The sequence below is a fragment of the Oligella sp. HMSC05A10 genome, assembly GCF_001808335.1.
Classification (GTDB): domain Bacteria; phylum Pseudomonadota; class Gammaproteobacteria; order Burkholderiales; family Burkholderiaceae_B; genus Oligella; species Oligella urethralis.
Genome location: NZ_KV792871.1, coordinates 1 through 56,894 on the forward strand (window position 1 = coordinate 1; position 56,894 = coordinate 56,894).

General features: G+C 46.8%; 57 protein-coding genes and 2 tRNA genes (1 of these 59 running past the window's edge). 25 read left to right on the forward strand and 34 right to left on the reverse strand.

The genetic code is table 11. From position 1 onward, the window contains the following. Nucleotides 1-27: 27 nt before the first annotated feature. The 6 genes from HMPREF3144_RS02945 to HMPREF3144_RS02970 all read right to left on the reverse strand — a co-directional run bounded on the left by HMPREF3144_RS02945 (nt 28) and on the right by HMPREF3144_RS02970 (nt 6,181). A complete protein-coding gene (locus HMPREF3144_RS02945; protein WP_026156799.1) occupies nt 28-693 on the reverse strand; it encodes a phosphoribosylanthranilate isomerase in 666 nt (221 codons plus the stop codon). Nucleotides 694-702: 9 nt separating this feature from the next. Then, nucleotides 703-2,601 (reverse strand): TRAP transporter large permease, encoded by a 1,899-nt coding sequence (locus HMPREF3144_RS02950; RefSeq protein ID WP_081606594.1) that lies wholly within the window; start codon nt 2,599-2,601, stop codon nt 703-705. A 14-nt stretch (nt 2,602-2,615) separates the two neighbouring features. Then, a complete protein-coding gene (locus HMPREF3144_RS02955) occupies nt 2,616-3,203 on the reverse strand; it encodes a TRAP transporter small permease subunit (protein WP_018026221.1) in 588 nt (195 codons plus the stop codon). A 155-nt stretch (nt 3,204-3,358) separates the two neighbouring features. Beyond that, nucleotides 3,359-4,291 carry an electron transfer flavoprotein subunit alpha/FixB family protein gene (locus HMPREF3144_RS02960; RefSeq protein ID WP_018026222.1) on the reverse strand — a complete coding sequence of 311 codons (933 nt, stop codon included), beginning with the start codon at nt 4,289-4,291 and terminating at the stop codon, nt 3,359-3,361. Nucleotide 4,292: 1 nt separating this feature from the next. Next, complete coding sequence (locus tag HMPREF3144_RS02965; protein ID WP_018026223.1) at nt 4,293-5,042, reverse strand: electron transfer flavoprotein subunit beta/FixA family protein; 750 nt, start codon at nt 5,040-5,042, stop codon at nt 4,293-4,295. A gap of 254 nt (nt 5,043-5,296) precedes the next feature. After that, nucleotides 5,297-6,181, reverse strand: a complete 885-nt coding sequence (locus tag HMPREF3144_RS02970; RefSeq protein ID WP_048767204.1) for a histone deacetylase family protein — start codon at nt 6,179-6,181, stop codon at nt 5,297-5,299. Nucleotides 6,182-6,400: 219 nt separating this feature from the next. On the opposite strand from HMPREF3144_RS02970, the gene mltB reads away from it, so the two are divergent. After that, nucleotides 6,401-7,507 carry a lytic murein transglycosylase B gene (gene mltB / locus HMPREF3144_RS02975; protein ID WP_070476318.1) on the forward strand — a complete coding sequence of 369 codons (1,107 nt, stop codon included), beginning with the start codon at nt 6,401-6,403 and terminating at the stop codon, nt 7,505-7,507. A 139-nt stretch (nt 7,508-7,646) separates the two neighbouring features. Here mltB and HMPREF3144_RS02980 read toward each other — a convergent pair whose 3' ends face one another. Genes HMPREF3144_RS02980 through orn form a run of 6 tightly spaced genes read right to left on the reverse strand, consistent with a single transcriptional unit; the run spans nt 7,647 to nt 13,466 of the window. Continuing rightward, nucleotides 7,647-8,876, reverse strand: a complete 1,230-nt coding sequence (locus HMPREF3144_RS02980; protein ID WP_070476320.1) for an MFS transporter — start codon at nt 8,874-8,876, stop codon at nt 7,647-7,649. Nucleotides 8,877-8,907: 31 nt separating this feature from the next. Further along, nucleotides 8,908-9,486: a CDP-diacylglycerol--glycerol-3-phosphate 3-phosphatidyltransferase gene (gene pgsA / locus HMPREF3144_RS02985; RefSeq protein WP_018026227.1), complete on the reverse strand. Its 579-nt coding sequence runs from the start codon at nt 9,484-9,486 to the stop codon at nt 8,908-8,910. 43 nt (nt 9,487-9,529) lie between these two features. Further along, nucleotides 9,530-11,359 (reverse strand): excinuclease ABC subunit UvrC, encoded by a 1,830-nt coding sequence (uvrC, locus tag HMPREF3144_RS02990; RefSeq protein ID WP_070476321.1) that lies wholly within the window; start codon nt 11,357-11,359, stop codon nt 9,530-9,532. Between the two features lie 16 nt (nt 11,360-11,375). Beyond that, nucleotides 11,376-12,443, reverse strand: a complete 1,068-nt coding sequence (gene nagZ, locus HMPREF3144_RS02995) for a beta-N-acetylhexosaminidase (protein WP_070476323.1) — start codon at nt 12,441-12,443, stop codon at nt 11,376-11,378. 18 nt (nt 12,444-12,461) lie between these two features. After that, the gene (gene acpS / locus HMPREF3144_RS03000; RefSeq protein ID WP_018026230.1) at nt 12,462-12,905 is read right to left on the reverse strand and encodes a holo-ACP synthase; all 444 of its coding nucleotides are present in this window, start codon (nt 12,903-12,905) and stop codon (nt 12,462-12,464) included. A 9-nt stretch (nt 12,906-12,914) separates the two neighbouring features. After that, nucleotides 12,915-13,466, reverse strand: a complete 552-nt coding sequence (orn, locus tag HMPREF3144_RS03005; protein ID WP_018026231.1) for an oligoribonuclease — start codon at nt 13,464-13,466, stop codon at nt 12,915-12,917. Between the two features lie 66 nt (nt 13,467-13,532). On the opposite strand from orn, the gene HMPREF3144_RS03010 reads away from it, so the two are divergent. Both HMPREF3144_RS03010 and rsgA read left to right on the forward strand, forming a co-directional pair. Next, entirely contained in the window at nt 13,533-14,801 is a 1,269-nt protein-coding gene (locus HMPREF3144_RS03010; RefSeq protein WP_070476325.1) for a M48 family metallopeptidase, read from the forward strand. Next, nucleotides 14,798-15,694 carry a ribosome small subunit-dependent GTPase A gene (rsgA, locus tag HMPREF3144_RS03015; protein ID WP_036559560.1) on the forward strand — a complete coding sequence of 299 codons (897 nt, stop codon included), beginning with the start codon at nt 14,798-14,800 and terminating at the stop codon, nt 15,692-15,694. Before HMPREF3144_RS03010 ends, rsgA begins: the two co-directional genes overlap by 4 nt. Before the next feature lie 7 nt (nt 15,695-15,701). On the opposite strand, the gene HMPREF3144_RS03020 is transcribed toward rsgA, so the two are convergent. The 4 genes from HMPREF3144_RS03020 to HMPREF3144_RS03035 form a co-directional block, all read right to left on the reverse strand. Then, entirely contained in the window at nt 15,702-16,409 is a 708-nt protein-coding gene (locus HMPREF3144_RS03020) for an NUDIX hydrolase (protein WP_018026234.1), read from the reverse strand. A gap of 200 nt (nt 16,410-16,609) precedes the next feature. After that, complete coding sequence (gene rplS / locus HMPREF3144_RS03025) at nt 16,610-16,987, reverse strand: 50S ribosomal protein L19 (RefSeq protein ID WP_036559556.1); 378 nt, start codon at nt 16,985-16,987, stop codon at nt 16,610-16,612. 234 nt (nt 16,988-17,221) lie between these two features. Next, nucleotides 17,222-18,079, reverse strand: a complete 858-nt coding sequence (locus HMPREF3144_RS03030) for an MBL fold metallo-hydrolase (RefSeq protein WP_070476326.1) — start codon at nt 18,077-18,079, stop codon at nt 17,222-17,224. Nucleotides 18,080-18,151: 72 nt separating this feature from the next. Continuing rightward, nucleotides 18,152-19,054: a LysR substrate-binding domain-containing protein gene (locus tag HMPREF3144_RS03035; protein WP_070476328.1), complete on the reverse strand. Its 903-nt coding sequence runs from the start codon at nt 19,052-19,054 to the stop codon at nt 18,152-18,154. Nucleotides 19,055-19,212: 158 nt separating this feature from the next. Here HMPREF3144_RS03035 and HMPREF3144_RS03040 point away from each other — a divergent pair, with 158 nt between their 5' ends. After that, nucleotides 19,213-20,259: a YeiH family protein gene (locus tag HMPREF3144_RS03040; protein WP_070476331.1), complete on the forward strand. Its 1,047-nt coding sequence runs from the start codon at nt 19,213-19,215 to the stop codon at nt 20,257-20,259. Here HMPREF3144_RS03040 and tilS read toward each other — a convergent pair. From tilS to cysS, 4 genes are all read right to left on the reverse strand, one after another. Then, a complete protein-coding gene (tilS, locus tag HMPREF3144_RS03045; protein WP_065420976.1) occupies nt 20,245-21,243 on the reverse strand; it encodes a tRNA lysidine(34) synthetase TilS in 999 nt (332 codons plus the stop codon). The two genes, HMPREF3144_RS03040 and tilS, sit on opposite strands and share 15 nt — an antisense overlap. A 67-nt stretch (nt 21,244-21,310) precedes the next feature. Beyond that, entirely contained in the window at nt 21,311-22,273 is a 963-nt protein-coding gene (locus tag HMPREF3144_RS03050) for an acetyl-CoA carboxylase carboxyltransferase subunit alpha (RefSeq protein WP_070476333.1), read from the reverse strand. Nucleotides 22,274-22,318: 45 nt separating this feature from the next. Further along, entirely contained in the window at nt 22,319-22,954 is a 636-nt protein-coding gene (locus tag HMPREF3144_RS03055; protein ID WP_070476334.1) for a DNA-3-methyladenine glycosylase family protein, read from the reverse strand. A 1-nt stretch (nt 22,955) separates the two neighbouring features. Then, nucleotides 22,956-24,419 carry a cysteine--tRNA ligase gene (cysS, locus tag HMPREF3144_RS03060; protein WP_070476337.1) on the reverse strand — a complete coding sequence of 488 codons (1,464 nt, stop codon included), beginning with the start codon at nt 24,417-24,419 and terminating at the stop codon, nt 22,956-22,958. A gap of 88 nt (nt 24,420-24,507) precedes the next feature. Here cysS and HMPREF3144_RS03065 point away from each other — a divergent pair, with 88 nt between their 5' ends. The 3 genes from HMPREF3144_RS03065 to HMPREF3144_RS03075 all read left to right on the forward strand — a co-directional run bounded on the left by HMPREF3144_RS03065 (nt 24,508) and on the right by HMPREF3144_RS03075 (nt 26,796). Beyond that, entirely contained in the window at nt 24,508-25,419 is a 912-nt protein-coding gene (locus HMPREF3144_RS03065) for a tetratricopeptide repeat protein (RefSeq protein WP_070476339.1), read from the forward strand. Nucleotides 25,420-25,526: 107 nt separating this feature from the next. Next, nucleotides 25,527-26,033, forward strand: a complete 507-nt coding sequence (locus tag HMPREF3144_RS03070; RefSeq protein WP_048767215.1) for a peptidylprolyl isomerase — start codon at nt 25,527-25,529, stop codon at nt 26,031-26,033. Then, nucleotides 26,026-26,796, forward strand: coding sequence for a UDP-2,3-diacylglucosamine diphosphatase (locus HMPREF3144_RS03075; protein WP_070476386.1), 771 nt, complete (start codon nt 26,026-26,028; stop codon nt 26,794-26,796). The genes HMPREF3144_RS03070 and HMPREF3144_RS03075 overlap by 8 nt, the downstream gene beginning before the upstream one ends. Nucleotides 26,797-26,803: 7 nt before the next feature. On the opposite strand, the gene HMPREF3144_RS03080 is transcribed toward HMPREF3144_RS03075, so the two are convergent. Both HMPREF3144_RS03080 and HMPREF3144_RS03085 read right to left on the reverse strand, forming a co-directional pair. Next, nucleotides 26,804-27,655 (reverse strand): undecaprenyl-diphosphate phosphatase, encoded by an 852-nt coding sequence (locus HMPREF3144_RS03080; RefSeq protein WP_048767177.1) that lies wholly within the window; start codon nt 27,653-27,655, stop codon nt 26,804-26,806. A gap of 87 nt (nt 27,656-27,742) precedes the next feature. Next, nucleotides 27,743-28,513, reverse strand: a complete 771-nt coding sequence (locus HMPREF3144_RS03085) for an inositol monophosphatase family protein (RefSeq protein WP_018026247.1) — start codon at nt 28,511-28,513, stop codon at nt 27,743-27,745. A gap of 140 nt (nt 28,514-28,653) precedes the next feature. Here HMPREF3144_RS03085 and HMPREF3144_RS03090 point away from each other — a divergent pair, with 140 nt between their 5' ends. Continuing rightward, the gene (locus tag HMPREF3144_RS03090; protein ID WP_070476340.1) at nt 28,654-29,418 is read left to right on the forward strand and encodes an RNA methyltransferase; all 765 of its coding nucleotides are present in this window, start codon (nt 28,654-28,656) and stop codon (nt 29,416-29,418) included. Nucleotides 29,419-29,533: 115 nt separating this feature from the next. On the opposite strand, the gene HMPREF3144_RS03095 is transcribed toward HMPREF3144_RS03090, so the two are convergent. Beyond that, complete coding sequence (locus HMPREF3144_RS03095; RefSeq protein WP_070476342.1) at nt 29,534-30,397, reverse strand: mechanosensitive ion channel family protein; 864 nt, start codon at nt 30,395-30,397, stop codon at nt 29,534-29,536. A gap of 93 nt (nt 30,398-30,490) precedes the next feature. Between HMPREF3144_RS03095 and HMPREF3144_RS03100 the strand changes: the two genes are divergently transcribed. The 9 genes from HMPREF3144_RS03100 to bfr (HMPREF3144_RS03140) all read left to right on the forward strand — a co-directional run bounded on the left by HMPREF3144_RS03100 (nt 30,491) and on the right by bfr (HMPREF3144_RS03140) (nt 39,366). Then, nucleotides 30,491-31,999: an AMP nucleosidase gene (locus tag HMPREF3144_RS03100; protein ID WP_036559528.1), complete on the forward strand. Its 1,509-nt coding sequence runs from the start codon at nt 30,491-30,493 to the stop codon at nt 31,997-31,999. Nucleotides 32,000-32,325: 326 nt separating this feature from the next. Next, nucleotides 32,326-34,935, forward strand: a complete 2,610-nt coding sequence (gene mutS, locus HMPREF3144_RS03105) for a DNA mismatch repair protein MutS (protein WP_141742711.1) — start codon at nt 32,326-32,328, stop codon at nt 34,933-34,935. Nucleotides 34,936-35,052: 117 nt separating this feature from the next. Further along, a tRNA-Arg gene (locus HMPREF3144_RS03110) sits at nt 35,053-35,129 on the forward strand. A gap of 137 nt (nt 35,130-35,266) precedes the next feature. Continuing rightward, a tRNA-His gene (locus tag HMPREF3144_RS03115) sits at nt 35,267-35,342 on the forward strand. 580 nt (nt 35,343-35,922) lie between these two features. Next, nucleotides 35,923-36,405, forward strand: coding sequence for a hypothetical protein (locus HMPREF3144_RS03120; RefSeq protein ID WP_070476346.1), 483 nt, complete (start codon nt 35,923-35,925; stop codon nt 36,403-36,405). A 9-nt stretch (nt 36,406-36,414) separates the two neighbouring features. Beyond that, nucleotides 36,415-36,828 (forward strand): DUF1828 domain-containing protein, encoded by a 414-nt coding sequence (locus tag HMPREF3144_RS03125; RefSeq protein ID WP_070476348.1) that lies wholly within the window; start codon nt 36,415-36,417, stop codon nt 36,826-36,828. Nucleotides 36,829-36,974: 146 nt separating this feature from the next. After that, on the forward strand, nt 36,975-38,327 hold the full coding sequence (locus tag HMPREF3144_RS03130) for an MATE family efflux transporter (protein ID WP_070476350.1): 1,353 nt from the start codon (nt 36,975-36,977) through the stop codon (nt 38,325-38,327). A 73-nt stretch (nt 38,328-38,400) separates the two neighbouring features. Beyond that, on the forward strand, nt 38,401-38,874 hold the full coding sequence (gene bfr, locus HMPREF3144_RS03135) for a bacterioferritin (RefSeq protein ID WP_036559518.1): 474 nt from the start codon (nt 38,401-38,403) through the stop codon (nt 38,872-38,874). A 12-nt stretch (nt 38,875-38,886) separates the two neighbouring features. Continuing rightward, the gene (bfr, locus tag HMPREF3144_RS03140; protein ID WP_070476352.1) at nt 38,887-39,366 is read left to right on the forward strand and encodes a bacterioferritin; all 480 of its coding nucleotides are present in this window, start codon (nt 38,887-38,889) and stop codon (nt 39,364-39,366) included. A 79-nt stretch (nt 39,367-39,445) separates the two neighbouring features. On the opposite strand, the gene HMPREF3144_RS11375 is transcribed toward bfr (HMPREF3144_RS03140), so the two are convergent. Then, nucleotides 39,446-39,655: a (2Fe-2S)-binding protein gene (locus tag HMPREF3144_RS11375; protein WP_081606603.1), complete on the reverse strand. Its 210-nt coding sequence runs from the start codon at nt 39,653-39,655 to the stop codon at nt 39,446-39,448. Between the two features lie 307 nt (nt 39,656-39,962). Between HMPREF3144_RS11375 and HMPREF3144_RS03145 the strand changes: the two genes are divergently transcribed. After that, on the forward strand, nt 39,963-40,760 hold the full coding sequence (locus HMPREF3144_RS03145; RefSeq protein ID WP_018027005.1) for a TOBE domain-containing protein: 798 nt from the start codon (nt 39,963-39,965) through the stop codon (nt 40,758-40,760). Between the two features lie 15 nt (nt 40,761-40,775). Here HMPREF3144_RS03145 and HMPREF3144_RS03150 read toward each other — a convergent pair whose 3' ends face one another. Genes HMPREF3144_RS03150 through modA form a run of 4 tightly spaced genes read right to left on the reverse strand, consistent with a single transcriptional unit; the run spans nt 40,776 to nt 43,506 of the window. Next, the gene (locus tag HMPREF3144_RS03150) at nt 40,776-41,204 is read right to left on the reverse strand and encodes a TOBE domain-containing protein (protein WP_070476354.1); all 429 of its coding nucleotides are present in this window, start codon (nt 41,202-41,204) and stop codon (nt 40,776-40,778) included. 8 nt (nt 41,205-41,212) lie between these two features. Next, the gene (locus HMPREF3144_RS03155; RefSeq protein ID WP_070476357.1) at nt 41,213-41,986 is read right to left on the reverse strand and encodes an ATP-binding cassette domain-containing protein; all 774 of its coding nucleotides are present in this window, start codon (nt 41,984-41,986) and stop codon (nt 41,213-41,215) included. 12 nt (nt 41,987-41,998) lie between these two features. Then, complete coding sequence (modB, locus tag HMPREF3144_RS03160) at nt 41,999-42,673, reverse strand: molybdate ABC transporter permease subunit (protein ID WP_070476359.1); 675 nt, start codon at nt 42,671-42,673, stop codon at nt 41,999-42,001. Nucleotides 42,674-42,708: 35 nt separating this feature from the next. Beyond that, nucleotides 42,709-43,506 (reverse strand): molybdate ABC transporter substrate-binding protein, encoded by a 798-nt coding sequence (modA, locus tag HMPREF3144_RS03165; protein ID WP_070476361.1) that lies wholly within the window; start codon nt 43,504-43,506, stop codon nt 42,709-42,711. 215 nt (nt 43,507-43,721) lie between these two features. On the opposite strand from modA, the gene HMPREF3144_RS11770 reads away from it, so the two are divergent. Both HMPREF3144_RS11770 and HMPREF3144_RS11990 read left to right on the forward strand, forming a co-directional pair. Continuing rightward, a complete protein-coding gene (locus HMPREF3144_RS11770; RefSeq protein WP_210394289.1) occupies nt 43,722-44,156 on the forward strand; it encodes a hypothetical protein in 435 nt (144 codons plus the stop codon). After that, nucleotides 44,044-44,298, forward strand: a complete 255-nt coding sequence (locus tag HMPREF3144_RS11990) for a hypothetical protein (RefSeq protein ID WP_181778362.1) — start codon at nt 44,044-44,046, stop codon at nt 44,296-44,298. The genes HMPREF3144_RS11770 and HMPREF3144_RS11990 overlap by 113 nt, the downstream gene beginning before the upstream one ends. Nucleotides 44,299-44,628: 330 nt before the next feature. Here the strand turns inward: HMPREF3144_RS11990 and HMPREF3144_RS03175 are convergent, their stop codons facing one another. After that, on the reverse strand, nt 44,629-45,087 hold the full coding sequence (locus HMPREF3144_RS03175) for a single-stranded DNA-binding protein (RefSeq protein ID WP_246823842.1): 459 nt from the start codon (nt 45,085-45,087) through the stop codon (nt 44,629-44,631). A 238-nt stretch (nt 45,088-45,325) separates the two neighbouring features. Between HMPREF3144_RS03175 and HMPREF3144_RS03180 the strand changes: the two genes are divergently transcribed. From HMPREF3144_RS03180 to bamC, 3 genes are all read left to right on the forward strand, one after another. Continuing rightward, the gene (locus HMPREF3144_RS03180) at nt 45,326-45,949 is read left to right on the forward strand and encodes an L-threonylcarbamoyladenylate synthase (protein WP_070476365.1); all 624 of its coding nucleotides are present in this window, start codon (nt 45,326-45,328) and stop codon (nt 45,947-45,949) included. A gap of 111 nt (nt 45,950-46,060) precedes the next feature. Next, nucleotides 46,061-46,957 carry a 4-hydroxy-tetrahydrodipicolinate synthase gene (gene dapA / locus HMPREF3144_RS03185; RefSeq protein ID WP_082145009.1) on the forward strand — a complete coding sequence of 299 codons (897 nt, stop codon included), beginning with the start codon at nt 46,061-46,063 and terminating at the stop codon, nt 46,955-46,957. 47 nt (nt 46,958-47,004) lie between these two features. Next, nucleotides 47,005-48,138 carry an outer membrane protein assembly factor BamC gene (gene bamC, locus HMPREF3144_RS03190; RefSeq protein WP_083290371.1) on the forward strand — a complete coding sequence of 378 codons (1,134 nt, stop codon included), beginning with the start codon at nt 47,005-47,007 and terminating at the stop codon, nt 48,136-48,138. Between the two features lie 65 nt (nt 48,139-48,203). Here the strand turns inward: bamC and HMPREF3144_RS03195 are convergent, their stop codons facing one another. After that, a complete protein-coding gene (locus HMPREF3144_RS03195; protein ID WP_070469278.1) occupies nt 48,204-48,422 on the reverse strand; it encodes a hypothetical protein in 219 nt (72 codons plus the stop codon). Between the two features lie 187 nt (nt 48,423-48,609). Between HMPREF3144_RS03195 and HMPREF3144_RS03200 the strand changes: the two genes are divergently transcribed. Both HMPREF3144_RS03200 and gdhA read left to right on the forward strand, forming a co-directional pair. Further along, nucleotides 48,610-52,275 (forward strand): indolepyruvate ferredoxin oxidoreductase family protein, encoded by a 3,666-nt coding sequence (locus HMPREF3144_RS03200; protein ID WP_083290372.1) that lies wholly within the window; start codon nt 48,610-48,612, stop codon nt 52,273-52,275. Between the two features lie 121 nt (nt 52,276-52,396). Next, a complete protein-coding gene (gene gdhA, locus HMPREF3144_RS03205; RefSeq protein ID WP_018026991.1) occupies nt 52,397-53,749 on the forward strand; it encodes an NADP-specific glutamate dehydrogenase in 1,353 nt (450 codons plus the stop codon). Between the two features lie 86 nt (nt 53,750-53,835). Here the strand turns inward: gdhA and HMPREF3144_RS03210 are convergent, their stop codons facing one another. The 4 genes in view from HMPREF3144_RS03210 to HMPREF3144_RS03225 are tightly spaced (at most 16 nt apart) and all read right to left on the reverse strand, a layout consistent with a single transcriptional unit that may run on beyond the window. Continuing rightward, the gene (locus HMPREF3144_RS03210) at nt 53,836-54,678 is read right to left on the reverse strand and encodes a tetratricopeptide repeat protein (protein ID WP_070476366.1); all 843 of its coding nucleotides are present in this window, start codon (nt 54,676-54,678) and stop codon (nt 53,836-53,838) included. After that, entirely contained in the window at nt 54,678-55,127 is a 450-nt protein-coding gene (locus HMPREF3144_RS03215; protein WP_036559959.1) for a cytochrome c-type biogenesis protein, read from the reverse strand. Before HMPREF3144_RS03215 ends, HMPREF3144_RS03210 begins: the two co-directional genes overlap by 1 nt. Before the next feature lie 16 nt (nt 55,128-55,143). Next, on the reverse strand, nt 55,144-55,686 hold the full coding sequence (locus HMPREF3144_RS03220; protein ID WP_070476368.1) for a DsbE family thiol:disulfide interchange protein: 543 nt from the start codon (nt 55,684-55,686) through the stop codon (nt 55,144-55,146). 2 nt (nt 55,687-55,688) lie between these two features. Next, nucleotides 55,689-56,894, reverse strand: partial view of a heme lyase CcmF/NrfE family subunit gene (locus HMPREF3144_RS03225; protein WP_070476370.1) — the 3' portion only. It continues 750 nt past the right edge of the window; the window shows 1,206 of its 1,956 coding nt (coding positions 751-1,956); its start codon lies beyond the right edge, outside the window — the gene reads right to left on this strand; the stop codon is at nt 55,689-55,691.

Genomic DNA, 56,894 nt, shown 5'->3' on the forward strand with positions numbered 1-56,894 from the left:
GAAGTTTGAGGGGTTATTGCAAAGGTCTCAGACTCTTAAACGAGCTTGCCCAAGTGCCAGCTCTGACATAAATCGCTGCATTTTAACCGGATCTTTGTGACCGGGTGAACTCTCCACGCCACTGCATAAATCCACAGCAAATGGTTGATACTTTTGGACAAAAGAGCGGATATTTTGGGGATGCAAACCACCGGCAATAATAATCTTATCTTTAGCCTGCTGCTCTCTGACTACATTTAATAAATCGGCATCAAAACTAATACCGGCACCACCATAACCCTGACTATAAGCATCAAAAATGAAAGCTTTTGCTTGTTGATATTGAGCCGTTACGTGGGCTATTTCTTCAGGCGTAGAAATACCGGGCGCCCCTACCCTTATGGCACGAAGATAAGGGTAATTAAACTGCTCACAAAATTCGGCACTTTCATCACCATGAAATTGCAGATAATCCGGTTTAATCTCTGTGATCACCCGCCGCACTTCATCCACCTCAGGATTAACCAATAGCACAACGCTACTTACCCACACCGGCACCTTGGCAACTAAAAGCTTTAATTGCTCAAAGCTTAATGCCCTTTTACTTTTGGGGTAAAGAATAAAGCCTAAGGCATCCACCCCCAGATCCACCGCCTGCTGTATATCATCAGGATGGGTCATGCCACAAAACTTTATTCTTGTGCGATAGGACATCTGCAGCCTCTATTTAAACTCGACAGCAAAAGGATCCTTGCTATCGGCTTGCTGATGCTCTTTTTCCAAAGAAGACTCAGCAGCACCGTCACCGCCGCTACTTGCGCCGCCTACACTACCGCTACCGAAAGAATCCACGGCATAAGGATCAGGGCCATAAGCATCACCGGAGGTAGCTGCGTCACCGGATAAACCGTTTGAACTATCAGACCCGGAAGCGCCACCGAAGCTATCATCTCCATAAGGGTCACTGCCAAACGGATCGCTGCCATAAGAATCACTGCCGTAACCACCACCGAAATCGGTACCCAGTTGAATGGTAGCAGGGTCGATTTTAGGACCTGTACCTTTATAGTGCATCACCAAACCCGGGAAGGATAGAACAACTGCCACCATACACAACTGAATGATGATGAATGGCACCGCACCCCAGTAAATCTGTGTGGTTTTAATTCCCTCGACCCGTTTTTTAGTGACCTTATCCACATAGGCTTCCTGTGGCGCCACAGAGCGCAAGAAGAATAAGGCAAAACCAAAGGGTGGATGCATAAAGGAGGTCTGCATATTAACCGCTAAAATCACTGCAAACCAGATTAAATCAATCCCCAAACTCTCCGCAACCGGTGCTAATAAAGGCACAACAATAAAGGCCAACTCAAAGTAATCTAGGAAAAATGCGAGTAAAAAGATAAAAATACTGACCACAATCAGGAAGCCATACATGCCACCTGGCAAATCGGAGAACAGACTATTAACCCAATGCTGACCGCCAAAACCGGTAAAGGTTAAGGTAAAAATGGTGGAACCGACCAAAATAAAAATCACAAAACTGGTCAGCTTCGTGGTTGATTCCATTGCTTGCTTGAGTAATGTCAAGTTTAAGCGACCACGCGACCAAGCCAACACAATGGCACCCACGGCACCCATGGCACCCCCTTCGGTGGGTGTGGCTACGCCGATAAAAATGGTACCCAGCACCAGGAAAATCAATAACAACGGTGGCACCATCACAAAAACCACCCGCGAAGTGATTTTTGATAGTAAGCCGGTACCTAACAGCTTATCAGCTAGTGCAAAGACAAACATCACCAAGCCCCAAAGCAAAAGGCTGACGACGATTTTTTCATCCATCGGTGTATTGGCACTGGCAAAAAATGCGGCATCAATCGCATAGGCAATCAGACCCGCTAACAAGGTAGTGACTAATAAGGAGCGTAAGCCCGAGCGACCATTATCTTCACGATACTTGCGTGCTTCTGCGGGTAAGGCGGGTGCCATTTTAGGGAAAAACAAGGACACCACTAACACAAACACAATATATATACCTACCAACGTCAAGGCCGGCAGCATTGCACCACGATAAATATCACCCACTGAACGACCCACTTGGTCCGCCAAAATAATCAAGACCAAGGAAGGTGGAATAATCTGCGACAAAGTACCCGAAGCGGCAATCACCCCTGTGGCTAAACGACGGTCGTAGCCATAGCGCATCATAATCGGTAGTGAAATCAGACCCATGGAAATCACAGATGCCGCCACCACACCGGTGGTTGCGGCAAGCATGGTACCCACTAAGATCACCGCAATGGCCAAGCCACCACGTACCGGTCCAAAAATCTCACCAATCGTATCCAGTAGATCCTCAGCCATCCCCGAGCGCTCAAGTACTAAGCCCATCAAGGTAAAAAACGGCACCGCCAACAAAGTATCGTTTTGCACAATACCAAAGACACGATTGGGTAAAGCCTGTAAGAAGCTAAAACTAAATTCACCGAATACTATCCCCAAGACCGCATAAAAAATACCGTTCGCGGCAAGGGAAAAGGCAACTGGAAATCCTAACAACAATAAACCGATCAAGGTTAAAAACATGATCGGGGGCATATTAGCAAGAATAAATTCAATCATTTTCTACTTTCCTATGGCTGCTCGTTAGGATTTTGTTGTTTAAGTTCTTCTAGTAGCTCTTCATCACTACTCTTTGCCTTACGCAAGGGATTAGGCGCCATGCCCTTTAAAAAAGCAATACACTTAATCAAATGTGAAATCCCCGCCATAATCATCAATGAGAAGCCAACTGGAATTAGCAGTTTCACAGGCCAACGAATCAAACCACCAGTATTGGACGACATTTCACCGGTCACATAGGAATGCATAAAAAAAGACCAAGACAGGTAGACAATTAAGGCACAGGCCGGCAAAATAAAAAAGATCACGCCAATAATGTCAATAATGACCTGCGTTCGCTCCTTTAGGCGGGCATTTAAGACATCCACCCGCACATGCTCATTTTTCAAAAAGGTGTAGCCAGCAGCCAGTAAAAACACGGCTCCAAATAAATACCATTGGATTTCTAGCCAAGCATTGGAACTGCTATGAAAAACCTTACGATAAATGGCATTGCCGGCGCTCACAAGCGCCATTAATAAGGTTAGCCAAATAACTAACTGCCCAACTTTGCTGATAATAAAGTCAAAAAATCTGGAGAGTACGAGTAAAGAACGCATTGAGGTGACTCTTTGTATGAGATAGGAGATAAAGCACTAAAAATAATTGCTTAAAAAGTTTAACACAAATGATTAACGACAAATGGCCGAGATAAGGAGTCATCTCGGCCATTGCAGTCAATCTAATCACTTAAGCTGATACTCAGCCTAAGCCATTATAATTTTTCGGTTAATTCAGGAACGGCTTGGAATAAGTCAGCCACTAAACCGTAGTCTGCTACACCGAAAATCGGTGCTTCCGCATCCTTATTGATAGCGACGATGACTTTAGAGTCCTTCATACCGGCTAAGTGCTGAATCGCACCGGAAATACCCACAGCAATGTACAGCTGCGGAGCCACTACTTTACCCGTTTGACCTACCTGCAAGTCGTTAGGTGCGTAGCCAGCATCAACCGCCGCACGGGAAGCACCCACCGCAGCACCTAATTTCTCAGCTAATTTCTCAATAATGGCAAAATTTTCCTGGCTGCCAACACCGCGACCACCAGACACAATCACCTCAGCGGCAGTCAACTCAGGTCTATCGCTAGCAACTACTTGACGACCTACAAACTTGGATAAACCGCTATCAGCAACCGCATCAATGGTAACGATCTCAGCAGCACCGCCCTCGGCAGCGACCGCATCAAATGCCGTGGTACGTACTGTCAGCACCTTTTTAGCGCCTTCAACTTGAACTGTTGCGATGGCATTACCCGCATAGATTGGACGCTGGAATGTATCAGCTGATTCGACCGCAATAATATCCGTGATTTGCGCTACGTCTAACTTAGCAGCCACACGTGGTGCCACGTTTTTACCATTAGCCGTTGCCGGGAAAAGAACATGGCTGTAGTCGTCAGCGACCACTGCCAATACCTGCTCTGCCACATTCTCAGCTAAAAAGTGCTCTAAGCTATCGCCATCAGCTAATAATACCTTGGATACACCAGCAACCTTGGCAGCGGCCTCAGCAACCGCTTGAGCGCCCTTACCGGCCACTAGAATATGTACATCACCGCCAAGCTTGGCAGCGGCTGCTACCGTATTTAGCGTAGCAGGCTTTAAAGAAGAATTATCGTGTTCAGCAATTACTAAATTCGTCATCTTAGATCACCTTTGCTTCATTTTTTAACTTATCAACTAAAGCATCAACATCAGGCACAGTAATACCGCCTTGGCGTGCAGGTGGCTCAGATACTTTTAAGGTCTTGATGCGTGGCGTAACGTCCACCCCTAAGTCATCAGGCGTCACCACATCAAGCTGCTTTTTCTTAGCCTTCATGATGTCAGGTAACTTAACATAGCGCGGCTCATTTAAGCGCAAGTCGGTCGTAATAATCGCCGGCAACGCTACTTCGATGGTTTCCAAACCGCCATCAACCTCACGCGTCACCGTGGCGCTGTCGGCACCCAACTCAACCTTGGAGGCGAAAGTCGCCTGCGGTCGGTCTAGCAAGGCCGCCAGCATCTGACCTGTTTGGTTCGCATCATCATCAATCGCCTGCTTACCTAGGAGAATGACTTGAGCCTCTTCCTTTTGCACCAGTGCTTTAAGCAACTTGGCCACCGCTAAAGGCTGTAACTCGGCATCCGTTTGTACCAGGATACCGCGATCAGCACCCAGTGCCATCGCGGTACGAATCGTTTCCTGACACTTATCCACTCCGCAAGAAACCGCAATGACTTCCGTCACTTTACCCTGCTCTTTAAGGCGTACTGCCTCTTCCATGGCGATTTCATCGAATGGGTTCATCGACATTTTCACGTTGGCAATATCAACGTCTGTCTGATCAGCTTTAACACGTACTTTGACGTTATAGTCAACAACGCGTTTGACAGGTACCAAGACCTTCATCAACTTTCTCCTATGGCAATTTTGCTAATTGTATTTATATGCAATAAGTATTACATACTGTCAAAAATCATTTTACCTGCTTTAAGGCGTTAAATCTAATCAATTTCCGAAATGCAGCCTTAAGCAACGCTTAAGTAATTAGCTAACCTAACGTAAAGCGTGAGCTTTTTACAACGATTTAGCTGCTGTTGAGAAGATATTGATGATCATAAGCGAATTATGATTGCCTTTGTCAAGCTTTTTAACTGTAGCGATCAGCAAAAACCGGCTAAAGCACGCACATGCTCAGTTGCGCTACGGGCCAAGGCGCTAAGATTATAGCCTCCCTCAAGAAAGCTAATGACACGACCCTGGCAATGCCTATCAGCCACCGCCATCAATTGCTTAGTCAACCAAATAAAATCGCGCTCCAGTAAACTCATCTGCCCCATATCATCATCGCGGTGCGCATCAAAACCAGCACAAATAATCACCAGTTCTGGTCTATACGCCTCCATAATCGGCAGCCACACTGAATTTACCGCAGCCTCTACCTCTTCCCGACCGCTATAGGCCTTGAGCGGGACATTATGCATATTGCTAGCGACGTCCTCAGTACCGGAGTAAGGGAAAAAAGGATGCTGAAAAAAACTGAACATCTTAATCGTGGGATCATTGGCGCAGATTTTCTCAGTGCCATTACCGTGATGCACATCAAAATCAATAATCGCTATACGCTCCAAACCGTATTTATGCACCGCATAACGCGCCGCAATGGCGGCATTATTAAAAAAACAAAAGCCGGTGCTCTGATTAGGCTCCGCATGGTGTCCGGGTGGCCGCACCGCACAGAAAGCATTTTTGGCACGTGCATTTAATAACTCATCAACCGCAAGAATACCCGAACCGGCTGCTCGCAATGCCGCCTTCCAAGTATGAGGATTCAGACTCGTCTCCTCATTATCAATATTAAAATAGCCCTCAGCGGGAATATTAGACTTAATAAAGTGCATATACTCCGCATCATGACAGCGTAAAATATCCTCCTCAGTGGCTTGAGGCGCATCCATCGCTTTAAGACACCAAATTAAATCAGTGGCACACAGACGATCGTGAATCGCAGTCAAGCGCTTTGCCGATTCGGGATGCCAACTACGCATATCATGCAAGCTACAGTCCGGATGAGTAATATAAAGGGTGTCGTTCAAAACACTTCCTCACGCTCAGTGATACAAAAAATTTATCTTATCAACTACATCTTAATATAGAGGACATTAAAATAAATTTAAGTATTTACCCTAGCGTTGATCCGAGAACAATTATGCTTAAATAATTGCTTTATGCAATAAACTCGCCTCATTATCTAAACTATACTCATTATGAAGCTTAGCAATCTACTCCTTACCCCTCTGACCGTCATGGTACTCAGCGCCTGCGCCGGCACCCCGGACACATCAGCACCTGCCAATCGACAGCCGCAACCCGACACGCATAAGGTGGCGACCAACACCGCCGCCCCCTCCAGCAGTGCTGTCAGTGCCGATTTTGAAAGTCGCCCTTTAAGTGCTAATCAGAATGAATTTATACAGGAAGTAGCTGAGCGTTATCAGATCCCGCAGCAGCATGTGAGCAATTTAGTTCATTCTGCACAGATTAATTCACAAACCCAGCGTCTGATGGCACCTAGTTCCAAAGGACGAGTTAAGCGCTCATGGACGACCTACCGCAATCGTGTGATGGACCCTATTCGGGTACGCGGTGGCCAAGGCTTTATGCAAAGAAATGCCAGCACCCTGCGCCAGGTGGAGCAACACTATGGCGTGCCTAAGGAAATTATTGGCAGTATTATTGGGGTAGAAACCGTTTACGGTAAGTATATGGGTGATTTCCGCTTATTGGATGCACTGTATACCCTTGGTTTTTACCATCCCGATCCTAACCGCCCTGACCGTCACCAATCCTTTCGTAATCAATTGGCCGCCTTAATTAAGTTAGATCATCAAGGTAAATTAAGCGCACAAAGCGAGCTGGGATCCTTTGCGGGTGCCACCGGTCTTCCACAGTTTATGCCGATTAGTATTATGCATTTTGCGGTCGATGGTGATGGTGACGGGCGCATTGATTTACGCCATAGTGAAGTAGATGCCATTCACTCGGTAGCTAATTTCCTAGTCAAGCATGGTTGGCAGCGCGGCATGCCGGTGTTTGCCCCCGCTAGTTTGCCCAGCAACCCGGCCGCCGTTGAAGGCAAGGGCTTAGAACCCACATTGACATGGCAAGAGTTGCAAGCACAGGGTTCCACTAGCAAGGTGGCTAATGCAGCATGGCAAAATGGCCGCGTGTTAGGGGTGATTAATCTGATGGATGAGACGAGCGGTCGAAACGAATACCGCATTGCCACACAAAACTTCTTTGCCATTACCAAATACAATAACAGCTACTTTTATGCCGCCTCCGTGGCAGATTTTGCGGAGACGCTCAAATAGTCAATTAAAAACATGACCACACTAGATCCGAAGCTCGCATCCAGAAGCTCGGATCTAGATACATGGATAAAATCATCAGCAGTATAAAGATCACTGCAAAGCACAGAATAATCCGCAATCCCTTCATAAGCTATACGTCTCAAGCAGCCCCCTGCTGCCGTGCAATCGCCCGCTCCTGAATCGGCCAATTAGCCAAGGTGGCAAATACGCTAAGAACAATGGCTAGCATCCACATCAGATCATAATTACCGAATCGATCATAAAAAATACCGCCTAGCCACACACCTAAAAAGGACCCCACTTGGTGACTGAAGAAGGCTAGACCACCCAACATCGATAAGTGTCGCACCCCAAACATGATGGCAATTAAGGTATTCGTCGGTGGTACGGTAGACAACCAGAGTAAGCCCAATGCCATTGAAAAAAGATAAACACTCACTGAGCTTAAAGGCACAAGCAAAAAGATAGTAATGATCACGATTCTGAGCGAGTAAATAGCCATCAACAAGTAGCGCTTTTGAATACGCTGCCCCAGCACCCCGACCAAGTAACTACCGAAAATATTAAATAAGCCGATAAGGGCCAACGCAAAGCTCGCAACTTCAGGACCCAAGCCATTATCCTTAAGGTAACCGGGCAGATGCACAGCGATAAACACCACCTGAAAACCGCACACAAAATAACCGGCAATTAACAACACATAGCTACGATAGCTTAGTGCCTCCCACAACGCTTCCATCGCACCCTGTTCAGCCACTGCTGCGCCGTCCTTCGTAGCCGGCAAATAAATCACACGCTCGCGTAAAAAAGTCGCTAAGGGGATAATCAACAAGGACAGACAAGCCAAAATCACTAAGGCGCCCTGCCAACCATTAAGACTGATTAAACTATTGGAAATCGGCAGCATCATAAACTGCCCAAAAGAACCCGTGGCAGCTGCTACGCCCATCGCCCAAGAACGCTTTGAAGCACTGATATGACGCCCGATAATGCCAAACACAATCACATAGGTGGTTGCCGCTTGAGCCATCCCGGAAATCACCCCAGCCGTTAAAATAAACATCAGCGGCGTGGTGCTGTAAGCCATCCCGAACAGCCCTAAGGCATAGCAAAGCGCTCCCCCAACCATCACCCTAAAGGCACCATAACGATCCGCTAACATGCCGGCAAAAATGCCAACTAAGCCCCAAACGAGATTCTGCACGGCCATAGCAAAGGAGAAGACCTCCCTATCCCAACCATGGGCCTGACTAATGGGCAATAACCACAGACCAAAACCATGGCGGATACCGACGGATAGGGTGACGATTAATCCGCCACAAAGCAAGACGCGTCGAACTGAGAGCTTGTTTTGCACTGATAGTACCATCGCTTAGCTAGCTCCTCTGCAGCGGGAAACACTATTTTTTATCGGCATGCTTCAGGGCTGGCCAGGCCTTACTTAAATAGTAAAACATCGACCATAGGGTTAAAAAGGCCGCTAAGAAAATCAGCACCTCCCCCACCAGTACCAAATCAATGCCAAACACCGTCTGATAAACCATCAGACAAGGAATTGCCGCCATTTGCGCAGCGGTTTTAAACTTACCCAACTGATTGACCGCCACACTACCACGTGCACCAACGCTCGCCATCCACTCACGCAAAGCGGAAATGGTTAATTCGCGACCAATAATAATTAACGCAATATAGGACTCCACCCGCCCTAAGTCCAGCAAGACCAATAAAGCAGCACAGACCATCAACTTATCTGCGACGGGGTCTAAAAAGGCCCCAAAGGCTGAAGTCTGACCCCAACGGCGCGCCAAATAACCGTCTAACCAATCGGTAATGGCCGCCACGACAAAGGCAGCCGCACCCAGCCAATCACGTAGGGTGATACTGAGACCCTCAATTGGCAGGTAATATAAGCCGATCACCACGGGAATCATGGCAATTCTCAGCCAAGTAAGAATAATAGGGATATTGATTGATTTCATAGCAGCTATCTTACCATTCAATTGCTTATTTTAAGCTGAAAACTTAACGCAAGGCATCGTAAATTCGTTGTGCCATTTGCTGAGAAATACCCTCAACCGATGCGAGATCATCCACACTCGCATTGACCACCCCGTTAAAACCGCCAAACCGGGCCAACAAACGCTGACGACGCTTAGGTCCCACGCCCTCAATCTCTTCTAAACGGGAAACATTGCGTGCTTTGGCGCGACGACTGCGCATACCGGTAATCGCAAAACGATGAGCTTCATCTCGAATCTGTGCAATTAATAATAAGGCTTTAGAGCTGAGACCCAATGCCACTGGCGGACGCTCATCGGCAAAAATCAAGGTTTCAAGACCCACTTTACGGTCCTCGCCTTTGGCCACACCGACAATGATTGAACAATCAATACCCAATTCCGTGAACACCTGGCGCGCCACTTCTACCTGCCCCTTGCCGCCATCAATTAAAACGAGTTGCGGCATGGACTCGGACTCATAACCGCGCGCATAACGACGCTGTAACACCTGACGCATCGCTGCGTAATCATCGCCCCCCGTAATGCCGGCAATGTTATAGCGACGATACAATGACGGCTGCATATCATGCTGTTGATACACCACACAGGAAGCCTGCGTAGCCTCGCCGTGACTATGGCTGATATCAAAACACTCAATGCGCAATTTCGCTAAGGCCTCAGGGTCCATATCAAGGCCTAGCAATTCAGCCAAGGCCTGTGTGCGTTCAAGCATTTGACCGGTTTCCGCCGCACGACGCTGGAGCGCTAGCTGAGCATTACGCTGTGCCTGTTCTAACCAGTTTTTACGCACTCCACTAGGTCGAGTAATGACTTGCGGACGCGCTCTACCCTCCGTTTTTAAAAGCAGCAACAGTTCCGGATCGGGTAAGGGATGCGAGCAAATCAGTAGCGAGGGCAATTGATGCTCTAGATAATGACTTGCCATAAAGGCGGCCAGAATCTCCTCGGCTGCGTCACCATTCACATGCGTGGGGAAAATCGGCTTATCCCCTAAATGACGCCCTGCCCTAATCATGGCAAGATTAAGACAGAAACTGCCCTCATACTGTTCCACCGCAATCACATCCACATCAAGCTGATCTGAGGATTCCATGGCCTGCTGCTGCATTAAGGTAGCTAATGAGTGCATTTGGTCACGAAACATGGCCGCCCGTTCAAAAGCTAAGTCATTGGAGGCCTTGAGCATTTTAGCCTCTAAATTATCAAGCACTTCATTAGACTCACCGTGTAATACCTTAACCGCATGCGCCACATCTGCCTGATACTCGGCTTTAGAAATCAAATCTACACAAGGACCCGAGCAGCGCTGAATTTGATAAAGCAAACAAGGGCGGGAACGATTACTATAAACACTGTCCTCACAGGTGCGCAGTCGAAAAATTTTCTGCAATAACTGCATGGTGTCACGCACTGCCAAGGCATTAGGATAGGGCCCGAAAAACTGCCCCGCCTTATTGGTGGAACCACGGTAATAAACCATGCGCGGTGCCTCGTGCTCGCTAAACATCAAGTACGGATAGGATTTATCGTCCCTAAACAGAATATTGTACTTAGGCTGCAAGCGCTTGATTAAATTAACCTCTAAAATCAAGGCCTCAGCTTCCGAGTCGGTAATGGTAATATCCACATGATCGACTCGCGCCACCATATGCGCAATGCGCGGACTTTGTAAATTCTTCTGAAAGTATTGCGAAACCCGTTTTTTTAAATCCTTGGCCTTGCCTACATACAAAACCTCCCCGTCCGCCGCAACATGTCGGTACACACCGGGAAGATTGGGCAGGTCTCTTAAGAAGCTAGCTAGATCAAAAGTGGATGATTCAACACGCATGCTGTTCTGCAAAAAACTACGCTGAGCGCTTAGTTAGCGCACGTTCAAGCAACTCCCTTGCGTTAAGGTAACGTGCCTCATTGTGCAATTGTTGCCAATTCATAAAGGCTTCTTTGGGCATCAAATTTTGCAAACGCTGAAGCGACTCGGCCGTGCTCTGATGCTTTAAGCCTGCTAGCAGCTCATCCGCCAAATCCGGGCGATTACACACCAGCACCATATCGCAACCAGCAGCAAAGGCGGCCTCGGCACGATCTAATATCCCACCGACCACGGAAGCACCCTCCATGGTCAAATCATCAGAAAACACCATGCCTTGGTAGTCCATACGCTCACGTAGGACTGTTTGAATCCAGAACCTTGAAAAACCTGCTGGCATCGCATCCACTTTTTTATAAATCACATGCGCAGGCATCACCGAAGGCAGCTTTAAATGGCCTAGTGCCACATAGGGTTGAATATCCTCTTGCCAAATTTCATCAAACTCACGCTCATCAACTGGGATGGCCACATGCGAATCCGCTTCGACAAAACCATGACCTGGAAAATGCTTACCACAGGCAGCCATACCGGCCTCAGCCAAGCCAGCGATTAAGGCCTCGGATAGTTTAGCCACAATCTCTGGCGCACGATGAAAAGCGCGATTACCAATCACCTCGCTAGCACCATAATCCAAGTCTAAAACTGGGGTAAAGGAAAAGTCCACCCCACAAGCACGTAATTCAGCCGCCAAAATATAGCCAACCTCATGTGCCAACGCTAAGGCTGCGTCCGGATCCCTATCCCACAACGCACCTAATTCACGCATTGCCGGCAACGGTGTAAAGCCCTCACTACGGCAACGCTGTACCCGCCCGCCCTCATGGTCAATCGCAATCAGTAGCGGTTGCTCACGTACCTCATGAATCTGGCGACATAACTCACTTAACTGATTCGGATCCTGATAATTACGGGCAAATAGGATTACCGCACCGACAAGGGGATTTTTCAGCCGCTCAATCTCGTGGCGCTGCAAGCACAGACCCTCCACATCCACCATCACTGGGCCTAAGTCTATATTTGTATGATTATTATGTGTTGACATACTCTGCCTTTAAAAAAACTATACTTTACGCTCTACAATCACAAAGGCCATGGCCACATCGGATTCATCCGTCAACGACACATGAGCTTCACCGAAGCGCGCCTCATACCACTGCTTTAACTCACCGCTTAACACCACCATTGGCTTGCCACTTGGGGCATTTAAGGTCTGCATGGCTGACCAACGCATCGGCGAACGTATCCCTAGACCCACTGCCTTAGAAAAGGCCTCTTTGGCTGCAAAACGTGTTGCTAAAAAAGTCACGCCCCGCTGCCGATCGCGGGCATACCGTCGCTCGAACTTCTCACGCTCACCGGCACCCAAAATACGCTTCAAAAAACGCTCACCATGACGTTCAAACGCCTTTTGAATACGACTAATATAGATTAAATCCATACCAATACCGGCAATGGCTGACATCGCTGCACTTTGCTGGGAGTCAAGCAGTTTGGGATCAAACATGTATTACACCTAGCTCGGTAATTTTAAAAAATTATCACGGTAATGCTTCAGTTCCTCAATGGACTCATAAATATCCGCCAACGCTTCGTGTCGCCCCTTTTTGACCACACCCCGATAAACCTCGGGATACCAACGTCGCGCCAATTCCTTGAGCGTACTAACATCCAGGGTACGATAATGAAAAAAGCGCTCGAACTCGGGCATATACTTAAACATAAAGCGACGGTCTTGACTCACCGTATTACCACAAAGCGGTGAGGTGCCCTTATTAACATATTGACTTAAAAAAGCAATTAATTGCTGCTCTGCCTCAGCCTCGGTAATGGTTGAGGCTCTGACACGCTCCGTCAAACCCGTACGGGCATGGGTAGTCGTATTCCACTCATCCATCGCATTTAAAATCTCATCTGGCTGGTGAATGGCAAGTACCGGCCCCTCGGCCACCACGGTCAAATCTGACTCTGTCACCACCACGGCCACTTCTAACACTCGTTCAGTTTCTGGATCCAAGCCACTCATCTCCATATCTAACCAAACTAAACGAAGGTCTTTTGAGCTCATACATCTTCCTTGAATTTACTATAATGCTAGTATTGTCGCATAGAACGATTATTTATACTAAACGCCATGCAAGCACATCATTTTACATTTTTATTTATTAGCTTAATTATTCTGGATTTTGCCATTCACACCTGGTTAAATATCCGCCAAATCCGCGCTATCTCAAAACATGCCAGCGCCGTACCTGCAGAGTTTGCCGAGCAGATTAGCTTAAAAAGCCACCAACGCGCTGCCCGCTACAGCTTGGAGCGCTTAAGACTCAGTCAACTTCAGTTATTTTATGATGTGGTGATACTGTTGGCGCTCACCATCTTAGGCGGTCTTCATTGGCTCTACCAAGCCTTTGGCTTAGCAGCGGAGCCAACGATTTTTAAATCCATTCTCTTTATTCTTTGTGTCCAGCTAATATTAAGCGTGTTAGGCTTGCCCTTTGCGATTTACAAAACCTTTAGACTTGAACAAAAATACGGTTTTAATCGCACTACGCCCGGCTTATTTATCAAAGACACTCTCATGAGCTCGGCCCTCTCGCTGGTATTGGGTAGTGCCATTTTATGGGCTATTTTATATCTGATGCAAAGCACTGAGCAATGGTGGTTTTGGGCCTGGTTAGTGGTGCTCGTCTTTATGGCAGTGATGATGTATATAGCCCCCACCTGGTTAATGCCTTTATTTAATAAATTCACGCCCTTAGATGAGGGCGAGGTGAAAGATAAAATCGAAAGCCTAGCCAATCGCTGTGATTTTCAGCTAAGCGGTCTTTTTGTGATGGACAGCTCCAAACGCAGCTCACACGGCAATGCCTTTTTCACGGGTTTCGGTAGCAATCGTCGCATTGTCTTTTTTGACACGCTCCTTAACAAATTGGGGGCAAATGAGATTGAAGCCATTATGGCACACGAGCTTGGGCATTTTAAGCATAAACATATTATTAAGCGCTTAGCCTGGATGGTGATCGGCAGCTTTATCTTTTTCGCACTACTTGGCTATGTTAGTGATAAAAGCTGGTTCTACGAGGGTTTGGGTGTGCCGTTAGGGGAGCAGCAGCATTATCATGCCTTAAGCTTGGTACTTTTTGCCTTAGTCATACCAAGCTTTACGTTTTGGCTCACCCCACTCAATAGTCGCTTATCACGCCGTGATGAATTTGAAGCAGATGCCTTTGCCGCTCAACACAGCGATGCCAATGCGCTCATTGCTGCCTTGGTTAAGCTCTACGACGATAATGCCAGCACCCTCACGCCGGACCCGATTTTTTCCGCCTATTATGATAGCCACCCACCGGCCATCATTCGGATTCAACACCTTAAGCGCCTGACGGGAGCAGCAGCATGATGCAAGGACGCATTATCTCTGCCCATGGTCGACATTATGTGGCCCGCGTTGAGGATCAATTATGGCATTGCTATACGCGCGGCAAACGTGCAGGGATTTGCGTCGGTGATTATGTCACCATATCAGCACAAGGTCAAAATGAAGCACGCATTGAAACAGTGCATGAGCGTAGGAATTTACTCTATCGTAGCGATGAAATGCGAAGCAAGCAATTTGCCGCTAATGTCGATGTGCTTTTATTTATCACCGCCGTGGAGCCTCGATTTTCTGAGGATTTGTTGGGGCGAGCCTTAACCGCCGCCTGGAATGAAACGCTTAAACCCTATATTATTTTAAATAAAATCGATATAGCAAGCGGTCTAGCGGAGGCCAGAGCACGTCTCCAGCTATATCATCAGCTAGGCGTTGAGATCATTGAATGCACCATCACCGACAGCGAGGATTTAAGTGCTAAGCTGCTACCACTGATTAAGGGGCAAACGGCGCTTTTACTAGGACAAAGTGCGATGGGTAAATCCAGCATTTTAAATGTACTGGCACCTGAGGCCAAAGCCCATACACAAGCACATTCTCAAGCCCTAGGTACTGGTCGTCATACCACCACAAAAACCGAGCTTTACGATATTTATAATGACGGTGAGCTTGTTGCTTCCTTAATTGATTCACCCGGCTTTCAAAACTTCGGCTTACTCCATCTAAGCGATGAGCAGATTATCAAAGGCTTTCCGGAGTTTAATGAGGCGCTTAAGCAATGTCGCTTTTACAATTGCCGACATCTACAAGAACCTGGCTGTGGCGTCATTGCCGCCCTAGAGCAAGGGCAAATACAGCCCGAGCGCTATCAATTGTACCAACGGATTATTGCTGAAAATGAGGCAGCCAAAAGGTGGTAAACCCTAACTAGCGCGCTTGCTGCAGACGTTGATAGAGGTTACGTAGAATCGAAGCAGTTGCACCCCAGATAAAGTGATGCGCCCAGTTAACCCCATAATAATTAAAAGCCATACCGTCACGCTCTGCTGTGTAAAGACGATAGTTATTCGGATCAGTTAAATAACTCAGTGGCACCAAAAAAACCTCCTCCACTTCCCGCGCATCAATCACAAAGCGCGAGACCTCACTTAACCACCCCAGATAAGCGCTCATCGCAAAACCTGTACCGGTATAAAATATCGGCATCTCGCCAAACACCGAGATGCTAGAGCGCTCCACCCCAATCTCTTCTTCGGTCTCACGCAGGGCGGCATCCTCTAAGCTACTATCGCTCGCATCAAAACGCCCACCGGGAAAGCAAATCTGACCACGATGATTACGTAACTTGGACGAGCGCTTTGTCAACACGATCTGTGTCTCATCATCTTTACTGATCATGGGTATCAATACACCTGCCTCAATAAAGCTGCTTTTAATCACCGATTTTTGCGAATTCCAACGCGCCACTAACTCATCCTGCTGCCAGACATAATCGGGAGAAAATGCGCGTTGCATCAATTGCGGTAATTCATCCTCAGCAATCACTGGCAAACCGAAACCTGCCGACACCGAAGGCTGTGTCAGGGGATTAAAATCAGGCACGGAGGAATGCGGACGAGAAGAAGACTGAGTCATGACAGCACGTTTTATTTAATCGATTGTGTATATTATATCGGACGCTATGGGATTAGCAATCTACCAGCGCCAAGCTGTGCTCCCTGCGTCCGAGCGATTTGTCCATAGCAGACAACCCTAGACGCAAAAAAAGCATGCTGACGAATAAACGTTAGACATGCTTTTAAGAAAATCGTTCGACGAAGCGGAGCGACTACAAACTACTTAGCAACGGCTTTACGAACCAACTTCTCTTTAATACGAGCTGCTTTACCAGAGCGATTACGTAAGTAGTAGAGCTTAGCGCGACGCACGTCACCACGACGCTTAACTTCGATTGAAGCGATTTGCTGAGAGTACAACTGGAAAGTACGCTCTACCGCCTCACCAGAGGAAATCTTACGCACGGTAAAAGCAGAGTTTAGGCCACGATTACGCTTAGCAATCACTACGCCCTCATAAGCCTGAGTACGCTTACGATTACCCTCGATCACGTTAACATTTACTACAACGGTATCACCAGGACCAAATTCAGGTAAGGTCTTGCCCTCAGTAAGGCGCTGAATCTCTTCCTGTTCAAGAGTTTGAATTAAGTTCATTGATAGACTCCAAATCATCATACACAACGAAAACGCTCCATGCGGCTCTTGTTCTTGGTCGACTACGAGCTCATACATGTAAGCTACACACTGCGGTAGCTTAATTGCCAGAGGATGAGTAAGCCAAACATTTTATCCTTAAAATCAGCTACTTGTCAATCGATAACCCACTTAAAAACCTCCCTCGCTCATAAAAGCAACTCCCTCTCACCCAAGGACTACAGTGAGGGCAAATTAAAGCTGATTAATCGGGATTTTAATGTAGGAGGTGCCATTATCCTCCGGTGGTGGTAGCTCCCCTGCCCGCATATTGAGTTGCACCGAAGGTAAAATCAACTTGGGCATACTCAACGTGGCATCACGCGCCGTGCGCATTTTGACAAAGTCCGCTTCAGTCGCACCGCCACCGACGTGAATATTCTGCAGACGCTGCGCCTGAATGGTCGTTTTAAAGTCATAATAATCACGCCCCGGTGCCTTATAATCATGGCAAAGATACACTACCGTATCATCGGGTAAGGCAAATAGCTTTTGAATCGATTGGTATAAGGTAGCTGCATCGCCTCCCGGGAAGTCACAACGCGCTGTGCCATAATCAGGCATAAATAATGTATCCCCGACAAACACAGCATTTTCAATCACATAGCTAAGACAGGCTGGGGTATGGCCCGGAGTATGCATAACGCGCGCCTGCAAGTCGCCAATACTAAAGGTATCACCGTCTTTAAACACATGGTCAAACTGAGTCCCATCACGTCTAAAGTCTTTTTCGACATTAAATAAATCGCCAAAAACCTCTTGCACCGTCGTAATATACTCGCCGATAGCAATACAACCTCCGAGCTGCTCCTTTAAATAAGGTGCGGCCGACAGATGATCGGCATGAATATGCGTCTCTAATAGCCACTCCACCGCTAGCCCTTGCGCTTTAATATAAGCTATCACCGCATCCGCCGCTTGCGTCGAGGTACGCCCAGCGGCCGCATCATAGTCTAGTACCGAATCAATAATGGCGGCTTTTTTTGTGTGCGGATCACTGACCACATAACTATAGGTAAAAGTATCTTCGTGAAAAAACTCTTTGACCTGCATAACTCACATCTCCTTAATTACTTTTGGTCATATTCATATATTCTAAAGTTATATGGATATCGTACCTGATCTCTAGACTGATGTCATGCCGTCAAAGCGATAATTAAACGCAAAATCCACAAATGTTTGATAGGCCTCAGAATGCGTGCTTTGTTTATTTTCCAATAAATATAAAGGGCGCCTTAAAGGCTCACTTTGCTCTATTGTCAGGATCTTGATTTTGCCTAAGGCCAACAAATCCTCTAAGGCAAAGCGTGACAAACAGCCCACCCCTAGATCATTAATGACCGCCTGCTTAATCGCTTCAGAATTACCCAATTCAATCACTGCTGAACGTTCTAAATACTGCAATAAATGCCTTTGCACAAAGCTACGTGTACCCGAACCAATCTCACGTAAAATTAAGGGAATTGCTTCTAGCTCGCGAATACTTTTCAAGGTCTTATGTGCTGGCACAAAGCGACTATGTGTAGCCGCAAACAAGACCATTTCATCATCCATCCATTTGCTCGCTTTCAGTTCAACAAATGGATTTTCCCCCTCAATAAAACCCACATCATAGTCATAATTCAGTAAGCCCTGGCAAACATCACTACTATTAAAAATAGCTAAGCGTATATCGATGTTCGGATGCTGTTGTTGAAAATCACGAATCAATCTCGGCAACAGATAATTGGCGATGGTGGTACTCGCCCCAATCACTAGGCGCTCTACTTTAAGATTAAACAAATACTCAATCTGTTCCACCTGCTTTAATGCATTGCTTGCTAAAGGACTCAGCAAATGAGCTTGCTGTGTAGGAATAAGACGCTTAGCCACACGTTGAAATAAGGTGGTATCGAGCTGCTTTTCCAATTCAGCCAAAGCCATACTGATAGCGGATTGGGATAAAAACACCTGTTTCGCCGCTGCCACCGTACTACCACGATGATAAACCGCTAAAAATATTTCTAATTGCTTTAAGCTAATACGCATGGCTGGATGCTTCCTCGTGATTAAGGTGAAGAGTGATGAGCAAATCTATCAATTATATTGATAGATTATATAGATATTACTGATTTTTATTTATAAACAAAAATCTGTAATATAAAAACCGTATTAATCTTCATGCTGTTTTTATCGGTTCTGTTACCATGAGTCAAACCCAACGTACATCATTCTTCAGTCATGGCAAAGCGTTACTGCCCGGTTTACTTTTAATCGCTGCCATTGTGATTGCCTCTACTGTCTTGTTCCGTTTGGGCGTAGGTCAAGCCTATGGTCTGAGTCCATTGATTTTTTCCATCTTGCTGGGCATGATCGTCGGCAATACCTTTTTTAAATATCTGAGTCATGCCGCTAATCCTGGCGTGACCTTTGCTAAAAGTAAGCTCTTACGCTTAGGGATTATTCTGTATGGTTTTAATTTAACCGTGAATAAGGTCTGGGCACTTGGTCTACAAGCCATTCTAATTGACGCAGTAATGCTCATTTCAACCTTTGTCCTAACCTACTGGCTCGGCACCAAGGTACTAAAAATGGATAAAGACACCAGCATTTTAAGTGGCGCAGGCTGTAGCATATGCGGTGCTGCGGCAATTATGGCCACCGCCTCGGTCGCTCGGGCGAAAACCTCGGCCGTCAGCCAAGCCGTGACAATCATCGTTCTTTTCGGTACGCTGGCGATTTTTATTTATCCAATGTTATTTCCACTCTTTACACACTATATTAGCGAGTCGGCCTTTGGGGTCTATGTCGGTTCCTCAGTGCATGAAGTTGCGCAGGTGGTCGCTATTGGCAAGGTCTTAGGACCTGAGGTAGCAGATACGGCCATTCTGTCCAAAATGGTGCGTGTGATTATGTTAGCGCCCTTTTTATTTGCCATTTCCTTTATTTTTTATCGTAAAAAAGACGATAATACAAGCGATGACAATGCCCCTAAACGATTAGCCCTACCGTGGTTTGCAGTTTGGTTTTTAATCATGATTGGTGTGAATTCGGTACTCCCCATCCCCGCTGATTGGCTCAACAATATTTTATTTGTGGACAATATCTTACTGATGATGGCGATGGCTGGTTTAGGGCTCGGTACGCAATTTGCCACTCTCAGAGCCGCTGGACCACGCCCCTTTGCATTAGGCTTGATAGTTTTTATCTGGTTAATGACGGCAGGCATGGCTTTACAGCTACTCTTTGCCTAAACACACGCGGCCTCGCACTACCGCAATCCGATAGCATTGATGCTGTAGCGTGAGGCTGCGATCAAAGCCTAATTGATGCACTTCTCTCAATTGACGTAGCCAATCTTGCAGGCGCCTTTCCGTTGGCATGGGGATATCATGCAAGCTCAACCAATAACGCAACACATGCGCCTGCCTCCGCTCTGAAAGCTGACGCCACGCAAGCAAACTAAAGTCGCTTGCCCCAGGGCCTAAATCCAATTGTTCTAAATCAGCCGCCGCCACCTCTTCCAACAAGGCCTGCGCCTCCGCCATCAGGCGGGCATGGCGACTAAGCGTCTGCTTCCATTGCGGCCACGCCCGCTCCAGCCCCGGAACCAGCAAGCGTCGCAAGGCACCTCGCTTATAACGCAGATCTAGATTACTCGGATCCTTAATCATCTCAAAGCCGCTGAGCGCCGTAAATCGCGCCGCGGCTTCCATAATCACTTGACGTTCTAGTTGCAACCAAGGCCGATGATAGCTCACACCGCCATAACGATGTTCATGCTGCATGCCTCCCATCCCCTTGACCCCACTGCCTCGCAACAAACGCAATAATAAGGTTTCCGCTTGATCATTCAGATGATGCGCCAAAATAAAATGCTGAATCTGATGCGCTTGACAATAGTCACTATAGGCTTGATAACGTGCGAGACGTGCGGCTGCCTCCTCACCTAGACCAGAATGCCGTGCCACCGTCACCCGCAGCACCTCACAGTGAGCACCCAAATACGCCGCTAGGGCCTGGCAATGCTCCGCCCAAACGTCTGCCTCAGACATCAAACCATGATGAATATGAAGCACATGCAAGCTAATATTAAACTTGCGGACCATAGGGATCATAGCCGCCAGCAGCATAGAGGAGTCGGCGCCACCGCTTAAGCCCACGGCAATACGGAGGGCTGGCGTAGCGGTGGGATTAGCCGATTGAAGTGAGCGCAATAAATCGACGAGTGGCTTCATTAAGCCGCTCGTCGATTTCGCTTCATAAAAAAGAATTAAGGAGGGATGGTAATATTCGCTTAGCGGCTTAGGCTTTTTCAACGAAGCTACCATAAGCCATTAAACGCTCAAGACGACGATTCACTAACTGAGTAGCACTCATGCCGTGTAATGAGCGTAACGCTTCAGTTAAGGCGCGACGTAAGTTACGGTACATGAGCTGATGGTCACGATGTGCGCCACCGACAGGCTCAGGAATCACCTTATCAATAAGACCTAATTGCTCTAATTTCGGTGCCGTAATAGCCAAGGCCTCGGCTGCCACCGGCGCCTTGTCGGCACTACGCCATAGAATAGAGGCGCACCCCTCGGGCGATATCACTGCATAGGTCGCATACTGCAACATTTGCACCACATCACCCACCGCAATCGCCAAGGCGCCACCAGAACCGCCCTCACCAATAATGGTCGCAATTAAAGGCACCTTTAACTCAGCCATGGCGTAAAGATTTTGCCCAATCGCCTCCGACTGACCACGTTCCTCTGCACCAATACCTGGGTAAGCACCCGGGGTATCGATAAAGGTAAAGATCGGTAAGTCGAACTTTTCAGCCAAACGCATAAACCGCAACGCCTTACGATAACCCTCGGGCCTAGGCATACCAAAATTACGGCGCGCCCGCTCCTTGGTGTCGCGACCCTTTTGGTGACCGATCACCACACAAGGCTCACCATTAAAACGAGCTAAGCCACCGACAATCGAAGGATCATCTGCATACATACGGTCGCCATGCAACTCATAAAAATCAGTAAATAAACCGTCAATATAATCCAGGGTATAAGGACGCTGTGGATGACGCGCTACCAATGCGGTCTGCCAAGGTGATAACTTCTTATAGATGGACTCAGTTAAGTCGTCACTCTTTTGCTGAAGCTTAGTGATCTCCTCGGATATATCAACCACGGAGTCGCCGGACATATGGCGTAATTGATCAATCTTCTGCTCCAACTCTTCGATTGGTTTTTCAAATTCCAAATAGGTGTTTTTCATCTTTTTGCTCTATAGCCTTTTATTCTACTGAGTGAAATATCGTTGCTATGCCACAGCGTCGTCAAGCATACTACGCCACATATACCAAGTCGCTACCGTCTGCCAAGGCTGCCAATTATCAGCCAGCTCACGCACTTCAAAACGCGAGACCGGCTCACCACTAAAATAATGCTTGGAGACCGCCTTAAGTAGTCTGGCATCCTCCAAAGGTAAAATATTAGGCCGATGTAAATTAAATATTAAAAACATCTGCGCCGTCCAAGCCCCAATGCCGCGAATCTGACACAGCTCATTTATCACTTCTTGATCCGACATTTTAGACCATTTTTTAGGATTAACGGTTCTAGCTTCAAAGTGATCAGCAAGATCAATCAAATTACCGGCCTTACGCTTGGCAATACCGATGGCTAACAATTGCTCCACCGTGCGGGCAGAGATACACTGGACGGTAGGTTGCTGACCACACAATTGAACTAGATTACGCCAGACCTGATTCGCACGAGCCTCGGAAGACTGCACCGAAATCAGCGAGCGCACCAAGGTACTAAAAGCACCTTGCGTTGTGGCGGCAAAGTACTCACCATCATATTGCTGAATAATTTTATTGAGAATACGGTCATTTGCTTTTAAATGCTCAACCGCCTCATCCCAATACGCCGGTTTTGTGCCTTTGCTAGCCATACTAAATCCTGCGCCACTGGGTCAAACCACCGGGCTTATCCTCTAACTCAATACCGGCTTGCTTTAATTGGTCCCGAATCTGATCGGCCAGGGCAAAATCTCGGGCCGCCTTGGCCTCACTACGTTGCTGAATTAAGCCTTCAACCTCAACCTCAGTTAAGGCACTGTCGCTACTTTGCTCACTACCTAAACGGGTATAGCGTGAGTAAGAACGTAAATAGACCACCGGATCCTGCTGTAAAATGCCTAAGAGGCCGCCTAATGCACGCATCTGTGCCGCTAAAGCACGATCTCCCTCACGGTTTGCCTGAGTTAACATCTCGAATAGAACCGCAATCGCCACCGGCGTATTAAAATCATCATTCATCGCCGCCTTAAAGGCTTTGGCGTAATCGCTGTCCCAATCAATTTCGACCGCAGGCTCTACCCCTTCAAAACCGAGATTATTTAAGCCTTGATAAAAACGATCCAGTGCATGTTGGGCGTCATTTAGATTGTCAGGGGCAAAATTTTGCTGACTGCGGTAGTGATTACGTACGATAAAAAAGCGTAACATCTCCGCTTCACGCACATGATAGGGATAGTCCGCCACCTCGGGATTCGTCTTATCGGTGCCGATCACCTGACGAATGGTCATAAAATTACCCAGTGATTTAGACATTTTGTCATTATCCACCATCAAGGGACCACAGTGCATCCAGTGATTTGCTAAGGTACCACCAAAGGCTCCCTCGGATTGAGCTATTTCATTTTCGTGGTGTGGAAATTTTAAATCTGGGCCACCGCCATGAATATCCAGCGGCATCCCTAACAAATCGCGACTCATGGCCGAACACTCAATATGCCATCCTGGACGACCCACACCGTAAGGCGAATCCCACTTACTATCCTCAGGATCCTCTGCTTTGGAGGCCTTCCACAACACAAAGTCCAAGGGATCCTCCTTGGCGTCAGAAATAGCTACACGCTCACCCGCACGCATTTCATCCGGACTGCGTCCAGAAAGCTTGCCGTACTCGGGAAAACTGCGAACACGATAATTGACATCACCGTCTTCACTCTGATAAGCCAAGCCCTTTTCTTCAAGTGCTTGAATAATTTCCACCATCCCCTGTACATGACGCGTCGCGCGTGGTTCATGATCCGGTGCTTGCACCGATAAGGCACGCTCATCAGCATGCATCGCCTCAGTGAAAAAACTCGTCACCTGATGCAAAGGCTGCTGTGTCGCCACCGCACGACGGATAATCTTATCGTCGATATCCGTGATATTGCGTACATAGGTAACCTCATAACCCTGGCAACGCAACCAACGCTGAACCACATCAAAACTCACCAACATACGCGCATGACCTAAATGACAAAAGTCATAAACCGTCATACCACAGACGTACATGCGGATTTTATTTGCTTCAACAGGCTTTAATTCATCCTTGCGACGTGTTAAAGAGTTATATATCAACATAGGTTATGAGAAATAAAGTTACAATAGAGGATTAATTTAGATCGTTAAGTATAGCAATCTAGCACCTTTTCTGTTGAGTATTGCCCCGATGAATAAGAGAAAGATTCCTTTATATATTGCTTTTAGCTTTGCTTTAAGTGGCCTTTATGCACCGGTGTCGGCGCAGTACATCCCTTTGACTGATTTACCTGAAGTACCACTGCAGATGAACGAAGGCGGTCAGCTGATACAAGCCTATCCCCAAGGCAGTGCGGCGCCAGTCAGTGATGAGCTAAGTTTAGAGATAGCGGATAGTCTCAATCTTGAACCCTTGGATCAAACACTCTATGATGCGCCCTACGGACAAATCTCGGCCACCCCTATCGAGTTCCAAACGCTTAATCAAGCAGCGACGGTTCCTGCTGGCAGCACTGGCGCTAGCGGTCTGACAAGCTCAGCACAAAGCGATGCAGCTACGGATGGTGGTTGGCAGGGCTTGGCTAATCTATTACAAAAACTAGAACCCAAGGTCGACACCAGTCTGCCCGAGAGCCGTAGTCAATTAAGCAATCGCATTAACGCCCTTATCAATACAGGACGTTATCAAGCCGCCTTAGATGAAATCAACAAGGTCTTCAGTAGTACTGGCTATATTGAAAGCCCAGGTGAAGATGTGCAGTTACGCTTTTTAGAAGCACGTGCCTATAGTGGCTTGGGCCAATACCAACAAGCACTGGCACGCTATAAGGACTTAAACAGCAAATACCCGGAGCTACCTGAGCCTTATAATAACTTAGCCGCACTGCAAATGAGCTTGGGCTTATTGGATGAAGCCTATGAATCACTCAGCATGGCAACAACACTCCGACCTAACTATGGCTTGGCACAACGCAATTTGGCGATGGTACATTTACTCAAAGCCCAACAAAGCTTTGAGATCGCTGCCAAACAACGGGTTGCCGGCGCTGCTGAGGCCGCACAGTCAATTCGTCAAATCATTGAGAGAGGACAAAGCAAATGATGTTAAAATCAAGCCGTTTAGTCGCATTAACACTAGCGGCCACATTCACTATGGCACCTGCAACGACGGTGCTATCACAAACAAATAATCAAAAGGATTCAAGTGCTATGTCAAATACACGCGTTAAATTAGTAACTAATATGGGTGATATTGTTTTGGAATTAGATGGTGCTAAAGCGCCTATCACCACGCAAAACTTTCTGGACTATGTGAAAAACGGTTTTTACAGCAATGTGATTTTCCACCGCGTGATTCCTAACTTTATGATTCAAGGTGGCGGTTTTGAGCCAGGTATGAATCAGAAAAACACAAACGCGCCCATTACCAATGAAGCGGATAACGGTTTAAAAAATGATAAGTACACCATCGCCATGGCGCGTACTCAAGATCCGCATTCTGCTTCTGCGCAATTCTTTATTAACACCAACAATAACGACTTCCTTAACTTCACCGCCCCTAGCGTTCAAGGTTGGGGCTATGCCGTTTTCGGTAAAGTGGTTGAAGGCACTGAGGTAGTGGATGCGATTGAAAAGGTAGCCACCGGTACCCGCGGTTTCCACGGCGATGTACCACGTGAAGACGTAATTATCCAAAGCGCAGAAATTGTTGAATAAACTGTCTCTCACAGGCACGGTTTATTTGGCCTCAGATATTCATCTGGGGCCCACTATCCCCCGTACTAATCAAGCTTTCTATCACTTTTTAGCAGAGGCTGCAAGCGCCGCCGACAGCTTGATTCTGGTGGGGGATATTTTCAATTACTGGATTGGCGATGATATTGCCATGCACCAGCCAGAGCCATGGTTAACAGAGGCACTCACTCAGCTACAGCGCTTTGCCGCTCAAAAGCCGCTCTATTTAATCCGTGGCAATCGTGATTTCCTGATTGGTCACGCCTTAGCCGAACGGCTTGGGGCAAGACTATTAGCCGATCAAATTATTTTACATGTTGATGATCTGGCGGTTTATCTTAGTCATGGCGATGAGCTATGTACCGACGATAGGGGCTTTATGCTCTTTAGAGCATGGACACGTCAAGCTTGGCTACAACAGCTATTTTTTAAACTCCCGCTCACATGGCGCCTAGCGATTGCCAATAAGGCACGTAAAAAAAGCCAAAGCAAGCAGGCTGCGCCTAACTACCAGCACCAGCGTGGTGATGTGACAAAAGCTGCTGTTAGGCGTGTGTTTGAGCAATATCCAGGGCTTCAAGGCATGATTCATGGGCACACCCATAAGCCGCAGCAGCATCTCATAGCACTAAATGGCAAAAGCTATTGGCGTGTGGTGCTACCTGACTGGGAGCTAGATCAAGCAGCTCCCCGCCAGGGCTATGCCATCTTAACTAAAGACGGTGTGCAATTGATCAGCGCTTAAGCCTGCTTTACAAATAACCTAGCGCCCATAAACCAACCACGGCACCAAAAATAATACGGTAAATCGCAAATGGTTTATAACTGAATTTAGAAACAAAGCGTAGAATCGCTCGCACTAACACCAAAGCACTTAAAAAAGCAAAAATAAAACCAACCACGATCGCTGAGATATTTTCATCACTCAGCTGATCACCGTATTTATATAGGCTCAGCACGGTCGCCGCCAACATGGTCGGCATCGCCAAAAAGAAAGAAAACTCGGTCGCCGTACGACGCGGAATACCGGCAATCATACCGGAAATAATGGTAGCGCCAGAACGTGAGGTACCTGGTACCATCGCCAAACATTGAGCAAAGCCCACCACCAAAGCCTGCTTCCAAGTGATTTTTTCCAGCCCTGCACCAAGCGGTGTATTCTCATCAAGCAGTTGATTGGCCTTGCTCATATGCGGACGACTTTCCACCCACAGCATAATCAAACCACCGACGATAAGGGTAAACACATAAACAAAAAACTTGCCGTCCAGTAGTTTAGCCACTTGATCAATAATCAATAAACCAATCACCGCTGCCGGCAGAAAGGCCAAAATAAGATTACGCGTCACCAATACATACTTTTGTTCACGCCGCAATAAACCGCCCAACAACTCCAGCAGATAATGACGATAAATCCAGATAACAGCAAGAATAGAGCCAAACTGAATCACGATTTCGTAGACTTTGACCTCACCGGAGTCAAAATTAATCCAGTCACCCCAAATAATTAAATGCGCTGTGCTGGAAATCGGTAAAAACTCGCTTAAGCCCTCAATCATACCGATAAATGCGGCTTTTAAAAGATAAATAATATTCATACTCAATGACTTATAGAATTAGCGCTAAGCTACATTGAAAGGCTAAGTCCCTATCGTGCTTACTTAGCCTCATGCGTGAAAATATTTGCGATACTACTTCGCTGCATTTAAGGTCTGCACTAATTGAGCGAAGATCTTGGGGCTAGCGGCGAGTACATTACCCGTACGCATCCAATTCTGCTCCCCTTGCCAATCACCAATTAGACCACCGGCCTCCAACACCAACAAACTACCGGCCGCAGTATCCCAGGCATTTTGCTTAAGACCGCAGTAGGCATCTAAACGACCACAAGCTAAATAAGCCAACTCTAGCACCGTACTACCTAAACGACGGAAGCCATTGCTGCGACTAATTAATTCATTAATAAACTGCGTATCAGCATGCTCAGCACTAAACTTACTAGCCACGCTAATAATCGCCACATCCAAGCTAGGACAAGGACTGACACGAATACGGCGATCATTTAAAAAGGCCCCGCCCCCACGACTCGCCGTAAAGAGCTCATTGCGATTAGGATCGTAAATCACTGCCTGTTCAATCTGACCACGTACGGCTAAGGCGATGGAAACGGCATAATTAGGAAAACCATGAATAAAATTCTTAGTACCGTCTAAGGGATCGATAATCCAACGATACTCAGAGTCCCCGGTAATACCCGACTCCTCGGCCACAAAGGCGTGATCAGGATATGCCTCACTCAAAATCTGAATAATAGCTTCCTCAGCATGACGATCAATATCAGTGACATAATCGCCTGGACCCTTGGTGGAGATGGAGATTTTATCTAGATGTAAACTGGCACGGTTAATGATATTGCCGGCGCGACGGGCTGCCTTAATGGCAGTATTAAGCATTGGGTGCATGATTATTACAGAACAAGTTTAGTAAAATCACTATTTTAAATGACAACACAATTTTGAGCTACCTAAGCTAGACTTTTCCTAGTAATAGTTAGAAGATAAACAGCATGAGCATCAATTCACTCGCAAGAACACATTTTATAATGACCAATCCCAGCCACCCGGGTAATGTCGGTGCTGCCGCACGCGCCATGAAAACCATGGGTTTTGAGCGATTGCGCTTAGTAAAACCGCGCTTTGAGCAGATGATGCAACATGAAGAAGCCATAGCATTTGCCAGCGGCGCCCAAGATGTGCTTGCTAATAGCCTTGAGTTCGCTAGCTTTGAGGAGGCCTTACAAGGCACCACACTCAGCTTCGCACTGACCGCCCGCCCCCGCGATATAGGGCCCAATTGTCTGCATCTACGCGCTGCGGCACAATTAGCCAAAAATCACTTAGCGGCGGATTCAGCGCACCACGTGGCCATGGTGTTTGGTACTGAGCGTAGCGGTTTAAGTAATGAGCAAATCAGTCATTGTCACTATATTTGCTATATCCCGGCCAACCCCAACTACAGTTCCTTAAACATCGCCCAAGCTATGCAACTCACCGCCTGGGAGCTACGCTATGCCTTGCTTGAGGCAAAAAATAGCGATGAGGCTAGCGCCATCCATGCTGAACCAAATAGCGCTGCGCACTTCCCTGCACCCGCTCAGGATCCCCTAGCACCGCAAGAAAAGGTGGAGGCACTGATGGCCCATTGGCAAGAGGCGCTGGAGGCCATTGAATTTATTGACCCCGAGCGCCCTAAACAAACCATGTTAAAAATGCGTTATTGGTTAATGCGCAGCCGCCTTACGCAAAATGAATGCGATATGTTGCGCGGCGTTTGCACACAAATCCTCAAACACGCCAATTCAGCTTAAGCCATGCCCTCACAGAACTGAAGCATGACCTTTGTCCTAAGGTAGCTGCCATATATAAAAATAAAGCGCCTTAAACTAAGGCTAAGGCGCTCCCCGAACTCAACGACATCACTGCCTATCCTGTCTGCTCCGACTCATCCGCCAAGGCATTTTCAAGGTCTTGCTTCGCATGCGCCACCGAAATATGCTCAACCCGGGTAAAGGGTAAATCAAAGCCCGCAGCCTCAAGCGTTTTGCGGACACCCAACATGATTTTCGGCAACTCATCAAAATACACAGCAGCCGGTACCCATGCACGTAAATTAAGCACCAAGCTATTTTCACGATACTCATTCACATACACAGAATAAGGTAAATCCTTAATCACTTGCTCATTGCGCTCTAGTAATCGCTTCAGCAAGGCAATGGCTTCCTCTGTATCTTCACCGTAATGCAGCGCAACGGGTAAATCAATACGACGATTGGCATTACGACTAAAATTAATAATGGTGCTATTCCACACCGTACTATTCGGTATGGTAAGCAAAATACCATTAGCCTGCTTGATACTGGTTAAGAACAAGCCGATTTCCTCAACCGTACCTTCATAATTACCACCAATGCTCACATACTCCCCTTGCGCTAAGGGACGTAAGCTTAACAACATAATGCCCGCCGCAATATTCTGTAGCGTGCCTTGCAAAGCCAAACCAATGGCCACACCGGCCGCACCTAAAGCAGCAATTAAACTGGCGGTCTGCACACCGAACTGGGACAGGACGACCACAATGGTCAAAATACGAATAATCCATTGCACAAAGGAACTAATCATCGGCAATGCGGTGGTATCCACCTTACGCTTGGTATGGCCAAGGCGACGAATGGCTCGACACACCAAATTAGAAATAGCCCACCCTAGTATTAAAATCACAATGGCACTGACAAAGTCGATCACAAACTTTTCCAGTAGCGGGATATATGGACTAATGGTTTCGAACATCAGAACTCCTAATAAAATAGTATTAATTGTCACATTGAGACTTTATACTTAGATGAGCAATAAAAGCAAATCATATTGAAACAGGTTGTAGCAATGTTTAATCAGGTCAGAAATATAATCAGCCCCCAGAGAATCCCTTTTCAAGCATTTGATGATGCCGCAAAAGCGTGGGAGCAATTACACTTTATTTATGAAAGAAACTGCAATTTTATACGTCAACACTTTCATCAATACGCCAATCAAAACTTACCGGAAAATCAGGCCATTCGTGCCTTTTATCCTGCCGTTCGTTTACAGATCACTCATCACCACGATGTAGACTCGCGCCTCTCCTACGGCTTTGTGGAGGGTCCTGGGGTGTATGAGACGACCGTAACACGACCGGATTTATTTAAGCAGTATTTAATTGAGCAAATTACACTCTTAATTAAAAATCACCAATGCAGTGTAGAAATCGGTGAATCCCAAACCCCTATCCCCTTGCATTTTTGTTTTAATCAAAATGAAGCCCTCGCTGAAGAGCGTCCAGCTATTTTGACCGATGCTGTGGGTGCGAAAATGCTGAATCACTTTGATGTGCCAAATCTGGCCCAAATTGATGATGCCATTGTCAATGGCACCTATCCCTTAACACCTGGCAAAGCCATGCCACTCGCCCCCTTTACTGCGGTCCGGGTGGATTATTCATTACAGCGTTTACAGCACTACACCGGCACAAAACCGGCGCACTTTCAGCAGTTTATTTTATTTACCAATTATCAGTTTTATGTTGAAGAGTTTTGTCATTATGCCAGGGAACAAGTGCAATCAGATGACTCAAGCTATACCGAACTGGTGTTACCGGGGGATATTCTGGTCGATAAGCTCCTGAGTGCAGAGCAAATCAAAGCGGCGACCGCCGGTGTCAAAAAACCGCAAATGCCTGCTTATCATTTAAAACGAGCCGACGGCAGTGGCATCACACTGGTCAATATTGGTGTTGGTCCTTCCAATGCCAAGACCATCACCGACCATATTGCCGTATTACGTCCTACCGCTTGGTTGATGGTGGGACATTGCGCTGGACTTCGCAGTAGCCAACAGCTAGGCGATTATGTGTTAGCGCATGCCTATGTGCGTGAAGACCATGTGCTGGATGAGGATCTACCCCTCTTTGTGCCCATACCCGCCCTGGCAGAGATTCAAGTAGCCTTGGAGGAAGCGGTTGCCGAAATTTCTGGCTTAAAAGACTATGAGTTAAAACGCATTATGCGTACAGGTACCGTGGCCAGCATTGATAATAGAAACTGGGAGCTGCGTTATCAGGAGGGACCGGTGCAGCGCCTGTCTCAATCCCGTGCCATCGCCCTAGATATGGAGTCAGCAACCATCGCAGCGAATGGCTTTCGTTTCAGAGTGCCTTATGGCACCTTATTATGCGTGTCCGATAAGCCATTGTATGGTGAATTAAAGCTGCCTGGCATGGCGACGGAGTTCTATCGGATTCAAGTTGCGCAGCATCTGCAAATTGGTATACGCGCCTTGGAAATACTCAGAAAGATGCCCAAAGAACGTATCCACTCGCGCAAGCTGAGAAGCTTTATTGAGACCGCCTTTCACTAAGCCTTGCTCTCGGTGCTGACATCACACGCACCACGGAAGCACTGACATGATGCCGGACGCCATCGCGTCCGGCTTTAATAGCACGATCTATAATAGTTTAAGCTTAAATCTGCCCCTTAATTTTCGCTTGCAGGCGCTTAGGATTTTTATGCGCCAGTCATACTATCCTCAACCAGGCTTGGTTGCAAAGCCTAAGACTGTCATATAATATTAAGCACGACATTCGCACAGAGTAGCTGCAAGCAAGTGCCAATAAATCATCGCTTTAACCGCAGCCTTCAAGCCGCAAGCGGCACCTCCTAATCAAGTAATAAGTGATAGCTTTAATGACAACGAGTGATTTATCATCCCATACGCCCATGATGCGACAATACTTTAAGCTTAAACAGGAAGCGGGTTCGATGCTGCTGTTTTATCGCATGGGTGACTTTTATGAGATGTTTTATGATGATGCAATCAAAGCCGCACGCCTACTTAATCTCACCCTAACTAGCCGCGGTACCAGTGAGCCTATCCCGATGGCTGGCGTACCGGTGCATGCGATGGAGCAGTACTTAGCCCGTTTGGTCGCCATGGGTGAATCTGTGGCAATTTGTGAGCAGATTGGCGATCCGGCAACGAGCAAAGGCATTGTCGAGCGACAAATTGTGCGCACAGTAACCCCTGGTACCCTCACCGATGACAGTCTGCTACCAAGCAATAGCGATCGTCCACTGTTAGCCATTTATCTTAGTCACAAAGCACGCCACCGTAAATATGGCCTAGCGTGGATGAACTTAGCCAGCGGTGAATTTAGGGTAAATGAATGTGCCATTGATAATTTAGCCTCCGAAGTGCATCGAATTGCGCCAGCAGAAATTATTACAGCTGATTCATTTAAGCTTGAACTAAATTATCCGGCGGCCTATAGCAAAACAGCAGATTGGCATTTTGAGTTAAGTGCTGCCGAGGCCAAGCTTTGCAGCCATTTTGCAGTCGATAGTTTAACCGCCTTCGGCTTAGATGAGCTACCCAATGCTACCATCGCCGCCGGGGCTTTATTAAGCTTTGTAGAAAACACACAAAAGCGTAGCCTCTCGCATATCAAACCGATTCAGCCAGATGATACGCAAGACTATTTGATCTTAGATCCGGTCACCCGCAAAAACTTAGAAATTACCCAAACCATTAGCGGTGACAGTAGTCCCACCCTATTTAGTCTGTTAGACCATTGTCATACAGCGATGGGAAGCCGTTTATTGCGTCGCTTTTTGCATCACCCCTTACGCGCCAATGCACCGATTCTAGAGCGCCAGCTTTGTGTACAGGCCTTTTATCATCTCTATACCACACGTCATTTCGATGATCCGATTCAGGGTTTTGAGCTTTTTTTAAAAAACACACCAGATATTGAGCGTGTGGCGACTCGCATTGCCCTTAGCTCAGTGCGGCCAAAGGAATTAGCTGCGCTACGCGATGCCTTAGTCAAACTACCTGCGCTATGTGAATTGATTGCGGCAAACTTTAGCGAGACACCGGCGTTGCTTAAACTACATACGCTGTTAACAATTGATCCTGAAGCAGCGCAGCTATTACAAGGAGCCATTGCAGCGGAGCCTGCCACGATGCTGCGAGATGGTGGTGTGATTGCCGACGGTTTTGATAGTGAACTCGATGAGTTGCGCCGATTGACGACTGATAGTGGCGAGTTTTTACAACAACTAGAAGCACGTGAACGAGAAAAAACCGGTATTAGTAATTTACGGGTGGAATATAACCGCGTGCACGGCTTTTTTATTGAGGTTAGCAAGGGACAAATCGAAAAAGTTCCCACAGAATACCGCCGTCGCCAGACCCTGAAAAATGTTGAGCGCTATATTACGCCGGAGCTAAAGGCGTGGGAAGATAAAATTCTCTCCGCTAAGGATCGTTGCTTAAGCCGTGAAAAATGGCTTTTTGAGCAATTAATTATACAATTACAAGCCCATGTTGAAGCCATGCATCAGGCCTCGCACGCCTTGGCTCAACTAGACGTGTATAAGGCCCTAGCGCATCATGCCTATGCCAATCAATGGGTACTGCCCGAATTAATTGAGGGACCAATGATTCACATTAGGCAAGGACGTCACCCCATTGTCGAACGCAGCATCGAGCGCTTTACGCCCAATGATTGCCAACTCGATGCACGCCGACGTATGCTGTTGGTGACTGGCCCAAATATGGGTGGTAAATCCACCTATATGCGACAGACCGCCTTAATTGTATTGCTAGCGCGGATGGGTAGTTTCGTACCGGCTGAGGCGGCTCAAATTGGCCTAATTGATCGTATTTTTACCCGTATCGGTGCAGCTGATGACTTAGCTGGCGGGCGCTCCACCTTTATGGTGGAAATGACCGAGGCGGCAACCATTTTAACGGCCGCCACGCCAAATAGCTTAGTGCTGATGGATGAAATTGGTCGCGGCACATCCACCTACGACGGTCTTGCGCTTGCTTGGGCCATTGCCTGCCGTTTATTGACACATAATCAAGCATTAGTACTCTTTGCTACCCATTATTTTGAGTTAACCCGCTTGCCAGAACAGTTTGAAGACGTTGCTAATGTGCATTTAAGTGCGGCTGAGTCTGCGCAGGGGCTAGTCTTTTTACATGAGGTTAAGGAGGGTCCAGCCAATCGTAGTTACGGTATTCAAGTGGCACAACGAGCTGGTATCCCCATGGCAGTTATTCGGCAAGCGAAGCGTGAGCTGGATAACTTGGAGTTAAAGGCCGAGGAGCGCCCGCAGCTGGATTTATTTAGTGCCCCGCTAGAGGAAATCAATCAACAAGCAAATGACGATCAGCTTGAGCTAAAAGCGTTTAAAGAAAGTCTTGCTGCGATTGATCCAGACTCGCTCAGCCCTCGAGAGGCTTTAGATCTACTGTATCAGCTCAAAAACCAATTCGGTGGGGACTAAGGCTTCTTGCTGCAACTTTGAGGCAAGTACTGGGTGCGCACGATGACTTTTTCGAATGATAAAAAACCTAAAGCCTTAGACAAGAAAGAAATTATAGGGTAGAATATCTTTTTTTGCGTGCCAGTAGCTCAACTGGATAGAGCACCCGCCTTCTAAGCGGGCGGTTGTGAGTTCGAGTCTCGCCTGGCGCGCCATCAAACAGAGATAGCTGTCTTAGGATATGATGAGTATTAACAACATATCCATGCTAGCTAGCTGAAGTTTTTAAGTAGTAGCGGCTTCTTTCATTGACATAATAAATTTACCTGCTATACTTATTAATTCTTCTGTGGTGACCGTAGCTCAGTTGGTAGAGTCCCGGATTGTGATTCCGGTTGTCGTGGGTTCGAGCCCCATCGGTCACCCCATCAATTTCTTTTCAATCGATCTCCCACACTGACTTAGATTATTTCAATTCTCAACGATGAGAATAGAAAAATAAGCCACGATCCTAGTTGCCTTTAGTTTAAATACAGAATTAAATCATTAAAGTTTAAACTAAATAATTATCATCTTGATGGTATTATTATCCCATCTTCAACATGGATAATAAAATCCACGCCCTAGGTATTGGCCATCTAGCACTTGTAAACTAACCCTGATGTAAGTTCTCCACAGCCCAATATCGTATTAAGCTTAGCAACACCTTCTGAACAATCTAGCAAAAGCGCGATGTACTCCAAAACTAGGCGATTAGTGTGTTGATGGCAATACAGCCATGAAAACATAAAATAAATTTGAAGCAGCAGACTTTAACATCGTTAGCTTTAATGACTTACTGCTTAGTAAGCGTCTGATTGTGCAAACTGATGGAAGATTAGCAATAGTCAGCGATAACAGTTCAGTCTATACCACAGAAGACATTAACGCATAACGAACAGATATAAGCACCTGCAATCGCATTCAAACATTACGAGGACAGAGAAAACAAGGGCAAAGGTATGAGGTATGAGCATTGATTCTTCACCGCCCTATGAAGAAGTACTAAAGTTTCTGAGCACTCAGAAACTTTATGCTGAGGATCTACCGGACTGGTCTTTCTCTAATGACGCTAGCGAAACTTACGAATTATCGTTTGGTCTACTTGATAAGTACAGCTTGGAACGCACAAAATTCATCGTAGAATTATTGATACAATACTCACCAAAGACAAAGAAAAGACTATTTAAATTCACTTTGTTAAAGGTAGAATATAAAGACAAGGGTACTACTCGCTATTACCAATTAGAAATCAAAAGCTTTAAAAATATTAAAAAGAGTTTTGGGCATAATCTGCCGCATGAACATATAGGACGCAATCCCGAGGGGCGCGTGAATGGCTCGTTGGATTGGCTTGATTGGGATTTTGAACAAGCATTTTCCCATTTTTGCTCGCGGGTACGTATTGACTTTGACAAGAGACCACGAGCCCCAGAAACATTTGAATTATAAGGGCATACTATGATTTGTAAAAGCTTTGCTGAAATGACAGGTTTTGAATGCCACCCCTTAAACGAAGAAAGCACGGTGGTTTACGTTGCTACGCCATTTACTTTTGAGGACGGAGACACGCTCCCGCTTTATGTTGAGAAAATAGCCAACAGTCACATACGATTTTTTGATGATGGAGAGCTTGCTCTGCATTTTCTGGGTAGAGGATTAAGCGGAGCTAAGAAAAACATAACATATAGTTTTTTAAGCGCCATTGCCTCCAAAAACAACTTAACTTTTGAGAAGAATATTTTAGAAAAAACATCTTCAATCGCTGAGGCTTCAATCGGCTTTGCAAGCTACCTAAGCGCCCTTTTAGATATAATCGCATGGGAAAAAGAAAACATAAATATTGATCTTAATATTATCGAGACAATTAAATAGCCCTAAAAGCATGGCGACTTAAATAACCACTTTTCAGCCACTCAAGCCGCAAGCCTATCGTACGACGGGCGTGACATAGGGGTCTGCTATAATAAGCCCTGAGCCTAGCAGCCGCCTTACAATCAACCCATTCCTCACAATCTTTAATGCCCACTCGTATACCATTGTTTAATGATTTTTCCAGCTATCTGAAGCTGTTCCGATTAGCACTGCCTATTATTCTGGCAAATGCTTCGGTACCCTTGCTGGGACTGGTTGATACCGCCGTGATCGGGCAAACGGGTCAAACAGCCGATCTGGCGGCGATTGCTTTAGCCTCGCTAATTTTCAGCTTTGTTTACTGGGCTTTCAGCTTTTTGCGCATTGGCACGACAGGCTTTATTTCCCAAGCCGTGGGTGCAAATAACGACGATGAATTGCTGACCGTGGTATTTAGAACCCTGATGCTAGGCACCGTTATCGGCTTGGCACTCATCATACTACAGCAGCCCATCCGCAGCATAGCCAGCTATTTTTTATCCGCCAGCCCCGAAGTTAATGCCTTAGTCAAAGACTATTTCATCATTCGCATTTGGGGTGCGCCCGCCACTTTGATCACCTTTGCGCTGATGGGGATTTTTATTGGTCTCGGTTGGACCAAGCAAATTCTTGTGATTCAACTGCTTTTGAATGGCTTGAATATGCTTTTAAACGTGTTCTTTGTGGTGTTTTTAGCGATGGGTGTTAAGGGCATTGCGCTTGGCACCTTAATTGCCGAATGGGTGACGCTTGGTTACGGTCTGCTTTTAATTATCAAAAAGCTCGATATACTTCCCCTGCGCTCACATTATCAAAGACTCTCGGTACAAATTTTTGATAGCACTAAAATTAAGGCTTTATTTCTAGTAAATAGCGATATTATGATTCGCACCTTGGCGCTACTTGCCGGTTTTGGCTGGTTCGCCCGTCAAGGAGCGAGTTTCGGTGATGCCACCTTGGCTGCCAATCATATTCTGCTGCAGTTTATTTCCATGGCAACCTATTTTTTAGATGGTTTTGCTAATGTCACTGAAATGCAGGTCGGTCAAGCCTATGGCGCAAAAAAAAGACAGCGCTTTTTGCGAGCGGTCATCGATAACAGCGTCATAGCTGCCTTTAGCTCCCTGCTACTCGCGTTATTACTGCTTTTCTGCGGTCAATTTTTTATCCAAGCCCTAACGCCGGATGCCGAATTGCAAAGCATCGCCAATCAACATAAAGTCTTTGCTGCTGGCTATATTTTTATCGCCTTTGCAACCTTTCAGCTAGACGGTATTTTTGTCGGTGTGACGGATAGTAAAGCCATGCGCAATTCCACCGTCATCGCCTTTCTAAGCATGCTATTAAGCGGTTATTTACTTATCGGCCCGCTTGCTAATAACGGTCTCTGGCTCGCCTTGATTATATTTGTGATTGTGCGCGGTCTAGTGCTATTACGTTACTATCCGAGAATAGTCAATCAAACAAAGTGGCAAGACTAAAAGGATGTTTTACATAAGTTGATCCTGTTATAATTAAGTTATAACGACTAGTTAACAACATAAGGAGTTAAGTATGAAGGGTTTAAAAGGTCATCCAGAGATCATTGACTACATGAACAAGTTATTAGCCGGTGAATTAGCGGCACGTGATCAGTATTTTATCCATTCACGCATGTATGCTGAGTGGGGTTATAACAAGTTATTTGAGCGCATCGATCATGAAATGGATGATGAAACAGGTCACGCACATGACTTTATTCGTCGTATTTTGATGCTTGGTGGCACCCCTGTGTCAGCACCTTCAGAAGTTAACATCGGCTCGGATGTGGTGCAGATGCTGAAAAATGACTTAAAACTCGAGTTAGAGGTTCAGGCTAATCTTAAAAAAGGCATTGTGCTTTGTGAAAAGCACCAAGACTATGTGACTCGTCAAATGCTGGTTGAGCAGTTAAAAGACACTGAAGAGGATCATGCACATTGGCTTGAGCAGCAGTTAAACCTCATTGACCATATGGGTCTTAAAAACTACTTACAGAGCCAAGTTTAATAAGGAGCTTGTATGAAAGGCGATCGTCAGGTTATACAGGCTTTAAATAAAACGCTACGAGTGTATTTAACCTCAATTAACCAGTACTTTTTGCATGGTCGCATGCATAAAAACTGGGGCTTTGATGCCTTAGGCAAGCATATCTACAAGGAATCCATTGCTGATATGAAGTTTGCCGACGACATCATTGAACGCATTTTACTGCTAGAGGGTCTGCCAAACTTACAGGATCTCGGTAAGCTTTACATTGGTGAAAGTCCAGTTGAAACCCTTAACTGCGACATCAAAACCGAAGAGCTTAAGGATGAGGTGCTGATGGAGTCGATCAAGCTAGCTGAGGAGTTAGAGGACTTCGTGACGCGTGATCTTTTAGAAAAGCTAAAAACGCATAATGAAGACCACTGGGACTGGCTACAGATGGAGCTTGAGCTGATCGAGGAGCTTGGCACAGAAAACTATCTACAAACCGTGGTAGAAAGAACGCCTGAATAGCGCATTTAAAGCCAACACAAAAATAGCCGAGATAAAATTCTTATCTCGGCTATTTTACTGCTTACAAACTGAAATCTAACTAGAGTTTAACTGTCTCGCTCAAATCACTCACTTCCACTGAACGTAGCTGAGGGTTTTTAAGATAGGAACTCGCTACCTCAGCACAGCAGCCACAGCAGGTCGCTACACCTAATTCCGCCTGCAAGTCACTGAATGAGTTTACTGTGCCTGCTGCCACACTCTCCTGAATCTGGCGATCTGTAATGGCATTACAAAGACAAACGTACATAAAGTCTCCCCCTGAAACAGTACTATACTGCTGATGCTTCTATGCTTGCGGCCTATCACTAACAACTAAATCAAAAGCTACTGCAAATAGAAGATCGACTCAGATTAAAATATATCATTGTGTTCATCATTAAAACTATACATAATGATAACTGTTCTCATTATCAAACTCAAGTACTACCGGTCTTTTTTACAACAAATGAGTGACACTACTTATTGAGACATACAATCGCTCTTCACTCTCACTGATAAGCCAAAAGCCATCAAAAATGCTAGCATATAGCATAGTAACTGAGCAATTTATAGTCATGAGTCAAAGCAATCAAAATCACGATGATGCTATCCGCTTTCAAGGTCGCTTTTGGATTGAGCGCCATCATGGTACCTTTTTAGGCCCTGGTCGGATTGAGCTATTGGAACAAATCGAATCAGGTCGTTCCATTGCCGAAGCCGCTCGACAACTTGGCATGGGCTACAAAACAGCCTGGGATATGCTAAATGCGATTAATACCCTCGCGGATGAACCGGTGGTGATTAGTATTAAGGGTGGTCGACGAGGTGGCGGCTCTCGCATCACTGACTATGGTAAAAAGTTGATTGCATTTTATCGTCACATTGAAAGTGAATACCAGGCGATGCTGATATCCCTAGAGCAGCGCTACGCTAATATTAATGATTTTGCCGTTGAGCCAAGTCCACGCTTGCAACTTCGTACCAGTGCTAGAAATCAGCTATCGTGTAGTATCCAAGCCCTAGAAAAACGGGGACATCGTATTATGGTGCGCTTAAATCTGGGCGCAGCGCAAGAAATTCAGGCCATGATTACCCAAAAAAGCATTGATGAAATGAAGCTTTCTGTAGGTCAACAAGTCTTTGCGCTAATTAAAGCACCCATGATCTCGCTCAGTCAAGACAGTACAGAGGCCTTAGAGGGCGTACTAGAGGCAGTTGATCGAGATGAGGCAGGCGGAGCTGAACTACTAATTCATCTTAAAAGCGGTCAAACCATCGCTGCCATGATTGATGATGCATCCCAAGCCCCAGAATGCGGCGCAACCGTTTACGCCGCCTTTGATCCTAAGCAGGTGATTATTGCCACCTTTTAATCAGTTGATGGCTGTTTAGGCCTTGGTGCCAACAATCACGTGTGAGGCCTTGATAATAGCTGTCGCCTTAACACCGGGTGCTAAGCCTAAATTATCCACACTTTGATTGGTCACAATGGTCGTAATCACCATGCTCGGCGCAACTTCAAGTGCTACCTCAGCATTCACTGCGCCCTTATTTAATTCGGTCACGGTACCGGTTAATTGATTACGCGTTGAAAGCTTAACACCTTCTAAGTCTGTTGCTAGAATCACCGACGAAGCCTTAACTAAAGCAAAGGCTTTAGCACCCTCAGTGAGGCCTAAATGCGCGGTACTTTCTTTAGTAATAATGGCTGTGATTAACGCACCGTTAGCAATTTCGAGTGTGACCTCGTCATTAACTGAACCGGTGGTGATGGATTTAACGGTGCCTTCAAATTGATTACGTGCGCTAGTTTTCATAGACTCTCCTAAAGCTTAAAATTATCAAAATCTCTTTGGCAGGCGTCCATAATTTGTTGCCAAGCGTGCTCTTTGCCAAGCTTCGCTTGCATCTGACGGAAAGGCAGACGCTCGCTAATGACGCCTCGCCCAAAGAGAATTATATGATCAGCCAATGCCTTAATATCCTCTAAATCATGAGTAATCATCAGCATCGGCACATTAAATCGCTCCTGGATTTGAGCTAATTCCTCGCGCATTCTAACACGCAACATCACATCAAGCGCTGACAACGGTTCATCTAGTAATAACAGATCTGGCTCGGTTAATAAGGCTCTTCCCAACGCCACGCGCTGACGCTGCCCACCAGATAATTGACTCGGCAAACTGTAGGCCAAATCAGCAATACCTAAGGTCTCCAGCATGGTCATGGTTTTTTCTTTGGCGGCTGCGCCAAGCGGCAAAGGCCAGTGACGTAGGGAGTAAGCGGTATTTTCCAAGACATTCATATGAGGAAACAGTGCATAGTCCTGAAACACGATACCAATACGTCGTCGATGCGGCGGCACAAAAATATTTTTTTCGCTATCAAATAGCACACGATCGGCGAGTTTAATATAGCCTTTGCTTGGTCGAATCAAGCCAGCAATTACCTGCAAGGTCACACTTTTGCCGCAACCCGAGGGACCAAAAATCACGGTGCGATCAGTGGCCGTATCAAATTCCACCGACATAGGGAACTCGCGCTTATTTCTGCCCGATTTTTGCTTAAGATTGAGTTCAAACTTAACGCTTAAATGCATCGTTCTAGTCCACTAACGCTTCGGTGCCAACCAATAACCGGATGCCGCAAGAATAGTCACGCACACAACAGATATCAGCAGCACTAAAGCGTTTGCGCGGAAATCATCACCAGCCTGTACCGCATCATAAACCGCCATCGACAAGGTTTGCGTACGCCCTGGCAAATTACCAGCAAGCATTAAGGTCGCACCAAACTCACCCATTGCGCGGGCAAAAGCTAATAAGACACCAGCGGTAATACCGCGCGCTGCCAGCGGCAAACTCACCCGAAAAAACACGCCAAGCCCTCTGGAACCCAGCGTGCGTGCTGCATATTCGAGATTTTTCTGTACATCCTCAAAGGCCGCCCGTGCCGATTTAAAGACTAAGGGGACTGCTACTACCGTCGCAGCCACCACCGCCCCCTGCCAAGTAAAGACTAACTGTAGACCAAAGACCTTTTCTAACCAAGGGCCAAACGTACCGCGACGCCCAAACAGTACCAATAGATAATAACCTAGGACGGTTGGCGGTAAGACCATAGGCAAGGTAAGTATCGCATCCACCACGTTTTTTCCGAAGAAATTAAAACGGGCTAGGACCCACGCAAACATAATACCTAAGAGAAAGGCGAAAAACGTTGCGTAGATAGACACCTTAAGCGTCAGCTTTAAGGCGCTTAAGTCTTGAGGACTAAACCACTCCATGCAATACTACCTTGTTGTAACGGCTATCAATCAAACTACTTATCCATGTCCTTAATAGGAATAAAGCCGTACTTCGCTAAAATCGCCTGACCCTCATCGGATAGGACATAAGCAATAAAATCAGCAGAAACTTTAGATTTAGTCTGTGTGGTTTCAGCGATAGGATAAACGATAGGATTAGGTACCCACTCACCAGCTTTTTCACCAGCAGCCACCGTAGGGATAACTAAAGCCACGTTTACCTTATCCTCATCCTGCTTGGCATCGGTAGAAAACACAAAGCCTGCTTCAACTTCACCACGGCTCACGTAGCTCAAACTCTGACGCACGTTAGATGCAAGTACTAATTTAGGCTCAACCTTTTCCCATAGACCCTCTTTTTGCAGGGCGGCACGCGCATAACGAGCATTAGGCGTGGTATCCGGATTACCCATCGCAATATGCTCAACATTATCCGCTGTTAATTGCTCTAATGAATCAAAGCTAAGCTTACTATCTTTAGGCACAATCAATACCAAGCCATTGCCGATAAAATCGACACGGCTATCCTTTTTGACCATACCCTCTTCCACGGCCTTATCCATGGTTTGCTGATCAGCTGAGGCAAACACATCCACCGGTGCGCCCTGAAGAATCTGTTGCAATAACGTACCTGAAGCACCGAAGTTAAACTCTACTTTGTGCTCAGGATTTTTAGCCTCAAAGGCTTTACCGAGTTCGGTATAAGCATTTGTCAGGCTAGCAGCAGCAGAAACCGCAATCGTATCCGCCACCGCAAGTGGAGAAATCAAAACAGCACCAAGCGCCGCTATTGAAAGTAAAGTACGCTTCATCTAAAAGCTCCTAATCGAATTAAGGGGGAATCGAATTAAGGGGGAATGCTGATGGCGGGTAAAAACCATCAGCATACGATATATTAATAAAAATATATCACTATCAAACTATCTACTAATAATGGTATTTTATGATATGTGACATTCAAAACGCAATCATTTCAATATGTTTTTAAAAATATATCGAGTTCGATATTAATCCTTAGGATAGATAGATGATTTATATGCCAGATAGTTTGCTTGAGTATTACTTACTTGAAGATATCAGTATGGGCGACCTAACGACCCGCAGCCTTGGCCTACACGGAAAACCAGGACGGATGACATTTACTAATCGCCAGCCCACAACCACAAGCGGCATTAAACTGTCCGAGCGTCTTTTAAACAAACTCGGGTTAAAGGTCACCGCAGCGCTTGCAGATGACATGAATATCACTGAGCCGCAAGTACTTTTGTGTGCAGAGGGTGATATCGCCGCCCTGCATCAAGGCTGGAAAGTGGTACAAAACATCCTCGAATGGAGCTGTGGTGTGGCCCATGCTGCCTCTGAACTGGTACAACAAGCACGCACGCAAAACCCACAGGTACAAATCGCCTGCACCCGCAAAAGCAGCCCCGGCACTCGGCTGTTGCCTACCGCAGCCCTTTGATTGGCAGCAGCATATTGAACAATTACGTCACAGCGCGCCCGAGAAAAAAATCATGGTGGAAGCGGACAGCATGAGCGAAACGGAACTAGCTATCAAAGCAAAGCCCGACATCATCCAACTTGATAAATTCAGCCCACAGTAGATCCTTGAAGCACTGAATCTAGCAGCACAACTAGACTTTCAGGGGCAACTCATTGCCGCTGGCGGTATCAACCGCAGCAACATCCAGGACTATGCAGCCACGGGAGTACCCGTGCTAGCCACCTCCTCCCCCTACTATGCTAAGCCTGCAGATATTAAGGTCACGCTTAAGCCTAACTAAACCTCTAGTGCGCAAATAAACAGCAACGGGTCTGACCATCTGAGCCTCGCTGCAGCCTACAACAGAAGCTTAAGCCATGCGACGATTGCTAAGCATTGCGCTAGCGATACGACATCAGCAATCGTCGCCCCCAATACCACTAGCTCACAACTAATTTACGCTCTCTTGCGCATCCTCCGCAAATGGCGAAGATTCCTCATGCTCAAAAAACTCCGATACCCCATCCTCAAATTCAATCGCTTCGGACTCCATCGCCTGACTGCGATTTTTTGACCAAATCATCTTAAGCTCGCGCGCATGCACCTCACAAATCGTCCTCACCACACCCTCATCATCCGTGTATTGACGATTTTTAATCCGTCCACGCAACCATAGCTTATCGCCGACATCCATATAGTCACTGACGCGCTTTGCTAGGGTACCCTTAAACAACACCGTATGCCATTGGGTATCACTCAATAAAGCGCCATTACTACGATCGCGCCACTTCTCAGTGGTTGCCAATGAAACCCGCAAGTGCGGCTTACCATCTTGAAAATATCTAAGCTCCGGCTGATGACCTAAATTACCCATCAAAACAACTTCATTAATGCAAGATGTCATATCCATCTCCTCTACTGTCGGATTAAAAAAGGCGCGGCTCGCTGAGTTGCTAGCTCATGAACTGCGCCAAGGCTCATACCTCATTTATCACTTTAGAGCAAAGCGTGCGCTTTGTCATCCGTAGGCGGAGCTATTTGTCCACCCTAACAGTAAGCGCTATTGAAGCAAATTTAGGTCTAGCAATCTTGATTTGATTAATTTAAGATGAATGGTATTGTTCACAACAACCACAAGAGGATATGCGATGGCTATTGTATATGAACTACACCCCGACGATCCGCAACAACGACTCATCAATCAGGCCGCCGGGCTATTGGCTAATGGCGGTATTTTAGCCATACCGACGGATTCCAGTTATGCCCTTGTTGCCCGCTTAGATGATAAAAACGCCGCCGACAAATTGCGCTCCCTACGCGGTTTAGACGACCGCCATCACTTGACGCTAATGTGCCGCGATTTATCAGAGATTGCCAAATTTGCTCATGTGGATAATCAACAATACCGTCTATTAAAATCAGCCACCCCAGGTCCTTGGACCTTTATTTTGGAAGCGACCAAGGACGTGCCGCGCCGGGTACATCATCGCTCTCGTAAAACTATTGGCATTCGTGTACCCGCTCATAAAGTCACGCTGATGCTTTTGGAAACCCTGGGGGAGCCGCTGTTAGCCACCACCTTTATCGCCCCTGAGAAGAGTGAGCCTTTTACCAATATCGAGGACTTTGCAGCAGAGTACAAGCACGAGCTTGCTGGCATTATCGATGCTGGTCCATGTCGTGGCGTTGGTACTACCGTGATCGATTTAACCCAAAACCCGGCAGAAATTGTGCGTCGAGGCTCCGGCGACCCAGCCACCATTGGCCTATAGCTTATTAACTAGCGCCCCGATTTTCTTTATTTTAAGATGAACTTTTCATGTAAACTAAGGGGTTAAGACTATTATTCAGTTTCATACGATTTGTTATTTAAGGATGTGATTATGTCAAGCAACTCTTACCCCGTTTTTAGGGGCAGTATCCCGGCGCTAGTGACGCCGATGCTCCCTAATGGCGATGTAGACTATGAGGCTTTTAAAAAGCTGATTGATTGGCATGTTGAGGAAAAAAGTGATGGTCTGGTAGTGATTGGCACTTCCGGTGAGTCGCCCACGATTAACTTTGAAGAGCATGCCGCCCTACTTTCTACTGCGGTAGAGTTTGCTGACGGTCGCATCCCGATTATTGCCGGCGTGGGCGGTAATAGCACCAAAGAGGCCTTGCAGTTAACGATTGACGCGCAAAAGGCCGGTGCCCAAGCGGGCTTATCCGTGGTCCCCTATTACAATAAGCCAACCCAAGAGGGTCTGTATCAGCATTTTAAATACATTGCTGAACATAGCGAGCTACCCATTCTTTTATACAATGTACCTGGCCGCACCGTCGCCGACATGTCAAATGACACGATTCTGCGCTTAGCCGAGGTGCCCGGCATTATTGGTATCAAGGACGCGACGGGTGATATTTCACGCCTCGGTCAGCTGATGAAGTATAAGCCAGCCGATTTCCAAATTATGAGTGGTGATGATCCAACGGCGGCCGCCTTGATTTTATTGGGCGGTCAAGCCAATATCTCAGTCACGGCAAACGTCGCACCACGTCTTATGCATGAATTGTGTTTTGCGGCACTAGCGGGTGATTTACCCAAGGTGCGCGAATTAAATGCTAAGCTTTCAACACTTAATAAAGTGCTCTTTGCTGAAGCCAACCCAATTCCGGTTAAGTACGCTTTAGCCAAGATGGGCAAGACGCAGTTAGGCTATCGCTTACCCTTGGTTGAGCCTAGCGAGGCGACTAAGGCATTGGTTGATGCAGCGCTCAAAGAAGTCGGTCTTATTTAATCTCTATTTAATGGTCTAAAAAGCCTTTCCATAAGGAATTACCATACATGCTAAAACTGCACACAAAATTTCGTTTCTTGGTCTTAGCTACCGGTGCAACTGTGGCAATTACTGGTTGTAGTTCAGTCCAAGACTTACTGACTCAAGATCAAGTTGACTATAAGAGCACGGTGCGCGGCGATCCTTTAAGCTTACCGCCCGATCTATCTAACGCCCAAATCAGTAATCCCCAATACAGCCTGACTGGCGGCACGGCGTCTGCACGAGTTTATAATGAAGCACAGCAAAAAGCCGCTGCCAATCAGGGGGTCAATGTACTGCCAGAGGTTGCCGGCATGAAGGTGATGCGTAGTGGCGATACCCGTTGGTTACAGATTAATGCCGATGCCAATGATGTGTACCCACGTCTAGTTTCTTTCTGGAACAACGAGGGCTTTACCATTAATCGTGATAATCCTCAAGCAGGTATTATTGAAACTGACTGGGCTGAAAACCGTGCCAAGATCCCTGGCAACTTCTTACGTCGTGCCCTAGGCTCCATTATTGATATGGTCTCTGACAGTGGTGAGCGTGAGCGTTTTACTACCCGTCTTGAGCGCAACGGCAATCAGACCGAGATCTACATCAACCACCAACGCATGGTTGAAACGGCGATGGATCGCGACGCCACCACCTTTAGATGGCTTCCTGCCGAAGAGGACCCAGGCTTAAACGCCGTGATGCTATCACGTTTAATGGTCTATCTAGGTGCCGAGGAAGAGCGCGCTCGTAACGCTGTGCGTGAAGCGCAGGTCGTCGGTGCGACAGCACAAGCACAAGAGCAGTTACTGACCCCAGTCGATGGACAAAGCGCCTTAAGCTCATCGCTTTCCGCAGATGATACCTGGCGTCGTGTCGGTAGCGCCCTGCATAGCGCCGGTTTTACCATTGATCAATCCGATCTGGCTGAGGGTAGCTATGTGGTACGTTATCTAGATACGGATACGGGTGAAAAGCGTCAGGCTGGTAACTTTATCAGTCGCCTCTGGGGTGATCACGGCAATATCACGCCCCTCCCCTACACCGTCAAAGTGACGCCACAAGCTGGTGGTTCAATGATTTCCGTGTATAACCAACAAGGCCAGCCGGAAAACTCACAAACGGGTAAACGTATCCTACGCGTGATTAGCGAACGCTTCTAGTGCCCACATACTAATCAGCGTTTTTATCAAGCTCCGTTCGCTTAGGCGACGGAGCTTTTTGCTACTTATGATGACTCTCCAGGACCCTTGTGATTTGACCGGCTTAGTTGAATCAAGGCATGAATCATTAGCAGTAACAATACCAATAAAAAGGCGCCCATAAAGCCTATCAAAATGTTTTGACTGAGAATCCAAAACACCACCGTTAATAACAGCACACAAAGAATCCAACGACGACTAACCCAAGCAAAAAAGCTCACCACTTGGCGCTTCAACTTACTCATCCCTAACCCATCTCTTTTTAAATCAAGTAAACAACAAATTGTTACTCATATAGAAGTTTTCGGCTTAACCCTAATAAAAAAAATCTTTTGAATCACGCATAATATGGGACGACCATTCACAAGATGGCAAAGATTATAAACGCAATTTTACCCATTTTGCGTAGATCAGTTTTAGGAGACCCTACGGATGAATAAAGCAATTCATAATCCGTTTGATGATGCTACCTCCACGGTAGACATACAAGAGACAGACACAGCTCAAGACAAGGTAGATAGTGCTGCCTTGAGCTGCCAGTTAGCACCCGGCCACGAGGAAATTACCTTAGATACCAAGTACACCGCACGTTCAGGGCGTGTCTTTATGAATGGTACCCAGGCCTTGGTCAGACTTCCCCTGATTCAAAAGCTGCGAGATGAGCAAGACGGCCTTAACACCGCCGGTTTTATTTCCGGTTATCGCGGCTCACCCTTAGGCAATGTTGACTTAGCGCTATGGTCTGCTAAAAAGCACCTCGAAGCGCATGATATTGTGTTCCAGCCAGGGCTTAATGAAGACTTAGCAGCCACCAGTGTTTGGGGCACGCAGCAATTAAATTTATTCCCCGAAGCAACACGCGAAGGCGTATTTGCGATGTGGTATGGTAAGGGGCCCGGCTTAGACCGCTCCATGGATGTGTTTAAGCATGCGAATAACGCCGGTACGGGCAAGCATGGTGGCGTGTTATTAATTGCCGGTGATGACCATGGTGCTAAATCCTCCACCGTCGCTTACCAATCGGAGCATATCTTACAAGCAGCCGGCATCCCGGTCCTCTACCCTTCTAGCGTACAGGAGTATTTAGACTACGGTATTCACGGCTGGGCCATGAGCCGTTATTCCGGTCTATGGGTGAGCATGAAGTGCGTCACCGATGTGGTGGAGTCCAGTGCTTCCGTTGACATTGATGTAAATCGAGTACAGCCAATTTATCCTGAGGATTTTGAATTACCAGCAGACGGTTTAAATATCCGCTGGCCTGATACACCATTAGCACAAGAAGAGCGTCTAAATAACTACCGTTGGTACGCAGCCCTTGCCTATGTACGTGCCAATAAAATTGACCGTATTGTGTTTGATTCACCTAATGCTAAATTCGGCATTATGACCGCCGGCAAGGCCTACCTGGATGTGCGTCAGGCCTTAATTGACCTAGGTTTAGACGAAAAAAATTGTACCACCCTTGGTATTCGTCTCTATAAGGTAGGCTGTGTCTGGCCCCTAGAGGCACAAGGGGCGCGCGAGTTTGCGACGGGTTTAGATGAGATTTTAGTCGTTGAAGAAAAACGTCAAATTATGGAGTATGCCATTAAGGAGGAGCTCTATAACTGGCGTGATGATGTACGTCCTGAGGTCTATGGTAAGTATGATGCCAAGGACGGCGGTGGCGGTGAATGGTCGGTACCGCGTGGGCCTTGGTTACTACCGCCAAATGCCGAATTATCGCCAGCCATTATTGCCAAAGCCATTGCTCAACGTCTATTAAAGCGTGAGATACCGGCAGAAATCCGTGCCACCATTGAGGCACGCATTGCCATTATCCGCGCCAAGGAAAAGGATGCGGCTCGTATCTCTGTGGTGAGCGAGCGCAAGCCTTGGTTCTGCTCTGGCTGTCCGCACAACACCTCAACTCGGGTACCTGAAGGCTCCCGTGCCGTTGCGGGCATTGGGTGCCACTATATGACCATCTGGATGGATCGTAATACCGACACCTTTACCCAAATGGGTGGTGAAGGCGTGACTTGGATTGGTCAACAGCACTTTACTAATACCAAGCACATCTTTGCTAATCTCGGCGATGGTACTTACTTCCACTCAGGCATTCTGGCCATTCGTGCCGCCATCGCCGCCAAGGCTAATATCACCTACCGGATTCTATACAATGACGCTGTTGCCATGACGGGTGGACAGCCAGTCGACGGCACCCTGACGGTCCCCATGATTAATGCCAGCTTGGTTGCCGAAGGGGTAAAAAAGGTGGTGATTGTCACGGACGAGCCTGAAAAATACAAAGGCGTTTCATTAGTTAATAACCCAGAAATTCGTCACCGTGATGATTACGATGCGGTCATGGAAGAAATGCGCAGCACGCCTGGTACCACCATTATCATCTACGACCAGACCTGTGCCACCGAAAAGCGTCGCCGCCGTAAGCGTGGCACCTACCCGGATCCGGTGCGCCGTGTCTTTATTAATGATGAGGTTTGTGAGGGCTGCGGTGATTGCAGTGTAAAATCGCACTGTTTATCGGTTGAGCCCTATGAAACACCGCTCGGTACCAAGCGTCAGATTAATCAATCGAGCTGTAATAAGGATTTCTCGTGTTTGAAGGGTTTCTGCCCAAGCTTTGTCACCGCTGAGGGTGCACAAATGATTAAGCCCAAGGTTGACGGCACCAGTCTGCCTAGCCTTGATAAAAACCTGCCCGCACCACAACTACCGGCCATTGACCGTGCTTTCAATATTCTAGTACCCGGCGTGGGTGGCACTGGCGTAGTAACAGTGGGTGCGATTTTAGGCATGGCGGCGCATTTAGAGTGTAAAGGCGTACATGTGTTGGATATTACCGGTCTTGCCCAAAAAGGCGGGGCGGTGATCAGTCACGTACAAATCGGTGAACAACCCGCAGATCTCTATGCCACACGGATTGGTATTGGTGAGGCAGATGTGATTTTAGGTTGCGATTCCTTGGTTGCAGCCTCTAAGGAAATTACCTCCAAAGCACAAAAAGGACGCACCTGGGGTGCAATTAACCAGGCTAAAACGCCAACCGCAGAAATTATTGCCAACCGCAAATGGCGTTATCCAAGCAAAATCACAGAGCATGATATCCAAGATGTCCTCGGTGAAGATAATGTGCTGTTCTTTGACGCCAATCGTATGGCCCTCAAGCTATTAGGCGACACCATCTACGCCAACCCACTCTTGATGGGCTTTGCTTGGCAACATGGCAAAATCCCGCTTCATTACGAAAGCATTATGCGTGCCTTTGAGCTGAATAATGTCGCCGTGGATAAAAATAAAGAGGCCTTTGAATGGGGCCGTCATCTAGCGGTTCACGGCACCGATTCAGTTGTACCGGCAGCAGCTGAGGCACAGCTGAACAATACAGATGAGCAAGGCCGCTCGACCCAAGCCATTCACTTTGCGGAAAACTTAGATGGTTTAATTGAGCGTTTAACTAAGCGTTTAGTGGACTATCAAAACCAAGCCTATGCCGATCGCTTTACGCAGGCGGTGGCTGCCGTGCGTGAGGTAGAACAGCGTGTTGCTGGTAAGCACGCCCGCCGTCTGACACAAACGGTGGCGCGTAATCTGCATAAGCTGATGGCTTATAAGGATGAGTACGAGGTGGCTAGGCTCTACTTAAGACCAGAGTTCTTTGAGCGCTTAAGACGTCAGTTTGAGGGCGAGCCTGGTAAAGACTATCAGCTTTATGTACATCTCTCGCCCCCAAGCTTAAAGCTTAAAGATGGTGAGGGTGCGCCGCGTAAGAAAAAGTTCGGCCCCTATATCTTTACCCTCTTTAAGGTGCTGAGCAAACTGAAGTTCCTCCGCGGTACCGCCTTTGACCCCTTTGGTAGACACCCGGATCGGGTCTTAGAGCGTCGACTGATCACGGATTATTTGACCATGCTAGATCAACTCAAATTATCACTCAATGAGAATAACTATGACCTAGCCTTGGAATTAGCCAATTATCCGGATGATATTCGCGGTTATGGTCACATCAAGGAGAAATCGGTTGAGGCAATGGAGCAAAAACGCGAGACGTTGCTAAAACAATTAATTTCCGGGAGAAATTTAGCCGCATAAGCCATTTTACTTGCACAAAAGTAGCTTAAAATAGGAAAATGGATCGTTGGATAAGGATAGATATAGATGCATTTTATCTATCTTTATCCATGGCCTTTTAATCTATTTTCCTATCACTATCATGAGCTATTTAGAAAATACTTTCACTCGATTTCACAAAATTAACCCGCATGAACCAGAGTTCACACAAGCGGTACACGAGGTTCTGGAGTCCTTAGAACCTTTATTTGCTCGTGAGTCAAAATACGAAGATAATGGCATTTTAGAGCGCATTGTTGAGCCGGAGCGACAAATCGTTTTCCGTATTGCTTGGACTGATGATAGGGGTCGGGTTCGCGTTAACCGCGGCTTTCGTGTGCAGTCCAACTCAGCCTTAGGCCCGTACAAGGGCGGTCTTCGCTTCCACCCTAGCGTGTGCTCCAGTGTGATTAAGTTTTTAGGCTTCGAACAAATTTTCAAAAATGCACTCACTGGTTTAGCCATTGGTGGCGCCAAAGGGGGTGCAGACTTTGACCCCAAAGATAAATCCCCTGCTGAAATTATGCGTTTCTGCCAGGCCTTTATGACAGAGCTTTATCGCCATATCGGTGCGACCATTGATGTGCCTGCGGGTGATATTGGTGTAGGCTCACGCGAAATCGGCTATATGTTTGGTCAGTATAAGCGTCTCACCGGTCACTACGAGGGTGTACTTACCGGTAAGCGCCCGCTTTGGGGTGGTTCCTTAGCACGCACCGAGGCCACGGGCTATGGCTGCGTTTATTTTGCGCAAAACATGCTCAAAGCCCATAATAAGGACTTAGAAGGTCGCATCTGTACCGTTTCCGGTGCCGGTAACGTAGCCATTTACACCATTGAAAAGCTGCAACAATTAGGCGCCATTCCAGTGACATGTAGTGATTCCAGAGGCTTTATCTGGGATAAGCACGGTATCAACCTAAATACGCTTAAACGTCTCAAAGAGGGGGCCAATGAGAGCCTAGAAAGCTATCTTAAATACCGTCCAGATGCTGTGTATACACCTGTTGAGGACTATCCAGAAGGTCGAAATCCAGTGTGGTCAGTACCTTGTGAATTAGCCTTTCCTTGCGCAACGCAAAATGAGCTTAATGAGCATGATGCAGAAACACTCTTAGCCAATGGCTGTATCTTGGTTTCAGAGGGCGCCAATATGCCAAGCACGCCTGAAGCGGTGCATAAATTCTTACAGGCAAAAATCCTTTACGGTCCAGGTAAGGCGGCTAATGCCGGCGGTGTCGCCACCAGCCAACTGGAAATGGCACAAAACGCAAGTATGCAACAATGGACTTTTGAAGAGGTTGATCACCGTCTACGGATCATTATGGAAAATATTTACCGCCAATGCGCTAATACCGCTGAGGAGTTCGGTGAACCACATAACTTGGTCTTGGGTGCTAATATTGCCGGCTTCCGCAAAGTGGCCGATGCCATGATTGAACAAGGCGTGTATTAATCGGAGTGCTTAGCTGACTTCGGCAATCTCAAAAGCGCTGCCCTGAACCATCAGAGGCAGCGCTTATCGTTTGATTCAAGACTCAATTAATGCGGCTTAACGCCGCTGGCTGGGGCGCCTAACATAAAATCAGGATGCCCTGAACCTGAGCTGGGGTGAGCCCCACTCGCAGGCGAACCCATCACGGGCTCCGACATCATGCTGCCCATGGCACCACTCGGATGGCCCCCACCCGCACCAAATATATCCGCCTCACGCTGTTTGATTAATTCAGCATAGGCTTCCGGATCACTAGCGGCTAATTTGGCTTCCTCAAGCTGCTCTTTAATCCAGATTTTATCTTCTTCTTGGATGCTTTTATCGGCTAATAATCGCTCCCAACTTTTGATCGCTTCAACGTAATTACCCTGCTGGAACATGGCCCCACCTAAGAGCATCAAGGCATCGGGATTATCCGCCTCTAACGCCAATGCCTGACCGATCAACTCCAATGGCTTACCTTCAAAGCCACCGCGGTAAATGGCTAGGGCCCCGGCAAACAGGGCCAAATTATTCGGATCCTTTTCGATTAAGGGCCAAGCCTTACCAAAACGAGCGACAGACTCCTCGTAACGACCCATTGCCCGATAGCTATGCGCTAACATCAACTGCCCCTTGTAGTCTTCAGGATTGGCCTCCACGCGCTGTTCTAACAAGGACACCGCATCAATAAACTGCGCAACATTACCCGTTCGCTCAAAAGTGGCCACCGGATCCCGTTGATCCTTAAGATAAAGAAAGTAAAATACCCCACCAGCTATCAAGGGGATCACTAAAAAGCCCAAATACCAACTACGACCACTTTCTTTAGGTCGCAAACGCAAAAACAATACACTACAAATAAGCAGCGCTAAAATGACGCCGACAATAATCCAATAAGAACTATTCATTATTCTGCTGACTCCGAATCTCGCATATTTAAACCCTTACCCTGTTGACGGATGGTTCTGATTAAAAGCACTAACATAAGGCCTAACACCAGAGCAGGGCCCACCCATAATAAAAAAGTAGTGCTATTAAAGGCGGGTTTGTAATTAATAAATTCACCATAACGCTCAACCATATGCTGCACGATCTCCTCATCGCTTTTGCCTAAGCTAAGCTGTAAGCGAATCTCTGCCTTCAGATCATCGGCCAGCCCCGCGCCCGAATCTGCGATGGATTGATTTTGACAGACTAAACAACGTAAATTCTTCGCCAACTGATGCTCACGTTGCTCCAGTTCCGGACTTAAGGTGATTGATGCCATGCCATCCTGAGCCTGCGCAGTTAGGTTCATTAAACTCAAAACAGCCGCAAAAAGGAGGCTTAATAATTTATGATTAAATAATTTTTTCATATCAAAATGACAACAATTAATCTGCCTGCTGTTGCGCTAAGGCACGCCGTACCGCTGGTAACAAATCCTGCGTCCAACTCTCTTCATCCAAAGCACCCACATGACGATGTGTAATGATGCCACGCTCATTAATCACAAAGGTTTCAGGCACACCATAAACACCCAAATCCAAGCCCAAACGACCCTGTTCATCTTGTAAGCTAAGACGATAAGGATCACCCCAGTCACGCAACCAACGTAAGGCTGGGCCACTTTGATCCTTATAATTCAAACCCACCAAGGCCACATTCTCGGGTAATGGCTGTTCAACAAAAATTTTATGCTCGTATTGACACGCCTCACACCAAGATGCCCACACATTCAACACAAAAACCTGTCCACGAAATAAGGCTTGATCATAGCGTTGATTTTGATTTTTCAACGACGGTAAATTAAATGCCGGCATCGCCTTACCGACCAAGGCCGATGACAGCGGCTTTTGCTCCCTACCCAAGCCTATCGCCAATAACAGTACTAGGGCGCCCAATAACAATAAGGGCCAAAAACGTTTAAGCCACATACTTACTCCGTTGGTTGTCGCTGCGTGTTCATCTTTGGACGTCGTAGTCCTTTAAAGGACAGTAAAGCGGCTAAGGCCATCATCATAAATCCAGCCCAGACCCAATTCATTAAAGGCTTATAATAAAAACGAATGGTCCAAGGACTAGTTTCAAAATCCGTGCCTTGCATCTCGCCCAAACTCATATATAAATCACGGAATACACCCCGATTAATCGACGTTTCTGTGGTCGGTTCGCCACCGGAAAAATACTGCCGTTTCTCCGGTCGTAGGCGTGCCAATAGCTTATCATCTTCCCACACCTCAAAATGTCCGATGAGCGAATCAAAATTAGGGCCGACCTTACCCTCTAGGTGCATAAAGCGAATCTCATAGCGCTCGATCTGCAGGCTTTGACGCGGATAAATCACCCGATTATATTCAACGGCATAGTTTTTAGCTGCTAAGGCGCCGATCACAAAAATTGCCAAGCCTAAATGCCCTAAATTCATGCCTATAAAATGTAACGGCAACTTCCACAGTGGTTGCTGGTTCCGTCGCATCCGATCAATTAGCAAATAAATTGAGGCAAAAGCAACCCACCAGGCCGCTGTAAAACCTAGACCTAGCCACCAAGAAAAATCCTCCCACCACATTGGCATGCTCATACCAATGCAGCTGGCTGGTACTAGCGGAATAATTAAATCCCTAGACATACGTACAACGCTGTCATACTTCCAACGAGCAAAAATAGCCAGCGGTATCAGCAATAACAGCAATAACCACAAGGGTGCAAGCACCGACTCAAAATACGGTGCGCCTACCGAGAACTGACCAAGTTGAAAAGCTTCGGTAAGAAGTGGAAATAAAGTGCCCACCATCACGCTGACACAGGAGACCACCAGCAACACATTATTCAGCAGCAATAACGACTCGCGCGAAAATAAGGCAAAACCTTGTGCATTTTCCTGTAGTTTCGGAGCACGCCAAGCATACAGTGTTAAAGCCGCACCTATCACCACACATAAGAAGATTAAAATAGCGACCCCGCGAGTCGCATCGCTAGCAAAGGCATGCACCGAGGTTAACACACCTGAACGCACTAAAAAAGTACCCAATAAAGCCAAGGCAAAGGAGGCAATGCTTAATAAAATGCTCCAATGGCGGAATACCTGCCGTTTTTCTGCCACCAACAAGCAATGAATCAATGCGGTCAAACAAAACCAGGG

Excerpts from the sequence above, each read along its gene's own strand:
- HMPREF3144_RS02945 (WP_026156799.1), bottom strand. The coding sequence starts at position 693 with ATGTCCTATCGCACAAGAATAAAGTTTTGTGGCATGACCCATCCTGAT.
- HMPREF3144_RS02955 (WP_018026221.1), bottom strand. The coding sequence starts at position 3,203 with ATGCGTTCTTTACTCGTACTCTCCAGATTTTTTGACTTTATTATCAGC.
- HMPREF3144_RS02960 (WP_018026222.1), bottom strand. The coding sequence starts at position 4,291 with ATGACGAATTTAGTAATTGCTGAACACGATAATTCTTCTTTAAAGCCT.
- HMPREF3144_RS02965 (WP_018026223.1), bottom strand. The coding sequence starts at position 5,042 with ATGAAGGTCTTGGTACCTGTCAAACGCGTTGTTGACTATAACGTCAAA.
- HMPREF3144_RS02970 (WP_048767204.1), bottom strand. The coding sequence starts at position 6,181 with ATGCGTAGTTGGCATCCCGAATCGGCAAAGCGCTTGACTGCGATTCAC.
- mltB (WP_070476318.1), top strand. The coding sequence starts at position 6,401 with ATGAAGCTTAGCAATCTACTCCTTACCCCTCTGACCGTCATGGTACTC.
- HMPREF3144_RS02980 (WP_070476320.1), bottom strand. The coding sequence starts at position 8,876 with ATGGTACTATCAGTGCAAAACAAGCTCTCAGTTCGACGCGTCTTGCTT.
- pgsA (WP_018026227.1), bottom strand. The coding sequence starts at position 9,486 with ATGAAATCAATCAATATCCCTATTATTCTTACTTGGCTGAGAATTGCC.
- uvrC (WP_070476321.1), bottom strand. The coding sequence starts at position 11,359 with ATGCGTGTTGAATCATCCACTTTTGATCTAGCTAGCTTCTTAAGAGAC.
- nagZ (WP_070476323.1), bottom strand. The coding sequence starts at position 12,443 with ATGTCAACACATAATAATCATACAAATATAGACTTAGGCCCAGTGATG.
- acpS (WP_018026230.1), bottom strand. The coding sequence starts at position 12,905 with ATGTTTGATCCCAAACTGCTTGACTCCCAGCAAAGTGCAGCGATGTCA.
- orn (WP_018026231.1), bottom strand. The coding sequence starts at position 13,466 with ATGAGCTCAAAAGACCTTCGTTTAGTTTGGTTAGATATGGAGATGAGT.
- HMPREF3144_RS03010 (WP_070476325.1), top strand. The coding sequence starts at position 13,533 with ATGCAAGCACATCATTTTACATTTTTATTTATTAGCTTAATTATTCTG.
- rsgA (WP_036559560.1), top strand. The coding sequence starts at position 14,798 with ATGATGCAAGGACGCATTATCTCTGCCCATGGTCGACATTATGTGGCC.
- HMPREF3144_RS03020 (WP_018026234.1), bottom strand. The coding sequence starts at position 16,409 with ATGACTCAGTCTTCTTCTCGTCCGCATTCCTCCGTGCCTGATTTTAAT.
- rplS (WP_036559556.1), bottom strand. The coding sequence starts at position 16,987 with ATGAACTTAATTCAAACTCTTGAACAGGAAGAGATTCAGCGCCTTACT.
- HMPREF3144_RS03030 (WP_070476326.1), bottom strand. The coding sequence starts at position 18,079 with ATGCAGGTCAAAGAGTTTTTTCACGAAGATACTTTTACCTATAGTTAT.
- HMPREF3144_RS03035 (WP_070476328.1), bottom strand. The coding sequence starts at position 19,054 with ATGCGTATTAGCTTAAAGCAATTAGAAATATTTTTAGCGGTTTATCAT.
- HMPREF3144_RS03040 (WP_070476331.1), top strand. The coding sequence starts at position 19,213 with ATGAGTCAAACCCAACGTACATCATTCTTCAGTCATGGCAAAGCGTTA.
- tilS (WP_065420976.1), bottom strand. The coding sequence starts at position 21,243 with ATGAAGCCACTCGTCGATTTATTGCGCTCACTTCAATCGGCTAATCCC.
- HMPREF3144_RS03050 (WP_070476333.1), bottom strand. The coding sequence starts at position 22,273 with ATGAAAAACACCTATTTGGAATTTGAAAAACCAATCGAAGAGTTGGAG.
- HMPREF3144_RS03055 (WP_070476334.1), bottom strand. The coding sequence starts at position 22,954 with ATGGCTAGCAAAGGCACAAAACCGGCGTATTGGGATGAGGCGGTTGAG.
- cysS (WP_070476337.1), bottom strand. The coding sequence starts at position 24,419 with ATGTTGATATATAACTCTTTAACACGTCGCAAGGATGAATTAAAGCCT.
- HMPREF3144_RS03065 (WP_070476339.1), top strand. The coding sequence starts at position 24,508 with ATGAATAAGAGAAAGATTCCTTTATATATTGCTTTTAGCTTTGCTTTA.
- HMPREF3144_RS03070 (WP_048767215.1), top strand. The coding sequence starts at position 25,527 with ATGTCAAATACACGCGTTAAATTAGTAACTAATATGGGTGATATTGTT.
- HMPREF3144_RS03085 (WP_018026247.1), bottom strand. The coding sequence starts at position 28,513 with ATGCACCCAATGCTTAATACTGCCATTAAGGCAGCCCGTCGCGCCGGC.
- HMPREF3144_RS03090 (WP_070476340.1), top strand. The coding sequence starts at position 28,654 with ATGACCAATCCCAGCCACCCGGGTAATGTCGGTGCTGCCGCACGCGCC.
- HMPREF3144_RS03095 (WP_070476342.1), bottom strand. The coding sequence starts at position 30,397 with ATGTTCGAAACCATTAGTCCATATATCCCGCTACTGGAAAAGTTTGTG.
- HMPREF3144_RS03100 (WP_036559528.1), top strand. The coding sequence starts at position 30,491 with ATGTTTAATCAGGTCAGAAATATAATCAGCCCCCAGAGAATCCCTTTT.
- mutS (WP_141742711.1), top strand. The coding sequence starts at position 32,326 with ATGACAACGAGTGATTTATCATCCCATACGCCCATGATGCGACAATAC.
- HMPREF3144_RS03120 (WP_070476346.1), top strand. The coding sequence starts at position 35,923 with ATGAGCATTGATTCTTCACCGCCCTATGAAGAAGTACTAAAGTTTCTG.
- HMPREF3144_RS03125 (WP_070476348.1), top strand. The coding sequence starts at position 36,415 with ATGATTTGTAAAAGCTTTGCTGAAATGACAGGTTTTGAATGCCACCCC.
- HMPREF3144_RS03130 (WP_070476350.1), top strand. The coding sequence starts at position 36,975 with ATGCCCACTCGTATACCATTGTTTAATGATTTTTCCAGCTATCTGAAG.
- bfr (WP_036559518.1), top strand. The coding sequence starts at position 38,401 with ATGAAGGGTTTAAAAGGTCATCCAGAGATCATTGACTACATGAACAAG.
- bfr (WP_070476352.1), top strand. The coding sequence starts at position 38,887 with ATGAAAGGCGATCGTCAGGTTATACAGGCTTTAAATAAAACGCTACGA.
- HMPREF3144_RS11375 (WP_081606603.1), bottom strand. The coding sequence starts at position 39,655 with ATGTACGTTTGTCTTTGTAATGCCATTACAGATCGCCAGATTCAGGAG.
- HMPREF3144_RS03145 (WP_018027005.1), top strand. The coding sequence starts at position 39,963 with ATGAGTCAAAGCAATCAAAATCACGATGATGCTATCCGCTTTCAAGGT.
- HMPREF3144_RS03150 (WP_070476354.1), bottom strand. The coding sequence starts at position 41,204 with ATGAAAACTAGCGCACGTAATCAATTTGAAGGCACCGTTAAATCCATC.
- HMPREF3144_RS03155 (WP_070476357.1), bottom strand. The coding sequence starts at position 41,986 with ATGCATTTAAGCGTTAAGTTTGAACTCAATCTTAAGCAAAAATCGGGC.
- modB (WP_070476359.1), bottom strand. The coding sequence starts at position 42,673 with ATGGAGTGGTTTAGTCCTCAAGACTTAAGCGCCTTAAAGCTGACGCTT.
- modA (WP_070476361.1), bottom strand. The coding sequence starts at position 43,506 with ATGAAGCGTACTTTACTTTCAATAGCGGCGCTTGGTGCTGTTTTGATT.
- HMPREF3144_RS11770 (WP_210394289.1), top strand. The coding sequence starts at position 43,722 with ATGATTTATATGCCAGATAGTTTGCTTGAGTATTACTTACTTGAAGAT.
- HMPREF3144_RS11990 (WP_181778362.1), top strand. The coding sequence starts at position 44,044 with ATGCTGCCTCTGAACTGGTACAACAAGCACGCACGCAAAACCCACAGG.
- HMPREF3144_RS03175 (WP_246823842.1), bottom strand. The coding sequence starts at position 45,087 with ATGGATATGACATCTTGCATTAATGAAGTTGTTTTGATGGGTAATTTA.
- HMPREF3144_RS03180 (WP_070476365.1), top strand. The coding sequence starts at position 45,326 with ATGGCTATTGTATATGAACTACACCCCGACGATCCGCAACAACGACTC.
- dapA (WP_082145009.1), top strand. The coding sequence starts at position 46,061 with ATGTCAAGCAACTCTTACCCCGTTTTTAGGGGCAGTATCCCGGCGCTA.
- bamC (WP_083290371.1), top strand. The coding sequence starts at position 47,005 with ATGCTAAAACTGCACACAAAATTTCGTTTCTTGGTCTTAGCTACCGGT.
- HMPREF3144_RS03195 (WP_070469278.1), bottom strand. The coding sequence starts at position 48,422 with ATGAGTAAGTTGAAGCGCCAAGTGGTGAGCTTTTTTGCTTGGGTTAGT.
- HMPREF3144_RS03200 (WP_083290372.1), top strand. The coding sequence starts at position 48,610 with ATGAATAAAGCAATTCATAATCCGTTTGATGATGCTACCTCCACGGTA.
- gdhA (WP_018026991.1), top strand. The coding sequence starts at position 52,397 with ATGAGCTATTTAGAAAATACTTTCACTCGATTTCACAAAATTAACCCG.
- HMPREF3144_RS03210 (WP_070476366.1), bottom strand. The coding sequence starts at position 54,678 with ATGAATAGTTCTTATTGGATTATTGTCGGCGTCATTTTAGCGCTGCTT.
- HMPREF3144_RS03215 (WP_036559959.1), bottom strand. The coding sequence starts at position 55,127 with ATGAAAAAATTATTTAATCATAAATTATTAAGCCTCCTTTTTGCGGCT.
- HMPREF3144_RS03220 (WP_070476368.1), bottom strand. The coding sequence starts at position 55,686 with ATGTGGCTTAAACGTTTTTGGCCCTTATTGTTATTGGGCGCCCTAGTA.